Origin of the sequence: Thermomonospora sp. CIF 1, from assembly GCF_001896795.1 — a bacterium.
GTDB classification, from domain to species: Bacteria; Actinomycetota; Actinomycetes; order Streptosporangiales; family Streptosporangiaceae; genus Thermomonospora; species Thermomonospora curvata.
Window position 1 is genome coordinate 115,343 of record NZ_MOYN02000013.1, and the last position, 57,410, is coordinate 172,752.

At 73.0% G+C, this 57,410-nt stretch carries 47 protein-coding genes and 2 pseudogenes (2 of these 49 running past the window's edge); 38 read left to right on the forward strand and 11 right to left on the reverse strand.

The window, feature by feature from the left end:
- The 20 genes and pseudogenes from BUE48_RS06505 to BUE48_RS06600 form a co-directional block, all read left to right on the forward strand.
- Positions 1-1,181, forward strand: partial view of a cobyrinic acid a,c-diamide synthase CobB gene (locus BUE48_RS06505; protein WP_012851678.1) — the 3' portion only. The gene continues 187 nt to the left of window position 1, outside the view; only the last 1,181 of its 1,368 coding nucleotides appear in the window; its start codon lies off the left edge, out of view; it ends in the stop codon at positions 1,179-1,181.
- Positions 1,178-1,747, forward strand: coding sequence for a GNAT family N-acetyltransferase (locus BUE48_RS06510; protein WP_012851679.1), 570 nt, complete (start codon positions 1,178-1,180; stop codon positions 1,745-1,747). The genes BUE48_RS06505 and BUE48_RS06510 overlap by 4 nt, the downstream gene beginning before the upstream one ends.
- Positions 1,748-1,811: 64 nt before the next feature.
- Positions 1,812-2,531 (forward strand): precorrin-2 C(20)-methyltransferase, encoded by a 720-nt coding sequence (gene cobI / locus BUE48_RS06515; protein WP_286989320.1) that lies wholly within the window; start codon positions 1,812-1,814, stop codon positions 2,529-2,531.
- The gene (cobM, locus tag BUE48_RS06520; protein WP_012851681.1) at positions 2,528-3,334 is read left to right on the forward strand and encodes a precorrin-4 C(11)-methyltransferase; all 807 of its coding nucleotides are present in this window, start codon (positions 2,528-2,530) and stop codon (positions 3,332-3,334) included. Before cobI ends, cobM begins: the two co-directional genes overlap by 4 nt.
- Positions 3,331-4,542: a cobalt-precorrin-5B (C(1))-methyltransferase gene (locus tag BUE48_RS06525; protein WP_012851682.1), complete on the forward strand. Its 1,212-nt coding sequence runs from the start codon at positions 3,331-3,333 to the stop codon at positions 4,540-4,542. Before cobM ends, BUE48_RS06525 begins: the two co-directional genes overlap by 4 nt.
- Positions 4,539-5,813, forward strand: a complete 1,275-nt coding sequence (locus BUE48_RS06530) for a bifunctional cobalt-precorrin-7 (C(5))-methyltransferase/cobalt-precorrin-6B (C(15))-methyltransferase (RefSeq protein ID WP_012851683.1) — start codon at positions 4,539-4,541, stop codon at positions 5,811-5,813. Before BUE48_RS06525 ends, BUE48_RS06530 begins: the two co-directional genes overlap by 4 nt.
- Positions 5,810-7,645: a precorrin-3B C(17)-methyltransferase gene (gene cobJ / locus BUE48_RS06535; protein ID WP_286989323.1), complete on the forward strand. Its 1,836-nt coding sequence runs from the start codon at positions 5,810-5,812 to the stop codon at positions 7,643-7,645. The genes BUE48_RS06530 and cobJ overlap by 4 nt, the downstream gene beginning before the upstream one ends.
- Positions 7,636-7,839: a DUF362 domain-containing protein gene (locus BUE48_RS06540; protein WP_012851685.1), complete on the forward strand. Its 204-nt coding sequence runs from the start codon at positions 7,636-7,638 to the stop codon at positions 7,837-7,839. The genes cobJ and BUE48_RS06540 overlap by 10 nt, the downstream gene beginning before the upstream one ends.
- Positions 7,840-7,847: 8 nt before the next feature.
- The gene (locus BUE48_RS06545; RefSeq protein ID WP_286989324.1) at positions 7,848-8,501 is read left to right on the forward strand and encodes a precorrin-8X methylmutase; all 654 of its coding nucleotides are present in this window, start codon (positions 7,848-7,850) and stop codon (positions 8,499-8,501) included.
- A gap of 8 nt (positions 8,502-8,509) precedes the next feature.
- Positions 8,510-9,490, forward strand: a complete 981-nt coding sequence (locus BUE48_RS06550; RefSeq protein WP_012851687.1) for a sirohydrochlorin chelatase — start codon at positions 8,510-8,512, stop codon at positions 9,488-9,490.
- Positions 9,480-10,517 (forward strand): Rv2231c family histidinol phosphate aminotransferase CobC, encoded by a 1,038-nt coding sequence (cobC, locus tag BUE48_RS06555; protein WP_286989325.1) that lies wholly within the window; start codon positions 9,480-9,482, stop codon positions 10,515-10,517. The genes BUE48_RS06550 and cobC overlap by 11 nt, the downstream gene beginning before the upstream one ends.
- Positions 10,518-10,542: 25 nt before the next feature.
- Positions 10,543-11,754: a nicotinate-nucleotide--dimethylbenzimidazole phosphoribosyltransferase gene (locus BUE48_RS06560; RefSeq protein ID WP_286989326.1), complete on the forward strand. Its 1,212-nt coding sequence runs from the start codon at positions 10,543-10,545 to the stop codon at positions 11,752-11,754.
- Positions 11,755-11,810: 56 nt separating this feature from the next.
- Positions 11,811-13,157, forward strand: a complete 1,347-nt coding sequence (gene cobA / locus BUE48_RS06565; protein WP_012851690.1) for a uroporphyrinogen-III C-methyltransferase — start codon at positions 11,811-11,813, stop codon at positions 13,155-13,157.
- Positions 13,154-15,028 (forward strand): AAA family ATPase, encoded by a 1,875-nt coding sequence (locus BUE48_RS06570; protein ID WP_245536999.1) that lies wholly within the window; start codon positions 13,154-13,156, stop codon positions 15,026-15,028. Before cobA ends, BUE48_RS06570 begins: the two co-directional genes overlap by 4 nt.
- A gap of 100 nt (positions 15,029-15,128) precedes the next feature.
- A complete protein-coding gene (locus BUE48_RS06575; RefSeq protein ID WP_041439361.1) occupies positions 15,129-16,826 on the forward strand; it encodes a GTPase family protein in 1,698 nt (565 codons plus the stop codon).
- Positions 16,827-16,947: 121 nt separating this feature from the next.
- On the forward strand, positions 16,948-17,523 hold the full coding sequence (gene ssb / locus BUE48_RS06580; protein ID WP_286989330.1) for a single-stranded DNA-binding protein: 576 nt from the start codon (positions 16,948-16,950) through the stop codon (positions 17,521-17,523).
- 975 nt (positions 17,524-18,498) lie between these two features.
- A complete protein-coding gene (locus BUE48_RS06585; RefSeq protein ID WP_012851695.1) occupies positions 18,499-19,812 on the forward strand; it encodes a sensor domain-containing diguanylate cyclase in 1,314 nt (437 codons plus the stop codon).
- A gap of 132 nt (positions 19,813-19,944) precedes the next feature.
- Positions 19,945-21,572: pseudogene (gene ettA / locus BUE48_RS06590) on the forward strand (energy-dependent translational throttle protein EttA).
- A gap of 246 nt (positions 21,573-21,818) precedes the next feature.
- Positions 21,819-22,250 carry an acyl-CoA thioesterase gene (locus tag BUE48_RS06595; protein ID WP_286989332.1) on the forward strand — a complete coding sequence of 144 codons (432 nt, stop codon included), beginning with the start codon at positions 21,819-21,821 and terminating at the stop codon, positions 22,248-22,250.
- Between the two features lie 70 nt (positions 22,251-22,320).
- Positions 22,321-23,550 carry an MFS transporter gene (locus tag BUE48_RS06600; protein ID WP_217265455.1) on the forward strand — a complete coding sequence of 410 codons (1,230 nt, stop codon included), beginning with the start codon at positions 22,321-22,323 and terminating at the stop codon, positions 23,548-23,550.
- A 734-nt stretch (positions 23,551-24,284) separates the two neighbouring features.
- Here BUE48_RS06600 and BUE48_RS06605 read toward each other — a convergent pair.
- The 3 genes and pseudogenes from BUE48_RS06605 to BUE48_RS06615 all read right to left on the reverse strand — a co-directional run.
- Positions 24,285-24,653, reverse strand: a pseudogene (locus BUE48_RS06605) (globin); the annotation flags it as partial.
- Positions 24,654-24,718: 65 nt separating this feature from the next.
- Complete coding sequence (locus BUE48_RS06610) at positions 24,719-25,726, reverse strand: mechanosensitive ion channel family protein (RefSeq protein WP_012851700.1); 1,008 nt, start codon at positions 25,724-25,726, stop codon at positions 24,719-24,721.
- An 885-nt stretch (positions 25,727-26,611) separates the two neighbouring features.
- On the reverse strand, positions 26,612-26,893 hold the full coding sequence (locus BUE48_RS06615) for a hypothetical protein (RefSeq protein WP_012851701.1): 282 nt from the start codon (positions 26,891-26,893) through the stop codon (positions 26,612-26,614).
- A 508-nt stretch (positions 26,894-27,401) separates the two neighbouring features.
- On the opposite strand from BUE48_RS06615, the gene BUE48_RS06620 reads away from it, so the two are divergent.
- Both BUE48_RS06620 and BUE48_RS06625 read left to right on the forward strand, forming a co-directional pair.
- Positions 27,402-29,072, forward strand: coding sequence for a tetratricopeptide repeat protein (locus tag BUE48_RS06620; protein WP_502694594.1), 1,671 nt, complete (start codon positions 27,402-27,404; stop codon positions 29,070-29,072).
- Between the two features lie 2 nt (positions 29,073-29,074).
- Complete coding sequence (locus BUE48_RS06625; protein ID WP_012851703.1) at positions 29,075-29,671, forward strand: GNAT family N-acetyltransferase; 597 nt, start codon at positions 29,075-29,077, stop codon at positions 29,669-29,671.
- Positions 29,672-29,818: 147 nt separating this feature from the next.
- Here the strand turns inward: BUE48_RS06625 and BUE48_RS06630 are convergent, their stop codons facing one another.
- Together BUE48_RS06630 and BUE48_RS06635 are read right to left on the reverse strand one after the other, a co-directional pair.
- Positions 29,819-30,613, reverse strand: a complete 795-nt coding sequence (locus BUE48_RS06630; RefSeq protein WP_083789790.1) for a class I SAM-dependent methyltransferase — start codon at positions 30,611-30,613, stop codon at positions 29,819-29,821.
- A 72-nt stretch (positions 30,614-30,685) separates the two neighbouring features.
- Complete coding sequence (locus BUE48_RS06635; RefSeq protein WP_012851705.1) at positions 30,686-32,797, reverse strand: prolyl oligopeptidase family serine peptidase; 2,112 nt, start codon at positions 32,795-32,797, stop codon at positions 30,686-30,688.
- 333 nt (positions 32,798-33,130) lie between these two features.
- On the opposite strand from BUE48_RS06635, the gene BUE48_RS06640 reads away from it, so the two are divergent.
- From BUE48_RS06640 to BUE48_RS06655, 4 genes are all read left to right on the forward strand, one after another.
- Entirely contained in the window at positions 33,131-33,640 is a 510-nt protein-coding gene (locus tag BUE48_RS06640; RefSeq protein ID WP_012851706.1) for an HNH endonuclease, read from the forward strand.
- 76 nt (positions 33,641-33,716) lie between these two features.
- On the forward strand, positions 33,717-33,938 hold the full coding sequence (locus BUE48_RS06645; RefSeq protein ID WP_012851707.1) for an FmdB family zinc ribbon protein: 222 nt from the start codon (positions 33,717-33,719) through the stop codon (positions 33,936-33,938).
- 42 nt (positions 33,939-33,980) lie between these two features.
- Positions 33,981-34,343, forward strand: a complete 363-nt coding sequence (locus tag BUE48_RS06650; protein WP_286989341.1) for a cupin domain-containing protein — start codon at positions 33,981-33,983, stop codon at positions 34,341-34,343.
- Positions 34,344-34,423: 80 nt separating this feature from the next.
- Positions 34,424-35,572, forward strand: coding sequence for a phosphatidylinositol-specific phospholipase C1-like protein (locus BUE48_RS06655; RefSeq protein ID WP_217265456.1), 1,149 nt, complete (start codon positions 34,424-34,426; stop codon positions 35,570-35,572).
- 55 nt (positions 35,573-35,627) lie between these two features.
- Here BUE48_RS06655 and ilvD read toward each other — a convergent pair whose 3' ends face one another.
- A complete protein-coding gene (ilvD, locus tag BUE48_RS06660) occupies positions 35,628-37,484 on the reverse strand; it encodes a dihydroxy-acid dehydratase (protein ID WP_286989344.1) in 1,857 nt (618 codons plus the stop codon).
- A 401-nt stretch (positions 37,485-37,885) separates the two neighbouring features.
- A complete protein-coding gene (locus BUE48_RS06665) occupies positions 37,886-38,710 on the reverse strand; it encodes a nuclease-related domain-containing protein (protein ID WP_012851711.1) in 825 nt (274 codons plus the stop codon).
- 257 nt (positions 38,711-38,967) lie between these two features.
- Between BUE48_RS06665 and BUE48_RS06670 the strand changes: the two genes are divergently transcribed.
- The 3 genes from BUE48_RS06670 (at position 38,968) to BUE48_RS06680 (ending at position 43,031) form a co-directional block, all read left to right on the forward strand.
- Complete coding sequence (locus BUE48_RS06670; RefSeq protein ID WP_012851712.1) at positions 38,968-40,398, forward strand: amidase; 1,431 nt, start codon at positions 38,968-38,970, stop codon at positions 40,396-40,398.
- 62 nt (positions 40,399-40,460) lie between these two features.
- The gene (gene malQ, locus BUE48_RS06675) at positions 40,461-42,614 is read left to right on the forward strand and encodes a 4-alpha-glucanotransferase (RefSeq protein WP_286989347.1); all 2,154 of its coding nucleotides are present in this window, start codon (positions 40,461-40,463) and stop codon (positions 42,612-42,614) included.
- A 42-nt stretch (positions 42,615-42,656) separates the two neighbouring features.
- Positions 42,657-43,031: a hypothetical protein gene (locus tag BUE48_RS06680; protein WP_012851714.1), complete on the forward strand. Its 375-nt coding sequence runs from the start codon at positions 42,657-42,659 to the stop codon at positions 43,029-43,031.
- A 34-nt stretch (positions 43,032-43,065) separates the two neighbouring features.
- Here BUE48_RS06680 and pepN read toward each other — a convergent pair whose 3' ends face one another.
- Entirely contained in the window at positions 43,066-45,618 is a 2,553-nt protein-coding gene (gene pepN, locus BUE48_RS06685) for an aminopeptidase N (RefSeq protein ID WP_012851715.1), read from the reverse strand.
- A 147-nt stretch (positions 45,619-45,765) separates the two neighbouring features.
- Between pepN and BUE48_RS06690 the strand changes: the two genes are divergently transcribed.
- The 7 genes from BUE48_RS06690 (at position 45,766) to BUE48_RS06720 (ending at position 50,898) form a co-directional block, all read left to right on the forward strand.
- Positions 45,766-46,377, forward strand: a complete 612-nt coding sequence (locus BUE48_RS06690) for a mycothiol-dependent nitroreductase Rv2466c family protein (protein ID WP_012851716.1) — start codon at positions 45,766-45,768, stop codon at positions 46,375-46,377.
- A gap of 167 nt (positions 46,378-46,544) precedes the next feature.
- Positions 46,545-47,246 (forward strand): energy-coupling factor ABC transporter permease, encoded by a 702-nt coding sequence (locus BUE48_RS06695; RefSeq protein ID WP_012851717.1) that lies wholly within the window; start codon positions 46,545-46,547, stop codon positions 47,244-47,246.
- Positions 47,247-47,251: 5 nt separating this feature from the next.
- Complete coding sequence (locus BUE48_RS06700; protein WP_012851718.1) at positions 47,252-47,596, forward strand: PDGLE domain-containing protein; 345 nt, start codon at positions 47,252-47,254, stop codon at positions 47,594-47,596.
- A 90-nt stretch (positions 47,597-47,686) separates the two neighbouring features.
- A complete protein-coding gene (gene cbiQ, locus BUE48_RS06705) occupies positions 47,687-48,448 on the forward strand; it encodes a cobalt ECF transporter T component CbiQ (protein ID WP_012851719.1) in 762 nt (253 codons plus the stop codon).
- Positions 48,433-49,203 (forward strand): energy-coupling factor ABC transporter ATP-binding protein, encoded by a 771-nt coding sequence (locus BUE48_RS06710; RefSeq protein ID WP_286989353.1) that lies wholly within the window; start codon positions 48,433-48,435, stop codon positions 49,201-49,203. The genes cbiQ and BUE48_RS06710 overlap by 16 nt, the downstream gene beginning before the upstream one ends.
- A gap of 191 nt (positions 49,204-49,394) precedes the next feature.
- Positions 49,395-50,351 carry an ATP-binding protein gene (locus BUE48_RS06715; protein WP_012851721.1) on the forward strand — a complete coding sequence of 319 codons (957 nt, stop codon included), beginning with the start codon at positions 49,395-49,397 and terminating at the stop codon, positions 50,349-50,351.
- 79 nt (positions 50,352-50,430) lie between these two features.
- On the forward strand, positions 50,431-50,898 hold the full coding sequence (locus BUE48_RS06720; RefSeq protein WP_012851722.1) for a ribose-5-phosphate isomerase: 468 nt from the start codon (positions 50,431-50,433) through the stop codon (positions 50,896-50,898).
- Positions 50,899-50,904: 6 nt separating this feature from the next.
- Here BUE48_RS06720 and BUE48_RS06725 read toward each other — a convergent pair whose 3' ends face one another.
- Positions 50,905-51,093 carry a hypothetical protein gene (locus tag BUE48_RS06725; protein WP_012851723.1) on the reverse strand — a complete coding sequence of 63 codons (189 nt, stop codon included), beginning with the start codon at positions 51,091-51,093 and terminating at the stop codon, positions 50,905-50,907.
- A 161-nt stretch (positions 51,094-51,254) separates the two neighbouring features.
- On the opposite strand from BUE48_RS06725, the gene BUE48_RS06730 reads away from it, so the two are divergent.
- Both BUE48_RS06730 and BUE48_RS06735 read left to right on the forward strand, forming a co-directional pair.
- Positions 51,255-52,373 (forward strand): PP2C family protein-serine/threonine phosphatase, encoded by a 1,119-nt coding sequence (locus tag BUE48_RS06730; RefSeq protein WP_012851724.1) that lies wholly within the window; start codon positions 51,255-51,257, stop codon positions 52,371-52,373.
- 575 nt (positions 52,374-52,948) lie between these two features.
- Positions 52,949-54,262, forward strand: coding sequence for a sensor histidine kinase (locus BUE48_RS06735; protein WP_286989355.1), 1,314 nt, complete (start codon positions 52,949-52,951; stop codon positions 54,260-54,262).
- Here BUE48_RS06735 and BUE48_RS06740 read toward each other — a convergent pair.
- Positions 54,219-55,658 (reverse strand): aldehyde dehydrogenase family protein, encoded by a 1,440-nt coding sequence (locus BUE48_RS06740; RefSeq protein ID WP_041439363.1) that lies wholly within the window; start codon positions 55,656-55,658, stop codon positions 54,219-54,221. The genes BUE48_RS06735 and BUE48_RS06740 overlap by 44 nt on opposite strands.
- Before the next feature lie 39 nt (positions 55,659-55,697).
- On the reverse strand, positions 55,698-57,410 hold the 3' portion of the coding sequence (locus BUE48_RS06745) for an ExeM/NucH family extracellular endonuclease (RefSeq protein ID WP_286989358.1). It continues 9 nt past the right edge of the window; 1,713 of the gene's 1,722 nt are visible here — the last part of the coding sequence; its start codon lies beyond the right edge, outside the window; its stop codon occupies positions 55,698-55,700.

Below are 57,410 nucleotides of genomic sequence, written 5' to 3' on the forward strand. Positions count from 1 at the left end.
TCCTGGTCGGCGAGGAACTGATCGTCCCGCTGCTGCGGCACGGGGCGCGCGGCGCCGACGTGGCGGTGATCGAGGGTGTGATGGGCCTGTACGACGGGGCGGGCGACCGCGACGACTTCGCCTCCACCGCCCACATCGCCCGGCTGCTGCGGGCCCCGGTGGTGCTGGTGGTGGACGCCTCGGCCGCGGGCCGCTCGGTGGCCGCCACCGTGCACGGCTTCCGCAGCTACGGGGATGTGCACATCGGCGGGGTGATCCTCAACCGGGTCGGCTCACAGGCCCACGAGCACCTGTGCCGCACCGCGGTGGAGGAACTGTCGATCCCCGTCCTGGGCGCGCTGCGGCGCCGCGACGACATGGCCGCCCCCTCCCGCCACCTGGGCCTGATCCCGGCGGCCGAACGCCGCGCGGAGGCGGTCGCCACGGTGCGGCGGCTGGGCGAGGCCGTCGCCGAAAGCTGCGACCTGGAGGCGCTGCTGGCCCTGGCCCGCAGCGCGCCCCCGCTCACCGTCCCGCCCTGGAGCCCGCAGGAGGCCGTCGGCGAAGAACCCGCCAAGGGAGACCGCCCGGTGGCGGCGGTGGCCGGAGGACCGGCCTTCACCTTCGGGTACGCCGAGAACGAGGAGCTGCTGGCGGCGGCCGGGGCCGAGGTCGTCCGGTTCGACCCGCTGCGCGACCCGGCGCTGCCGGAAGGGACGCGAGGGCTGGTCATCGGCGGGGGCTTCCCCGAGATGTACGCCGCCGAACTGTCGGCCAACGAGCCGCTCCGGGGGCAGATCAAGCACCTCGTCACGCCCGAGGTCCCGGTGTACGCCGAGTGCGCCGGGCTGCTGTACCTGGTGCGCGAGCTGGAGGGCGCCCCGATGTGCGGGCTGCTGGACGCGACGGCCGCCATGACGCCCACCCTGACGCTGGGCTACCGCACCGCCGTGGCCACCGCCGACTCCGTCATCGCCCGCACCGGCGAACGGGTGAACGGCCACGAGTTCCACCGCACCGCCGTGCGGCCCGCCTGCGGCCCGGGGGAGACGGCGGCCTGGCAGTGGGCGCTGCGGCCGCGCGGCTCCCGCAAGGACGGGTTCGCAAGGGGCAAACACCTGGCGTCCTACCTGCACCTGCACTGGGCCGGCGTTCCTAAGGCCGCCCGGCGCTTCGTGGCGGCGATGGAGGAGCAGCGATGATGTTCGACCGCGGCATCACCTTGACCACGAGGCGGCTGCTGCTGCGCCCGTTCGCCGAACGCGACGTGCCCGACCTGGTGGAGGCCGCCCGCGACCCGCAGATGCTGCGCTGGATGCTGTGGGCGCCGCAGGAGAACGTCCGGCGGGCCCGCGAGTTCTGCACCAAGACCGCCCACGACGACCCCGAACACAAGATCACCTTCGCGATCGAGCCGCTGGCGGAGCACCGGTGCGGCGGCTCCATCGGGCTGCAGCGGGCCGACTGGACGTTCGGCCGGGCCGAGATCGGCTACTGGCTGGCGCCCTGGGCGCGCGGGCGGGGCCTGGTCACCGAGGCGGTCCGCGCGGTGACCGCCTACGGCTTCGGCAAGGGCCTGCACCGCATCGAGCTGCTGGTGTCGGTCGGCAACGACGCCTCCTGCCGGGTCGCCGAACGGGCCGGCTTCCAGCGCGAATGCGTGCTGCGGGAGGCCGGCGTGCTGCCCGGCGGCGCACGCACCGACCTGGTCATGTTCGCCCTGCTGAAAAGCGCGCAGCCGGACGCCCCGGGGGCCGCGATTGCCTGACGCGGCCGGCGTCCGCCCCCAGCGGGCGGGCGGCCTTGAGGAAGAAGTCACGAAAGGGCCTGGCATGAAGCTGATCGGTGTCGGGGTCGGGCCCGGCGACCCGGAACTGGTGACGGTCAAGGCCGTGCGGATCCTGCGGGAGGCCGACCTGGTCCTCGTCCCCGTCCTGGCGCCGGACGAGGCGGGACGGGCCGAGTCGGTGGTGCGCGCCTACACCGACCGGGCCGAGCGGGTGGTGTTCGCGCTCAACGACCGGGGCGGGGTGACCCCGCGCCGCGCCGCCGCCTGGGAGGCGGCGGCCGAGCGGGTGGTGCGCGCCTTCGACGAGGGGGCCGCCGCGGTCGCCTTCGCCACCATCGGCGACCCCAACGTCTACTCCACCTTCACCTACCTGTCTCAGACCGTCCGCCACCGGCGCCCGCAGGTCGCCGTCCAGACCGTCCCGGGCATCACCGCCATGCAGGACCTGGCGGCCCGCTCCGGCACCGTGCTCACCGAGGGCACCGAGTCGCTGGCCCTGGTTTCGCTGACCGGCGGCACCGGCCGGCTGCGCACTGCCCTGGCCTGCTGCGACACCGTCGTGGCCTACAAGTTCGGCGCCGTCGCCGACCAGGTGGTGGCGGTGCTCGAAGAGAGCGGACGGCTCGCCGGCGCCGTCTGCGGCGCCCGGCTCGGCCTGCCCGGCCAGGACGTGCGGCCGGCCCGGGAGCTGACCGGGGAGGTCCCCTACCTGTCCACGCTGATCGCCCCGGCCCGCCGCACCGCCAAAGGAGGCAAGCTGTGAGCGGAGGGAAGGTCGTCTTCGTCGGTGCCGGGCCGGGCGCGGCGGACCTGCTGACGCTGCGGGCGGCGCGGGCCATCGGCGCGGCGGACGTGGTGATCTGGGCGGCCAGCCTCGTCCACCCCGACGTGCTGGAGCACGCCCGCCCCGACGCCGAGATCGTGGACTCCTCGGCGTTGCCGATGGAGGGCGTGCTGCCCTACTACGAGCGGGCGCGGCGGGAAGGGCTGACCGTGGCGCGCATCCACTCCGGCGACCCCGCGCTGTGGGGGGCGCTGCAAGAACAGCTCGACCGGTGCCGCGAACTCGGCTTGGACACCGCGGTCATCCCCGGCGTGTCCAGCTTCAGCGCGGTCGCCGCCGCCGTGCAGCGGGAACTGACCATCCCCGAGATCGCCCAATCGGTGATCTTGACCCGGCTGGGCGGCGGCAAGACCCCGATGCCGCCGGGGGAGGAGGTCCGTCTCTTCGCCCGGCACGGCACCACCATGGCGCTGTTCCTGTCGGCGGCCCGCTCCCGCCGGCTGCAGGAGGAGCTGACCGAGGGCGGCTACCCGCCCGACACCCCCTGCGTGATCGCCTACCGCTGCACCTGGCCGGACGAGCTGATCGTCCGCTGCCGCCTGGAGGAGCTGGCCGACACCATGAAGGCCCACAGGCTGTGGAAGCACACCCTGGTGCTGGTCGGCCCCGCCCTGGAGGCCGGCGGCACCCGCTCGCACCTGTACCACCCCGGCCATTTCCACGGCTTCCGGCGCGCCGACCCGGCGGCCCGAAGCCGGTTGCGAAAGGCTCGCCGGACATGACCCCCCACGAGCCCGACCTGCGCGAACCGGACCTGCCGCGCACCATGAAGACCCGGCCGCGGGCGCTGCGCACCGGCTGGACCACCGGCACCTGCGCCTCGGCCGCCGCCAAGGCCGCCACCGCCCTGCTGCGCACCGGACGGGCGGCCGACCACGTGGAGGTCGCGCTGCCCTCCGGCAACCGCGTCACCTTCAAAGTCGACGACAGCGGCCTGGACGCCGCACGCGGCCGGGCCCGCGCCGTGGTGGTCAAGGACGCCGGCGACGACCCCGACGTCACCCACGGCGCCCGCCTGACCGCCGAGGTCTCCTGGCTGGATGGGCCCGGCATCGAACTGGACGGCGGCGAAGGCGTCGGCGTGGTCACCAAACCCGGCCTGGGGCTGGAGCCGGGTGAGCCGGCCATCAACCCGGTGCCGCGCCGCATGATCACCCTCGCGGTGGCCGAGGCGCTGACCGGCTCGGTGCTGGACGACCCGCCGCCGCGGCCCGCCGACCCGGCCACCGGCCGCGGCGTGCGGGTGGTCATCTCGGTACCGGGCGGGGAGCGGATGGCCCGCAAGACCACCAACCGCCGGCTGGGCATCCTCGGCGGCATCTCGATCCTGGGCACCACCGGCATCGTCCGCCCGTTCTCCACCGCCGCCTGGCGGGCCAGCGTCGAGCAGGCCGTCTCGGTGATGGCCGCGCAAGGCGAGCGGACGCTGGTGCTGTGCACCGGCGGGCGCACCGAGAAGGGCGCCATGAAGCTGCTGCCCCACCTGCCGGAGGTGTGCTTTGTGGAGGTCGGCGACTTCACCGGCGCCGCGCTGCGCCGCGCCGTCGCCTGCGGCCTGCCGGAGGTGGTGTTCGTCGGCATGATCGGCAAGCTCACCAAGCTGGCCAGTGGGGTGCTGATGACCCACTACACCCGCTCCCGGGTGTCCACCGAGCTGCTCGGCGCCATCACCGCCGACTCCGGCGGCGCCCCCGGGCTGGCCGCCGAGGTCGCCGCGGCCAACACCGCCCGGCACGCCTACGAGCTGTGGGAGAACGCCGGGCTGCTGGAGCGCTGCGGGCGGGAGCTGTGCCGCCGGGTCGCCGCCGTGCTGGAACGCTTCGCCGGGGAGACCGCCGGGGAAGAGACGCCCCGGCCGGCCGTCGGCGTGGTCATGGTGGACTTCACCGGCGAACGGGTGGTCGCCGAGCACGGGCGGGCGGTGCGATGATCACGGTGATCGGCCACGACGGCTCCCCGCTGCCCGAACCGGCCCGGCAGGCCCTGGCCGAGGCCGCCCTGGTGGTCGGCGGCGCCCGCCACCTGGCGGCGCTGCCGGTCCCCGAAACCGCCCGCACCGTCGTGATGGGCGACGTCACCGCCGCGTTGGAGGAGATCGGCGAGCAGGCCGAAAAGACCGGCGGGGTGGTCGTGGTGGCCAGCGGAGACCCCGGGTTCTTCGGGATCGTCCGCGCGCTGCGCGAACGCGGCCACCGGGTGCGGGTGCTGCCGGCGATCTCCTCGGTGGCGGCGGCGTTCGCCCGCGCCGGGCTGCCCTGGGACGATGCGCTGGTGGTCTCCGCGCACGGCCGCGAGCTGCGCCGGGCCGTCAACGCCTGCCGCGCCCACCCCAAGGTCGCCGTGCTCACCGGCCCCGGCGCCGGGCCCGCCGAGCTGGGCCGGGCGTTGTTCCCCCAGCACCCGCGGGTGTTCGTGGTGTGCGAGGACCTCGGCGGCCCGCATGAGCGCGTCGTCCGCTGCCGTCCCGCCGAGGCCACCACCCGGCCCTGGCGCGACCCCAACGTGGTGCTGGTGCTGGATGAGACCCGCCCGGCCGCGCCCCGTGGCTGGATCGCCGGGGCCCGCCCCGGCCCGGACCGCTGGGCGCTGCCGGAGGAGGCGTTCGAGCACCGTGGCTCGGTGGTGACCAAGGCGGAGGTGCGGGCGTTCGCGCTGGCCCGGCTGGGACCGCGGATCGGCGACCTGATCTGGGACGTGGGCGCCGGCTCCGGCTCGGTCGCCATCGAATGCGCCCGCTTCGGCGCCGCCGCCATCGCCGTGGAACGCGACGCGGACTCCTGTGAGCGCATCCGCCGCAACGTCCGCGCCCACGGCGTGCGGGTCGCGGTCTCCCGCGGCCGGGCCCCCGCCGTCCTGGAACACCTGCCCGACCCGGACGCGGTGTTCGTCGGCGGCGGCGGCCCGCAGGTCGTGCGCGCCTGCGCCGCCCGCGCCCTGCGCACCGTGGTGGTGGCGCTGGCCTCGCTGGAACGGGTGCGCCCCACCCTGGATGCGCTGACCGCCGAAGGGCTGACCGCCCAGGCCGTCCAGCTCCAGGCCGCCCGGCTGGCGCCGCTGCCGGGGGACGTGCACCGCCTGGCCGCCACCAACCCGGTCTTCGTGGTCTGGGGCGACCGGAACCCCGCACCGTTGCCGTCCCCGCCCGCCAGTCCCTCCCGCCGCCCCCAGACCCTCGCCCCGCTCCCGGAGACCGACCAGTGAACCTCGCACGAGACGACCACGACCTTCCAGGCCCGATCGGGGTCGTCGCGGTGACCGCCGCGGGCCGCGCCGCCGCCGCGACGCTGGCCGAACGCTGGCCGGGAAAGGTCCGCCTGTTCACCGACGGCAAGGCCGCCGACGGGCTGCGCCGCGCCTGGAGGGACTGCCGGGCGATCGTGGCCTTCCTGGCGGTGGGCGCCACCGTGCGGATCCTGGCGCCGCTGCTGGAGCACAAGACCACCGACCCGGCCGTGGTGTGCGTGGACGAGTCCGGCCGCCACGCCGTCGCCGTCCTGGGCGGCCACCACGGCGCCAACGCCCTGGCCCGCCGCCTCGGCGAGACCCTGGGCTGCCGGCCCGTCATCACCACCGCCGGCGACGGGGATCATGCGGTGGCCCTGGACGGCTACGGCGCCGACTTGGGCTTCACCGTGGAGAACCCGGCGCTGCTGCCCCGCGTCGGCGGCGCCGTGCTCTCCGGCGAGCCGGTCCGCCTGGCCGCCGACCAGACCTGGCCGCTGCCGCCGTTGCCGCCCAACGTCCACCCGGACGCCGACTCGCCCCTGACCATCCGCATCACCGACCGGGCCGCCCCTGCGGCTCCCGCCGCGCCCGCCGCCGAAAGCGGCGCGCGACGGGACGGCCCGGCGCACCCCCCGGGGGACGGCGGGAGGACCGCGGACACGCCCCGGGCGGCGGGAGAGCTGATCTATCGTCCGCCCTCACTGGTGGTCGGGGTCGGCGCGGTCCGCGGGGTGTCCGCGGCCGAGGTCGGCGCGCTGATCGACCGGGCGCTGGATGAGGCGGGGCTGTCCCCGGCCTCGGTGCGGTGCGTGGCGACCATCGACCTCAAGGCCGACGAAGAGGGCATCATCGCGGCCGCCCGCGAGCGGGGCTGGCCGGTGCGCACCTACCCGGCCGCCACGTTGGCGCAGGTCGCGGTGCCCAACCCCGCCGAGGTCGTGCGGGCCGAGGTCGGCACCCCCAGCGTGGCCGAGGCCGCCGCCCTGCACGCCGCCCGCCGCTGCGGCAGGGACGCCGAACTGGTCGTCCCCAAACGCAAGAGCGCCGCCGCCACCGTGGCCGTCGCCCGCCTGACCCCCAAGGGACGGCTGACGCTCGTCGGGCTGGGACCGGGCGCCCGCGACCTGCTCGCCCCCCGGGCCGCGGCGGCGCTGCGCCGCGCCTGCGTGGTCGTCGGCCTGGACCAGTACCTGGAGCAGATCCGCGACCTGCTGCGGCCGGGCACCCGGGTGCTGGCCAGCGGGCTGGGCCAGGAGGCCGAACGCGCCCGCACCGCCGTGGCGCAGGCCCGGCTCGGCCACGCGGTGGCGCTGGTCGGGTCCGGCGACGCCGGCATCTACGCCATGGCCGCCCCGGCGCTGGAGATGGCCGGCGACGACATCGACGTCGAAGGGGTGCCCGGCATCACCGCCGCCATCGCCGCCGCCGCCCTGCTGGGCGCCCCGCTGGGCCACGACCACGCCTACATCTCCCTGTCGGACCTGCACACCCCCTGGGAGGTGATCGAACGCCGGGTCCGCGCCGCCGCCGAAGGCGACTTCACCGTCTGCTTCTACAACCCCCGCAGCCGCAACCGCGACTGGCAGCTGCCCAAGGCGCTGGACATCCTGGCCGGGCACCGTCCCCCCGCCACCCCGGTGGGGATCGTGCGCAACGCCGGACGCCCCGGCCAGACCGTGACGGTCACCACCCTCGACCGGGTGGACCCGGCCGGAGCCGACATGTTCACCGTCGTGGTGGTCGGCTCGTCCCGCAGCCGGATCGTCGCGGGACGCTTCGTCACTCCCCGGGGGTACCGATGGGCCTGACCCCCGCCGAGCCGGCCCCCGTCACGGTCACCGGGCGCTGCCAGGGCTGCGGCGCCTGCCTGCTGACCTGCCCGCACCACGCCATCCGGCCGCACGGCCTGGCGCTGCGGATACGCGCCGAACTGTGCACCGGCTGCCTGGAATGCGTGGAAGTCTGCCCCGTGGACGCCATCGACGTCGCCACGGGCCGTTGAGGAGAACGATGAGCACGAGCGAGCACATGACCGAACAGACCGGTACCGTGGGGCATCCGGAGGCCGAGCCGCCGTCGCAGGAACGCCGCCCCCACCCGATCGAGGAGCGGTCCTTTGAGATCCTGCGGTCCCGGGTCGACCTGTCGCCGATGCCGCCGCTGTGGCGGGCGGTGGCCGAGCGGGTCATCCACGCCAGCGCCGACCTGGAGTACGCCGTCGACCTGGTCACCGACGAGTCCCACCTGCGGCGGGGCCTTGCGGCGCTGCGGGCCGGGGCGCCGGTGGTGGTGGACGCCGAGATGGTCGCCGCCGGGATCACCGCCCGCCGCACCCTGTGCATGATCGGCGACCCGGCCGCGGCGCGGATGGCCCGGGCCGCCGGCATCACCCGCGCCGCCGCCGCGATCCGCCTGGCTTATGCCGAGGTCGGGCCGGGCGCGGTGTGGGTGGTCGGCTGCGCCCCCACCGCGCTGGAGGAGATCATCAAGCTGAACGTGCGGCCCGCCCTGGTGATCGGGCTGCCGGTGGGGTTCGTGGGCGCCGCCGAGGCCAAGCAGGCGCTGCGCGACAGCGGCCTGCCCCAGCTGTCCAACGTCTCCGAAAAAGGCGGATCGGCCGTGGCCGCCGCCGCTCTCAACGCGCTGCTGTACTACCAGGCGTAAGGCAGAGCATGGAAAACCCCTCGAAACCGCCGCTGCTGCTGGTCGGGCACGGCACGCGCGACGCGCAGGGCGTGGCCGAGTTCACCGCGTTCGTCGAGCGCATGCGCCGCCGGATGCCCGTCGATGTGGCCGGCGGGTTCATCGAGCTGTCCCCGCCGCCGCTGACCGAGGCCGTGGCCGAGCTGCACGAGCGGGGGCACCGCCGGATCGCCGCCGTCCCGCTCGTCCTGGCGGCCGCCGGGCACGGCAAGGGCGACATCCCCGCCGCGATGGCCCGCGAGCAGGTGCGCCGCCCCGGCCTGTCTTATGTGTACGGCCGCCCGCTGGGGCCGCATCCGATCCTGCTGGAGCTGCTGGAGGAGCGGCTGCGCGCGGTCTGCCCGCCCGGCGGCGGCACCGCGGTGCTGCTGGTCGGGCGCGGCTCCACCGACCCGGACGCCAACGCCGAGGTGCACAAGGTCGCCCGCCTGTTCTGGGAGGGCCGCGGCGCCGGCGGCCCCGGCCAGGGCCCGGGGCTGAGCACGGTGGAGACCGCCTTCGTCTCGCTGGCCGCCCCCGGCGTCCCCGAAGGGCTGGAACGCTGCCGCCGGCTGGGCGCCCGCCGCATCGTGGTGCTGCCGTACTTCCTGTTCCCCGGCGTCCTGCCGGACCGGGTGGCCGCGCAGGCCCGCCGGTACGCCGCCGGCCACCCGGAGCTGGACGTGCGCTGCGCCGAGGTGATCGGCGACTGCGACGGGCTGGCCGACCTGGTGGCCGAGCGCTACGCCGAGGCGCTGGCCGGCGACATCCGGATGAACTGCGACACCTGCGTCTACCGCATCGCCCTGCCCGGCTTCGAAGACCGCGTCGGCGCCCCCCAGACCCCGCACCATCACCCCGACGACCCCGCCCACGGCCACGGGCACGGGCACTGGCATCAGGCGCCGGGGCAGACGGGCGGCCGGCCCGCTGTGCGGTGCCCGGAAACGGGGGGCGGCGATGCGCGCTGACCGGCGCCTCGACGACGGCATCGACCTCGGCCACCACGGCGACCGCGAACTCGGCGACGGGCTGGCCGACTTCGCGGTCAACGTGCGCCCCGGCACCCCGCCCGCCTGGCTGGCCGAGCACATCGCCGCCGCGATGGCGAACCTGGCCGCCTACCCCGACCCCGGGCGGGCCCGCCGCGCAGTGGCGCGCCGGCACGGCCGGCGCACCGAAGAGGTGCTGCTGACCGCCGGGGCCGCCGAGGCGTTCGTGCTGCTGGCCCGGGCGGTCAGGCCGCGCCGCGCGGTCGTGGTCCACCCCCAGTTCACCGAACCGGAGGCGGCGCTGCGGGCGGCCGGGCACCGCGTCGAACGCCTGCTGCTGGAGGGGGACTTCACCTTCGACCCCGCCCGCGTCCCCGCCGACGCCGACCTGGTCGTGATCGGCAACCCCACCAATCCCACCTCGGTGCTGCACCCGGCCGCCGCACTGACCGCGCTGGCCCGTCCCGGCCGCACGGTCGTGGTGGACGAGGCGTTCATGGACTGCGTGCCCGGCGAACCCGAGAGCCTGGCCGGCGCCGCCGTCCCCGGGGTGGTGGTGCTGCGCAGCCTCACCAAGACCTGGGGCCTGGCCGGGCTGCGCGCCGGCTACGTGCTGGCCGAGCCGCCGCTGATCGACGCCCTGGCACGGGTCCAGCCGCTGTGGGCGGTCTCCACCCCCGCCCTGGCGGCGATCGAGGCGTGCTGCCGGCCGCACGCCCTGGCCGAGGCGGAGGAGTGGGCGCGGCGGCTGGCCGTCGAACGGGACCGGCTGGCCGGGGAGCTGGCCCGGCGCGGCCTGACCCCCGTGCCCGGGGCGCGGGCGTCCTTCCTGTGCGTCCACACCCCCGGCGCGATGGAGCTGCGCGAGCGGCTGCGCCGGCGCGGTTTCGCCGTGCGGCGCGGCGACACCTTCCCCGGCCTGGGCCCCGACTGGCTGCGCATCGCCGTCCGGGACCGCGCCGCCGACGACGCCCTGCTGAAAGCGCTCGACGACCTGCTGAGCTGACCCCCGACCCCGCGAGGAGGACGCCGTGGACCTGATCGAGCAGACGATCGCCGCCATCGGCCCGCTGGACGAGGCCGCCATGGCCCAGGCCCGCGACCTGCAGTCGCGGCTGACCAAGCCGCCGGGTTCCCTGGGGGTGCTGGAGGAGCTGTCGGTCCGCCTCGCCGGGCTGGCCGGACGCTGCCCGCCCCCGCTTCCCGAGCCCGCCGCCGTGGCGATCTTCGCCGCCGACCACGGCGTGCACGCCCAGGGCGTGTCCCCCTGGCCGCAGGAGGTCACCGCCCAGATGGTGGCCAACTTCCTGGCCGGCGGCGCCGTGGTCAACGCCTTCGCCGCCCAGGTCGGCGCGCAGGTCACCGTCGTGGACGTGGGGGTGGCCGCCCCGCTGGAGGACGCCCCGGGCCTGCTGGTGCGCAAGGTCGCCCCCGGCACCGCCGACATGACCCGGGCCCCCGCCATGACCGCCGACCAGGCCCGGCGGGCCCTGCGGGTCGGCATCGAGGTGGCCGGGGAGCTGGTCGCCGCGGGCCACCGCTGCCTGCTCACCGGCGACATGGGCATCGCCAACACCACCGCTTCGGCCGCCCTGATCGCCGCCTTCACCGGCCTGCCTCCCGAGCGCGTCACCGGCCGCGGCACCGGCATCGACGACGCCACCCACCGGCACAAGATCGACGTGGTCCGCACCGCCCTGACCCGCCACGGCCTGCTCGCCCAGGCCGCGCGGAAACCCGGAGACGGCCGCACCTCGCCGGCCGCGGCCGGGCCTCCGCAGGGCGCAGCGGCATCGGCGGGCTCGCCCGCGTCCACACCGGACGGCGCTCCGGTCAGCGACCCGCTGCGGGTGCTGGCGGCGGTCGGCGGGCTGGAGCACGCGGCGCTGGCCGGGTTCATCCTCGGCGGTGCGGCCGCCCGGGTGCCGGTGGTGCTGGACGGGGTGATCGCGGGGGCGGCGGCGCTGGTGGCCGCGGCGCTGTGCCCGCAGGCGATGGCCGCCTGTGTGGCCGGGCATCGATCGGCCGAGCCGGGGCACACCGCTACGGTGGAACACCTGGGGTTGCGTCCGCTGGTCGATCTCCACCTGCGGCTCGGCGAGGGCACCGGCGCGCTGCTGGCGCTTCCGCTGGTGCAGGGGGCGGTGCGCGTGCTGCACGAGGTCGCCACCTTCGACTCCGCGGGCGTCAGCGACAAGAGCGGCAGCCCTCCCGGGCGAGTGTCACGCTCAGCTATCGACTGAGGCCGACCCCTCTCCAAGACCCCTGCAACCCGAGTACCTTTGGGCGACAAACAGACATGACCGTCCCCTCTTACCCCACCCGTCCAGACCGTCCCGATCGAGAGAGCACCGTGCCGCCCTACCTGCTTGGCCTGAGACTGAGCGGGCGACGTGTCGTCGTCGTCGGCGGCGGCCGGGTCGCCCAGCGCCGCGTCCCGGCGCTGCTGGCGGCCGGGGCCGAGGTGGTGCTGGTGGCCCCGGAGGTCACCCCCTCCCTGGACGGCCTGATCGCCGACGGCCGGCTGACCTGGCTGCGCCGCCCTTACCGGACCGGTGACCTGGAGGGGGCCTGGCTGGTGCAGGCGGTCAGCGACGACCCCAAGGTGAACGCGGCGGTGGCCGCCGAGGCCGAGCGGGCGCGGATCTGGTGCGTGCGGGCCGACGACGCCCAGGCGTCGGCGGCCTGGACCCCGGCCTCCGGGCAGGTGGGGGAGACCACCGTCGGCGTGCTGGCCGGCGGCGACCCGCGCCGGGCCGCCGGCATCCGCGACGCCATCGTCGACGGGCTGCGCGACGCCACGCTGGAGGCGCGGCACTCGCGGCGCAAGCCGGTGGGGGTGGCCCTGGTCGGCGGCGGGCCCGGCGACCCCGGTTTGATCACCGTGCGCGGCCGGCAGCTGCTGGCGCAGGCCGATGTGGTGATCACCGATCGGCTGGCGCCCCGGCTGCTGCTGGATGAGCTGCCCTCTGACGTCGAGGTGATCGACGCGGCCAAGATCCCTTACGGTCGTACCGTCACCCAGGAGAAAATCAACGACTATCTGGTCGAGCACGCCAGGGCGGGCAAGTTCGTGGTGCGGCTGAAGGGCGGCGACCCGTTCGTCTTCGGCCGCGGGGCGGAGGAGGTGCTGCACTGCGCCAGGCACGGCATCCCGGTCACCGTGGTCCCGGGCGTCACCAGCGCGGTCGCGGTGCCGGCGGCGGCGGGCATCCCGGTCACTCACCGCGGCGTCAGTCAGGAGTTCCACGTGGTGTCGGCGCACGTGGACCCGGCGCACCCGGCATCGACCGTGGATTGGGAGGCGCTGGGCCGTTCGCAGGGTACTTTGGTGCTGCTGATGGCGGTGGAAAGAATGGGACGTATCGCCAATGCCCTGATGCGCTATGGTCGGTCGCCTGATACGCCCGTCGCCGTCGTCCAGGACGGTACGCTTCCGGATCAGCGGGCTCTTACGGCCACGCTCGGGACGGTGGTGGAGGAGATGGCGGCCGCCGGTGTGCGGCCACCGGCGATCGTGGTCGTGGGCGACGTGGTGGATGTGGCGCGAGAGATCGACATGATACGAGCGGACTACCTGGCCGGCGAAGCGGGCTCCGTGGCATCCCCGGCAGATCAGCATGGAGATTTGGGACGGGCGCCGTGACACCCCCAGCAGATCAGAGCGCGGTTCACGACGGCCGGAACTCCGAGGAGGCGGTCGTCCCCAAGGCCGCCGACTCCCCTGAGAACACCCCTTCCGCGCCGCAGGAGAAGGAGGAGGGCGCCGCCGGCGGCCCGGCCGGGCTGGACGCCGACGGCCGGCTGGTGGGCGTCACCGCCGACCCCTCGCGGGAGGTCGACCTGGCGCGGGTGCTGACCCAGCTGCGCGACCAGGTCAGCGAGGTCCGGTTCGTGCTGGACATGCCGGGGGTCGAGGAGGCCAGGGCCGCCCAGCTGGAGATCAAAAGCCAGCTGGACGACTATGTGCTGCCGCGGATCAGGGGCAAGAGCGCGCCGATGCTGGTGGTGCTCGGCGGCTCCACCGGGGCCGGCAAGTCCACGTTGGTCAACACCCTGGTGGGGGCCAGGGTCAGCGCCACCGGCGTGCTGCGTCCTACCACCAGCAGCCCGATCCTGGTGTGCCACCCCGACCACGCCGAGTGGTTCCTCAAGGGCCCGCTGCTGCCCGACATGGGCCGGGTGCCGGGCCCGGCCCCGGACGCCATCGCAGGTGACCAGTTGGTCATCATCAGCAGCGACAAGCTCCCCGAAGGGCTGGCGCTGCTGGACAGCCCCGACTTCGACTCGGTCTTCGAAGACCACTTCGAGTTCGCCACCAAACTGATGTCGGTGGCCGACCTGTGGCTGTGCGTCACCACCGCCGCCCGCTACGCCGACGCCCAGGTCTGGCAGATGCTGCAGCGCGCCCGCGAGCAGGGCACCACCATCGGGGTGGTGCTCTCGCGCGTCCCCCAGGGCGCCGGCTCGGAGGTCGTCGAGCACTTCGAGCAGATGCTGCAAGAGCACGGGGTCGGTGACGCCCCCCGCTTCACCATCCCCGAGACCCGCATCGAAGACAGCCGGCTGCCCGAGGAGACGGTGGCGGACATCCGCTCCTGGCTGGTGGAGCTGAGCGAGAACATCGAACGTCGCTCCAAGGTCATCCGCGACACCTTCGGCGGCGTCCTCGACAGCTTCCGGGTGCGCGTGCCCGAGCTGGCCAAGCAGGTCGAGGCCCAGGTCGAGGTGCGCACCATGCTGCGCGAGGAGGTCGAGGCCGCCTTCGCCGCCGCGATGGCCGAGCTGGACGAGGCCACCCGCAACGGCTCGCTGCTGCGCGGGGAGGTGCTGGCCCGCTGGCAGGACTTCGCCGGCACCGGCGACCTGCTGCGCTCGCTGCAGGTTCAGCGCAACCGCCCGCTGATGGTGCGCAAGAGCCACCGGCGGCGCCGCAGCCCGGCCCGCCAGAGCGCGCTGAAAGCCGCGCTGCGCTCGGGGCTGGAGTCGCTGATCATCTCCGCCGCCGAGCAGGCCGGGGAGGAGGTGCTGGCCCGCTGGCGGGCCCATCCGGCCGGCCGGCAGATCCTGGCCGGGCCGGCGGCCGGCCTGTCGGGCGTCTCGCCGGAACTGCCCCGGCGGGTCAGCCGGGCGGTCAGCTCCTGGCAGGACCATGTGCTGGAGCTGGTCCGCACCGAGGGCGTCACCAAGCGCAGCGTGGCCAAGCGGGTCACCTTCGACGAGGAGGCGCTGTCCATCGTCTTGATGATCGGGCTGCTGGGCTACGGCACCACCGACGTGGCGGTGGAGGGCGGAACCAGCGCGGTGCCCCAGCGGCTGCTCAAGGCGCTGTTCGGCGCCGAGTCGCTGCGCGGCATGGGCGCCAAGGCCCGCGCCGACCTGCGCAGCCGCATCGGAATGATCTTCGATGAGGAGGCCATCCGTTACGGCCAGGTGCTGGATGCGGCCGGCATCCCCGACGAGTCCGCCGCCGTCCAGCTCTACCAGGCCACCTATAACCTAGAGGTCGCCCGATGACGGTGCCGGCCGGTCGCGCGGCCGCCCCCGGTCGCCGCCCGGCCCCCCTCCCGCCCGTCGCGGCGGCCCCGGACTACCCAGAGGTCGGCAGTTGAACCAGATGACCACGACCCCCACCCCGGCGGTCACCGTGGAGCAGTCCGCCGGGCAGGCGGACGAACCCTCCGAACTGAGCCTGACGGCCAGGCTGGACGCTCTGCAGCGGCTGGTCGACCTGGGCACCGGCCGGATCGACCCCGTGCTGCTGTCGGACGCCAGCGCACTGCTCACCCGCGCCGGGGAGCGGCTGCGCCTGTCGGGCGAGCACACCGTCGTCACCTTGGCCGGCGGTACCGGCAGCGGCAAGTCGTCCCTGTTCAACGCCGTCTGCGGGCTGAACCTGTCGCCCACCGGCATGCGCCGCCCGATGACCTCCAAGGCGCATGCCTGCGTGTGGGGCCTCAGCGGGGCCGGGCCGCTGCTGGACTGGCTGCAGGTGGACAAGCGGCACCGTTACGCCCGCGCCGGCGCGCTGGGGCCGGACGACCCGCAGGGGGAGGAGTCCGGTTCGCTGCAGGGGCTGGTGCTGATCGACCTGCCCGACCACGACTCCATCGCCGAGGTGCACCGCGCCGAGGTCGACCGGTTCGTCACCGTCGCCGACCTGCTGGTGTGGGTGGTGGACCCGCAAAAGTACGCCGACGCCGCGCTGCACCGCAACTACATCGTCCCCTTCGCCCGGCACGCCGACGTCACCTTGGTGGTGCTCAACCAGATCGACCGGCTGCAGCCGTCGGAGGTCGACGAGTGCGTGTCGGACCTGCGCCGGCTGCTGGAGGCCGAAGGGCTGGCCGACCCGCGCATCGTCACCACCTCCACGGTGACCGAGGGCGGCGTGGACGCCTTCCGCCGGGTGCTGGTGGAGACCGTCGCCGCCCGCCGCGCCCGCGCGCAGCGGCTGGTGGCCGACATCGACCGGCTGGCCGCCCGCTTCGCCGAGCACTACTCGGCCGCCGAGCCGCCCACCATGCTGGACGAGCGCCGCGCCGCCGAGCTGGTGGACGCCCTCGCCGACGCCGCCGGCGCCCCGGCCGTCGCCGAGGCCATGGAGAGCGCCTATGAGCTGCGCGCGGTGGACTATGTGGGCTGGCCGATCGCCCGCATGGTCTCCCGGCTGCGCAGCGACCCGCTGCGCAAGATGCGGCTGACCGAGCTGCGCGAGGAGCTGCGCGGCGCCTTCACCGGGCCGGTCGGCGCCCAGCAGGGCGATGTGGACTACGCCCTGCACGGCCTCACCGACGAGGTCACCAGGGAGCTGCCGCCGGAGTGGGCCCACTCGGTGCGGGCCGCCTCCCGATCCCGGGCCGCCGAGCTGCCCGAGGCCCTCGGGGAGGCCCTCAAGGGCGCGCTGCCGGTCTTCAACCAGGTGCCGCGCTGGTGGTGGCTGGTCAAGACCTGGCAGTACTTCCTGGTCCTGGTCACCGGGGCCACCCTGCTGTGGATCCTGCTGTTGCTGCTGTACGGGGTGCTGGGCGTCAGCGACGATCCGCCCGGCCTGATCGGCGACGCCGGACTGATCCCGTACGTCACCGTCCTGCTGGCCTGTGTGCTGGGCATGGGGGCGCTCACGTCCTCGGCCTGCCGCAACGTGGTGGCGCTGTCGTCGGCCAGACACGGGGAGCGGATGGAGGCGCACATGCGTGAGCGCATCGCCGAGGTCGCGGAGGAGAAGGTCCTCTATCCGATCGCCGACGAGCTGAGGGCCTACGCCGGCTTCCGCGCCGAGGCCGAGCGGCTGCTGAACGCCTCCCGGAAGTGACCGGCCGCGGACGGTTATCCACATTCCTCCCCGAGGGTTCCGGCCGGGGGCGCCTCTCGGTGACCGTGGTCGGTGTGCGGCACCTCACGCCGCACCCGGCACGCGAACGTGGAGGACCCCAGTGAACGAGGCGCACGTCACCGTCATCGGCTGGCTGGCCCAGGACCCCTTCTTCACCATGACCGCCAACGGCACCCCCTTCCTGGCCATGCGGGTCGGCTGCACCCCGCGCCGCTTCGACCGGCAGACCGGCCAATGGCAGGACCAGGAGTCGATGTTCCTGACCGTCAACTGCTGGCGGGCGCTGGCCGAGAACGTCAACGCCAGCGACATGAAACGCGGCGAACCGGTGGTGGTCACCGGCCGGCTGCGCATCCGCGAGTACGTCAAGGACGGCCGGCTGCGCTTTTCCGCCGAGATCGAGGCCACCACCGTCGGCCACGACCTCAGCCGCGGCAGCGCCAGCTTCCGCCGCATCCAACGCGGCCTCATGACCGAGCAGGACCGCCAGGAGGCCCGCGAACTCACCGACCAGTGGTCCATGACCGACGATCCCGCCGACTCCGCCGACCACTCCGCCCCCGTTCCCGCCGCACCGCCTCTCCCCGGCCGAGATGAGGAGACCGGCCACTACGGCGACGTCACCCCCGCCGACCCCGGCGGTGACCCGTTCGACCTGCGCACCGCAGCCGCCTGAGCTCGCGCACCATGCCCCCGACCCGAGAGCCCTCCACCCCGTCCCGGCCCTCCCGCGGGACCGGCCGAAGACCGAGGCACCCGCATCCCAGAGGGCACGCGGCTTTCGGGGAGCCGCCGTCCCGCCCGGCATGCCGGCAGGGCCGGACGCATCGCCCCGTTCACGCAGATCGATCGGGAGCGGCGCGAACGGGACGACGGGGCCTCGGGCGGGGAGGCGCGGATGCCCTTCTGCCCCTGGGCATGCTGCCGGTAGGACGGGGCGCGTGGTCTTTGACCGGCGGGCGGTGTCTGCTGTCGTGCGGGCCCGCTGCCAAGCTCACGGTCGGCCCCGGGCCGATCCGGTGGAGATCTCTTCCCCGCGGCCGGCTGTGAGCCTGTGGTCCCCTGTGCACTCGGTGGCATCCCCTGAGGATGCGGCCGGCGAGCGTGTACGAGGTGTGGTCCCCTGTGCGCTCGGTGGCATCTCGCCTGTGCCCTCACCAGGGACTTTGTTCCGGCCCCGGCCTGTTGCCGCCTTCCGGGACGCCGAATCGCCGGGAAAAGCCAAAGGCCCGCGTGAATGTTGCTGCAGCCAGATGAAACATTCCGCTCGCTGCACCGAGGGCTTCCCGGCGCCGCCGCTCCGGCCTCGGCCGGGGACGCGCCGTCACTGGGCGGCCGCGCCGGTTTCTCCGCCCCGTCGGCCGGGACTGTTCGGCCGCCGGCCCGCAGAGGCGTGCGACCGGGAGGCGGGCGGGCTCCGCGGGAGTGCGGGCCGGGGTGTAGGGCCGCGCACGGGAAAACGCATGTGGTTTCGCTGATTGAAGGGCTTGGCGTGATACAAGAAGTCAACTCTTGGTAGCAGCTTCCTTACCCTTGGGCAGGGTTTTGCGGGGCACTGGCCGCGGTTGTCTTGACGAACGTGGCGGATTCGTTCCCATGGCGCACACGTTGCAACTATCGTGTTACACAACGTGATGCATTAGGGGGAAGGATGACGGCAGTGCAGTCGTCCGCCGAGGACCGGGGAAATCTGGCGGGCGGGTTCGGCAGTCGGCTGGTGCGGCCCTCGCTGCTGGCGGTCTACGTGGTCGCGGTCGTCGCGCTGTATCTGACGCTGACCGTCGACGGCATCGTCCGGACGGATTTCCAGGCGGTGGACCTGTGCACGTTCGGGGCGCTGCTGGCCTGCGGCGCGGTGTGCATCGAGGTCTCCCGGCGGCTGGGCATGCCCGCCGGCGTGGCCCGGGACCTGCTGTCGGCCTGGTGGCTGCCGGTGGCGCTGCTGCTGCCGCCGGTGTACGCGCTGCTGATCCCGATCCCGATGCAGGCGTTGCTGCAGATCAGGGTGCGGCGCACCCTGCTGTACCGGCGGGTGCTGGTGGCCTCGGCGTTCGGGCTGGCCGGGGTGTGCGCCTCCACGCTCTTTCACCGGGTGGTGCCCGACCCGCTGCAGAGCCCTCCGACGTGGGTGGTGGAGGTCTACCCCGGGGTGCCCGTCGCGGTGGGCTGCGCGGTGCTGTTCACCGTGATCAACACCGCGCTGGTGGCGGTCGCGGCGCACGCCGCCGACCCCAAGGGCCGGTGGCGGGATGTGCTGTGGACGCGCGAGACCCTGCTGCTGGACGTGGTGGACCTGTGCGTGGGCGTCATCGTGGCCATCATCAGCGCGCTGTCGCTGACGCTGCTGGCGCTGGCGCTGCCGCCGGTGGTGCTGCTGCAGCGCAGCCTGATGCACCAGCAGCTGCAGGCCGCCGCCCGCACCGACGCCAAGACCGGCCTGCTGAACGCCGCCGCCTGGCAGCGCGAGGCCGGCACCGAGCTGGCGCGGGCCGAGCGCACCAACGAGCCGCTGGCCCTGCTGCTGATCGACATCGACCACTTCAAGCGGGTCAACGACACCCACGGTCACCTGGTCGGCGACCAGGTGCTGGCCGGGGTCGCCACCACGTTGTGCGGCCAGCTGCGCGACTACGACGTGGTCGGCCGGTTCGGGGGAGAGGAGTTCGTGGTCCTGCTGCCGGGCGCCGACATCGTGGAGGCGTGCCGGGTGGCCGAGCGGCTGCGCAGCCGGGTGCGCCGGCTCACCGTCCCGGCCGAGGAGGGCACGGTCGGGGTGACCATCTCGGTGGGCGTCTCCCTGCTGCGCACCCACGGCCATGACCTGATCGAACTGCTGGCCGCCGCCGACCTGGCGCTGTACCGGGCCAAGCAGTCCGGCCGCGACCGGGTCTGCCTGCCCGCCCTGGACGATCCCCCACCCCCGACCCGGCCTCCGGCCGGACCGCCTCTTGATCACCGGTCTTAGGGCGTTGCGCGGGCGTCCCCGGCCGCCCCGGTTCCGATGCTCGGGAAACGCCCGGGACGGACGGTGGGAACGTGACCGTGGGGGCGGCGAGAACTGCAACGAGTGGTGGCCGCAACCCCCTAGGCTTTAGGCATGCCCGAGTACATCTACACCATGCAGCGCGTGCGCAAGGCGCACGGCGACAAGGTCATCCTTGACGACGTCACCTTGCACTTCCTGCCGGGAGCCAAGATCGGTGTGCTTGGCCCCAACGGCACCGGAAAGTCCACGCTGCTGCGGATGATGGCCGGCCTGGAACAGCCGTCCAACGGCGAGGCGCGCCTCATGCCGGGCTACACGGTGGGCCTGCTGCAGCAGGAGCCGCCGCTGAACGAGGAGAAGACCGTGCTCGGCAACGTCGAAGAGGGCGTGGCCGAGACCAAGGCGCTGCTCGATCGGTACAACGAGATCGCCGAGAAGATGGCGACCGACTACTCCGATGAGCTGATGGAGGAGATGGGCAAGCTGCAGGAGCAGCTGGACCATCGCAACGCCTGGGACGCTGCCCCCCTCCGGACACGCCGGTGACCAACCTGTCCGGCGGTGAGCGCCGCCGGGTGGCGCTGTGCAAGCTGCTGCTGGAGGCGCCCGACCTGCTGCTGCTGGACGAGCCCACCAACCACCTGGACGCCGAGAGCGTGCAGTGGCTGGAGCAGTACCTGGAGAAGTACCCGGGCACCGTGCTGGCGGTCACCCACGACCGGTACTTCCTGGACAACGTGGCCGGGTGGATCCTGGAGCTGGACCGCGGCCGCTGCTACCCGTATGAGGGCAACTACTCCACCTACCTGGAGAAGAAGGCCGAGCGGCTCAAGGTCGAGGGCCGCAAGGACGCCAAGCGCAAGAAGCGCCTGCAGGAGGAGCTGGAGTGGGTCCGCTCCAACCCCAAGGCCCGGCAGGCCAAGAGCAAGGCCCGGCTGCAGCGTTATGAGGAGATGGCCGCCGAGGCCGCCAAGACCCGCAAGCTGGACTTCGAGGAGATCCAGATCCCGCCGGGCCCCCGGCTGGGCAGCACGGTGATCGTCGCCGAGAACCTCACCAAGGGCTTCGGGGACCGGGTGCTGATCGAGGACCTGTCGTTCAACCTGCCCCCGAACGGCATCGTCGGCGTGATCGGTCCCAACGGCGTGGGCAAGACCACCCTGTTCCGCATGCTCGTGGGGGAGGAGACCCCGGATTCGGGCTCCCTGAAGATCGGCGAGACCGTTCAGATCTCGTACGTGGACCAGACCCGCAGCGGCATCGACCCGAACAAGTCGGTCTGGGAGGTGGTCTCCGACGGCCTGGACCACATCAAGGTCGGCCAGGTCGAGATGCCCTCCCGCGCCTATGTGGCGGCCTTCGGCTTCAAGGGCCCCGACCAGCAGAAGCCGGCCGGCGTGCTGTCCGGCGGCGAGCGCAACCGGCTGAACCTGGCGCTGACCCTCAAGCAGGGCGGCAACGTGCTGCTGCTGGACGAGCCCACCAACGACCTGGACACCGAGACCCTCAGCTCGCTGGAGAGCGCGCTGCTGGAGTTCCCCGGCTGCGCCGTGATCACCTCGCACGACCGCTGGTTCCTGGACCGCATCGCCACCCACATCCTGGCCTGGGAGGGCGGGGCGAACTGGTTCTGGTTCGAGGGCAACTTCGCCGACTACGAGAAGAACAAGATCGAGCGGCTCGGCCCCGAGGCCGCCCGTCCGCACCGGGTCACCCACCGCAAGCTGACCCGGGACTGACCCAGCGCCCGTGTCGCCGTGGCATGGCCCGCCCCCGTGCCACGGCGACACGTGCTTTTCGTGTGAAGCGGGCGCATCCGGGCGGGGAGGCGCCGCCCGTCCCGGGCGAAGACGTCAAGCCGTGCCCGGGGCAGAGGTTTCGTGATCCCCGGCGCCGGCGAGCCGTCGGCCTGCCGATAGCATCTGCCTGATCAGCGGCCGCCCGTCCGGCGGTTTCCGCAGACCGCCCGACCCCCAGGCGAGGACATGGACAGCGACATTCCCCCCGCCGAGTACCGGCATGTCTATGAGTTCGAGGTCAAGTTCGGCGACATCGACTCCATGGGCCATGTGAACAACGTCAAGTTCCTCAGCTACCTGGAGGACGCCCGGGTGCAGATGTTCTACGGCGACCCGGTCCGCAAGGGCGAGGAGTCGTTGCACGGCCTGGTGGTCGCCCGGCACGAGATCGACTACCGGCGGCCGATGTCGCTGACCTTCCGCCCCGTCCGGGTGGAGACCTGGGTGACCGAGATCCGCAACGCCTCGTTCCGGCTGGCCTACCACATCCGCGACGACGAGCAGATCTTCGCCACCGCCGCCTCCGTGATGGTGGCCTTCGACCCCAAGAAGGGCCGCGCGCGCCGCTTCACCCCCTCGGAGCTGGAGTTCCTCAAGCGTTACCTGCCCCCGTCCTGACCCCGTTCGGCGCTGGACGCCACCCGCCCGGAATGTCCATATTTTGGACGGCTAGTATCAGCATATGGGCATGACGGAGGGTGGACCGGACGGTCGCCGGTGGGTGGTGCTGGGCGTCGGCGTGGGGGCGATGGCCGCCGGATGCCTCTTTCAGTTCGGGCTGCCCTTCCTGCTGCCGGCGCTGCGGGCGGGCGGGCTGTCCCTGGCCCAGGCGGGCACGCTGGTGGCCTGCCCGATGGCCGGGCTCATGGTCGCCCTGGTCGCCTGGGGCGCCGCCGCCGACCGCTGGGGAGAGCGGCTGGTCCTCTCCCTGGGACTGGGCATCGCGGGGCTGGCCCTGCTGGGCGCGGCGGCGACGGCCGGGCGGCTCCTGGCCATGGGGGCCTGCCTGGTGGCGGCGGGCGTGAGCGGGGCGGCGGTGCACGCGGCCAGCGGACGGCTGATCCTCGGCTGGTTCGGGCCGCGCGAGCGCGGGCTGGCGATGGGCATCCGGCAGACCGCCCAGCCGCTGGGCGTCGGGGCGGCCGCGCTGATCCTGCCGCCGCTGGCGGCCGGCGGGCTGCGCGCCCCGCTGCTGGTCCTGGCGGCCTGCTGCCTGGCGATGGCGGCCGCCGTGGCGCTGCTGGTGCAAGACCCGCCGCGGGCCGAGGACGAGCAGGCCGGGCGCAGCCGGTCCCCCTACGCCACCCCCGTGCTGTGGCGGCTGCACGCCGCCAGCGCCCTGCTGGTCGTTCCGCAGTTCACCGTCGCCACGTTCGCCCTGGTCTTCCTGGTCGATGAGCATGGCTGGCAGGCCACTGCGGCCGGGCGCGTCCTGGCCGTCGTCCAGGTGGCCGGGGCGCTGGGCCGGATCGGCGCGGGGGTCTGGTCGGACCGGGCCGGCAGCAGGCTGCGTCCCTACCGGCTGGTCGCCTTGGCCATCACCGCGGTGATGGCGGCGCTGGCGGCCGGGGCCCATGCCGGCTCGGCGGCGGCCGCCGCGGCGCTGCTGGTCGCCGGGGTGATCACCGTGACCCCCAACGGGCTGGCCTACACCGCCGTCGCCGAGTACGCCGGACGGGCGTGGGCCGGGCGTGCGCTGGGCGTGCAGAACACCGCGCAGAACGCGCTGGCGACCCTCACCCCGCCGCTGGCGGCGGCGGTGATCGGCGGCCCCGGCTATGCCATGGCGTTCGCCGTCGCCGGCGTCTTCTCCCTGGCCGCGGTCCCGCTGGTGCCCGTACGCTCCGAGGGCGGCACGAAGACGGGCAGATACATCCACGGGTCGCGCAGTTCGCAGCAGGTCGTCTCCGGCTCGTAGTACTGCAGCTCCTCCTGCCAGCGGGCCTTCAGCCACTCCGGCATGGGGCGGTGCTCACCGGCGCGGGCGTCCTGCACGCTGCGGAAGAACAAGGCGGTGGTGCAGCCGCCGTCGGGGTGCACGGCCGTCACCGAGCCCAGGATGTCCGGCCGCAGCTCGGCGATGAGCCGCCGGTCCTCCCGCCGCCACAGCTCGCGCAGCGCCCGGCGGTCCCGGATGCGCGACTGGAAGATCTTGACGCAGCCGGTCTGCTCCGGCCAGTCGCCCAGGTGGGTCTGCACGTCGGTGCAGTCGTGGACGGTGACCTCTCCGTCCAGGAGCCGGCAGGTCTCCTCCCACCATTGCCGCTGCTCGCGGCGTTCGCCGTTGCGGCGGGCGGCCCGCCGGGAGTCGAAGCGCACCAGCGCGATGAAGGTGCCTTTGTCGGTCACCCCCAGCAGGCTGCCGAGCCATCCGCGGGCGCCGGGGGAGACCTCCTGGTACCAGCGGTCGGCCGCCTGCTTGAGCTTGTCGGGGGCGCGTGTTCTGCCTTGGATGACCTGGATGAACACCGCTTGCCTCCTTGCGTGCCGAGGGGGCCGGCCTGATGGCTGGCAGACGCCGGCCCGCGCCGTCGCGGGCCCACAGGGTCATCCCCGACGCTACAAAGGGCAGAGCAAAGGGCGTTCTATCAGACGGTATGCAACAAGTGTCCGATTTGTTCTCGGGAGGTGGCGCCCCCGCCGCAGGGGTCAGTCAGGGGTGTTGACCAGGCTGTGGGCCGCCATCTGCAGGTAGTTCCACAGCATCTGCTCCAGGTGCTGGGGGAGCTTCAGCTCGTCCACCGCGTCCCGCATGTGCCGCAGCCAGGCGTCCCGCTCGGCCGTGCCGATCCGGAAGGGGGCGTGGCGCATGCGCAGCCGGGGGTGGCCGCGCCGGGCGCTGTAGGTATTGGGGCCGCCCCAGTACTGGATGAGGAAGAGGCGCAGCCGCTCCTCGGCGGGGCCGAGGTCTTCTTCGGGGTAGAGGGGGCGCAGCAGGGGGTCTTCCGCCACGCCCTGGTAGAAGCGGTGGACCAGCCGCCGGAAGGTCTCCTCGCCGCCGACGGCCTCATAGAAGGTCACTTCTTGTGCCATGGTGCCTCCCACCCTATGCGAGCGGGGTGTGCGCGGGGCCGGATCCGGGCCGATCAGGCGGCCGGGGGATTGGCGACGGTGACGCCCGCCGCGTCGAGGGAGTACTTGACGCGCTCGCGCAGCTCGCGGGCCACCTCGCCCTGGCGTCCGGGGGCGGTCTTGACCACCAGGCGGACCACCACGGCCTCGCCGCTGAGGCCCTGCACGCCCCACACCGACGGCTCTTCCAAGATGATGTCCGCCCAGCCCGGGTCGGCGGCCAGCTTGTCGGCGGTGGTCTTGAGGATCTCCTTGACCTTGGTGGTGTCCTCCTCGTAGCCGACCGGGATGTCCAGGACCGCCCGGGCCCAGTTCTGCGACTCGTTGCCCACCCGCAGGATCTCTCCGTTGCGGATGTACCAGACCACCCCGTTGACGTCGCGCAGCCGCGTGACCCGCAGCGTGATCGCCTCCACGGTGCCCTTGGCCTGTCCCACGTCCACCACGTCGCCGACCCCGAACTGGTCCTCCAGCAGGATGAACAGGCCGGCCAGGAAGTCCTTGACCAGGCTTTGGGCGCCGAAGCCCACCGCCACGCCGATCACGCTGGCGCTGGCCAGCACGGGGGTGAGGTTGAGCCCCAGCTCGCCCAGCGCGCTGAACACCGCCGTCCCCATGATCACGATGGAGGCGATGCTGCGCAGCACCGAGCCCAGTGTCTTGGCGCGCTGCTGCCGCCGCTCGCTCAGCAGCACCTGGCTGCCCTCCACGTGGGTGCGGCCGCTGCTGCGCAGCCGCTCGGGCACGGTGCCCTCGGCCATCCGGGTGGTGATCTTTATGATCATCCGGTGCACGATCCGCCGCAGGATCAGCGCGACCGTCAGCGTGACGACGATGGCGAACAGCCGGTTGGTCCACAGGTCCAGGTGGTAGTCGTGGACGAACTTGGTCGCCTCCGGGCTGTGGGTGATGTTCCAGAACAGCCGGCACGGCATGAGGGGTTTGGGACCGCAGTACGTCTCCGGGCGTTCGTCGGCGTCGAACAGGGGAGCGGTCACTCCGAGGGCCGCAAGGTCGGACAACGGGAATCCTCCGGAGTCTGGGGGCATGACCGTGCCGCCGGGGACCCGCGGCGGCACGAGCCGATGCTAGGCGACGCCGGCCGGCTGCCCGAACGGAATGCGCCGTGATGTGACCCACCGGGTGAGAGAACCCTCCCGGGCAACGCCTGTGCGACGCGGTGGAGGCGGGCGTCGCCGGGACCGCGGGCGGGACGCCTGGCCGGGCGGGACGGTTTGAGCCGGACGCGGACGGGGCGAGAAAGCTGAATCGGATTCACTATTGCGTCATGCCGTCGTGTCTTTTCCGGTTCGCGCTTGAGGGCTCGTCGCGCCCTCCGGAGGTACGTCACCGTTCACGGCCGTAATGCCTTCCGTATCGCTCATGGAAACGGCGGTGTGGAAAGCGGGACGCCGCTAAAGCAAATTGTCCGTTTTGGTAGAAACGAGCCTTTCTTGATGGGATGCAACGATCGCGTTCGGCGAACCTTTTCGCTGCGCGGTCTTGGGACTCGGCGGCGGCCGGTGCGGTGACGTTCCGGATCCGCAGCGCGTTCCTGGGCGCGGGCACCCGTCTCGATCTGCGAAGACGGGGCGCATCGCGGAGATTCGGTACCGCGATCGCCGGCCTGTGCCGTCGTGAGGGGGCCGGGCCGGCGGCCGACTGCTCGGGGTGGGCGCCCACCGCGCCCACCCCGAGCGGCAAGGCCGTGCCCCGCGGGCCGCGGCTGCCGCGCCGTTCCCCGCCGCGGCCGCGCGGGACACAACCGGCTTGCGGCTCCGGTGAACCTTCTCCCGCCTGCGCTCTCAGGCGACGGGCTCCGATGCCGCCTCCCCCCAGATCAACGGCATCGCCCCTGGGCCCGGCCGGTGACGACGGCGGGATAAGGACCGAAGGGAGCCGTACGCCTATTGCGGCAGCGGCTGCAGGACGTGCGCCAGCTTCGATGCGGCGCCTTGCGGATCGTCGGCTCGGTGCATGCGCTCTCCCCACGACCACCAGTAGTAGGGGCCGGAGGAGTCCGGGGCCGGGGCACAGGTCACGTCTTCGGCCAGGCTGCCGGCCTCTGGGTTGACCACTCGCAGGAAGGCCGGTCCGGAACGGGTCCGCACCACCCTGGCCACCAGGCCGCATGAGCCGACGGCCTCCCCGAGCTCCTCCAGATAGCCGACGCGGTAGTCGTTGTTCACCTTGCACCCCTCCCTCGTGCGCGGTGAGACGGAACCTTTCCCGGCGCACGCCCTCGGGCGGGGGCCTCGACGGTGCCCGCCGCTGCGACCTGCGCGTCCCGGCCTGCGAGGACGGCCTGCCGAAAAGGGTTCACTGCTACGTGATCGACTGTATGCGGTTCGTGCTCGGGGCTGAGAATTGCAAGTTCTGCGGCGACTGGTCAAGCGGTGTTGTGCCCTAAAAAGTGGGAGATTCTCCCGTTTTGGGGTTAGGTTCATCCCACTCCGGAGGAAAAATCTTCACCCCGGTGGTCGATGGCCCATCCCCTTCGCCGTCATTTTCGGTGAATCGCTTGGCCTGCCCTGGCGCGAGAGTTACGCTGCGTGTGCGAGAGGTAATCACTCGTGGCCAAAAGGTTAGCTTTCGTCCGGTATGTGTGCCTGCTCACAGGGTCGGGCCGGCCTCATACCGGTCGCGCACACCGGAGGCGGCGCCCCCGCCGCCTCCAGGGCAGGAAGGCCGGAAGCAATGCCGGAATCCCCCGGGAACGCCCCCAGGAAAGAGACGGACATCGCCCGCCGGGTCCGCGCCTACGGTCTTGCCCGGGGCCGCACCCCGGCGGAGATAGCCGTGGACATCTACGAGCAGTGCGGCCCGCTGTTCGGCACCACCCGGATCAAAGCCCACCGGCTGGCCCATGGCGTCGCGCTGTCGGACATCGTCGCCCAGATCCGCGCACTGCACGAACTCGACGGCAAGCCGCAGCCCAAGCTGGGCGAGACGCTGCTGTCGGCCTATGAGAGCGGACACAAGCGCCCCGGGCCGGTCTATCTGCACTACCTGTGCACCGTCTACCAGGTGGAGCCCGCCGATCTCGGCTTTGCGGGCCCCTGCATCTGCGACCGCGGTCACGGGCGGCCGACGTCCGCCCTGGAGCGGGGAACCGCCCGGCCGCCCTCGCCGCCGGCCGGGCACCGCGTCGTCGCCTCCCGCGCCCTGGGCGAGCCCGACGCGCTGGTCGGGAACGTGGTCGTGCCGATACCGGCCGACCGTCATTGGATCACCGTCGGCGACGGCCGCATGGGCGCCGCCCAGCCGGCGGATGTGGGAGAGGAGGACGTGGTGCTTCGCAGAACGCTCCTGCAGCTGATGGCCGGGGCCGGCGTCACGCTCGACGGCGAGTTCCTGGGCGCCGTGGATCACCTGCGCCGCAAGATGGACGACACCCTGGTCAGCGCCACGGTGTCGCCCACCATGCTGGACCAGTGGGAGGAGACCACCCTCGGCTACGGCCGGCTCTACCAGGCCACCCCTTCGCTGCGCCTGCTGTGCGATGTGCTGCTGGACTTCAGCGAGGTGCGCCGCATGTGCGAGCGGCGGCAGCCGGTGGAGACCCAGGAACGGTTGTGCCGGCTGGCCGCCCAGCTGGCCGGGCTGTGCGGGCTGATCATGATCAATCTGGGCGATCACCGGCTGGCCCGGTCGTTCTTCCGCACCGCCAGCACCGCCGCCGACGAGACCGGCGACCGGGCGCTGCGCGCCTGGGTGACGGTGCGCGAGGCGCTGGTGCCGATGTACTACGGCGACCCGCGCGAGGCGCTGCACCTGGCCCGCAAGGCCCAGGACCTGGCCGGCCGGAGCCCCAGCGTGGCGGCGGCCATGGCGCCCGCGGTGGAGGCGCGGGCGCTGGGGCTGCTGGCGCTGCGGGGCCGCACCGACGCCGCCCCCAGCGCCCGCCGGGCCCTGGTCCGCGGCCGCTCGGTCTTCGAACAGCTGCCCAAGTCCCAGACCAGCGACCTGGCCTTCGGGTTCACCGAACGGCAGATGGCCTTCTACGAGGGCGACACCTACACCAACCTCGGCGACCACAAGTCCGGGGAGGAGGCCCTCAGCCGCGCGCTGCGGCTGTACGCCCCCACCGACTGGGTCGATCTGACACTGGTGCGCCTGGACCGGGCCGCCTGCCGGATGCACGCCGGGCACCCGGAGGCGGCGCTGGAGGTGGCGCAGGAGGCCATCACCGAGCTGCCCCCCGACCACCGCTCCGACATCTTGGTGCACCGGGCCCGCCAGCTCGGCGCCACGGTCTCGGCGCGCTTCGGCGAGATCAAGGAGCTCAAGAGCTTCTATGAGGCGCTGTCGGGACCGTCGGTCAGCAGCCCGGCCGCCCGGCGGCCGAACCCGGCCCAGCAGATCTGAAGATGCCGGCCGTGGAGGGGAACGCCCACACCCTGGTGCGGCGCCGCCGGGAACCGCCCGCCTGGCAGTACCGGGATCTGCTGATCCGCCGGTACGTCCCGGCCGACCACGCCGCCGTGCTGGAGCTGCACCGCCAAGGGCTGGCCCAGGTCGGGCTGCGCCCCGGCGACGGGGTCTACTACGAGCACGACCTGTTCCGCATCGAGGAGGTCTACTTCGACCGCTGCGGGGAGTTCGTGGTCGGCGAGCGGGACGGCGTGGTCGTGGCGATGGGCGGGCTGCGCCGGGCCGACCTCATCCCCACCGGGCTGACCCGGGCGCACGGCGGGTACGCCGTGGGGCTGCCGCCGCGCACCGAGATCGCCGAGATGGTGCGGCTGCGGGTGCACCAGACGGTGCGGCGCCGCGGCTACGGCTCGGCGATCGTCGCGGCCCTGGAGGAACGCGCCGTTGAACTCGGCTACCGCCTCCTGCACTGCGACACCACCGACCTGCAGGTCGCCGCGATGGAGCTGTACCGGCGAGCGGGCTGGCGGGAGACCAGACGGGAGGTCATCGGCGGGATCACCAACGTCTACTTCGAAAAAGCCCTGTTCTGACGGGGCTTGACCGGCAGGGACGGGTCGTGGTGGGCCTCGCATCGGCGGCGCGGACCGGTGCGAGGCCCACCACGACCCGGCCTGCTTCTCCCGCGGGGAGCGGAGCCGTCCGGTAAGGGGCCGCCGGACGGATCCGCTCCTTCCAGGTCAGCCCAGGGTGCCGCCGGCGAACTGCATCAGCGGCAACCGGTGGTGCCGGAGGCGGCGGTAGCCGCGCTCCTGGAGCGCCCGGCGCAGCTCCTGGTCGCCGAACATGGTCAACCCGGTGAGGCGGCCGATCAGCTCGCCGGCCGGCCCGGCCAGCGGCAGTGCCGGCCGGCGCAGGGTCAGCAGCGCCAGGCGACCGCCGGGTTTGAGAACCCGGGTCATGTCGTCCAGCGCCGCCCACGGGTCGTCGAACAGGTGCAGGCCGCCGAAGCAGCACACCGCATCGAACACCCCGTCCCGGAACGGCAGCCTCGCCGCGTTCCCGCGCACATACCCGATCGTGTCGCCGGCGGGTTCGGCCACGGCGCGCTCCAGCATGGTCGCCGACACATCCAGCCCGACCACCAGGCCGCCCGGCCCGACCCCTTCGGCCAGCGCCCGGGTCACATTCCCCGGCCCGCACGCCACGTCCAGCACGGTCATGTCCGGTTTGCGGGGGTCGGTGGGGCGTCCCAGGGCCAGCCAGGAACGGGCCAGCGCGTACTCCTCGGCGGTGTCGGGCCCGGCGGGCCAGCCCTTGGCCAGGTTGAAGCCGATGGGCCGCCACACCTGCTCGTAGATGCGCGGCAGGAGGGTCGATTGCATGGCCCGCTGGGCGGGCGAAGGCGCCGGTTCATCACCGGGACCGAGCAGGTCCAGATAGCCCGCGGCGTCCTCGGCGCGGGCGGGAGGGGAGGCGAGCAGCTCCACGATGCGCTCGTGTACGGCGTGCTGTCCTGCGGCCGTCGTGCCCATTCCTCTATTTGATCATCGGATTCGACACCGGATACCGGCTTTCTTCAATGAATGTGGCGCAGCTCTCATTTCTCATTGCTCCGGTTCGTCGGTGAGTTGCAGCCCGGTGTGGGCGGCCAGGAACGACAGGGTGTCGGCCGACAGCTCCACCGACCGGCTCACCGCCCGTCCCCCGTGCCCGACCTCGGCCTCGTGGCGCAGCAGCACCGGCCTGTCGGAGGCGGTGGCGTGCTGCAGCGCGGCGCACATCTTGCGGGCGTGCAGCGGATCCACCCGGGTGTCGCCGTCGAACACCGTGAACAGGACCGCCGGGTAGGCCACCCCTTCCCGCACATGGTGGTAGGGCGAGTAGGACAGCAGCCACTCCAGCTCCTCGGGGATCTCGGCGGACCCGTACTCGTCGTTCCAGGTCTGCCCGAGCCCGAACTTCTCATAGCGCACCATGTCCAGCAGCGGCGCCGAGCAGACGGCCGCCGCGTACAGGTCCGGGCGCTGGGTGATCGCCGCGCCGACCAGCAGCCCGCCGTTGGAGCCGCCGGAGATCCCCAGCATCTGCGGGGTGGTCCAGCCGTCGGCGATCAGTTTCTCGGCGGCGGCGTGGAAGTCGTCGAAGACGTTCTGCTTGTGCTCCCGCATGCCGGCGCGGTGCCACTCCTCGCCCTCTTCTGAACCGCCCCGCAGGTTGGCGATGGCGTAGACGCCGCCGGCCTCCGCCCAGGCCAGCACCCCCGCCGAATAGGACGGGGTGAGCGAGACGTTGAAGCCGCCGTAGCCGTACAGGACGGTCGGGCGCGGCCCGTGGCCGCCGGGCCGGGCGATCACCAGCATCCGCACCTTGGTGCCGTCGTAGGACTCGTAGGTGATCTGCCGGGTCTCCACCTCGGGCACCTCGACCTTCCCGGGCGCACCGGCCCACAGCGCGGTCCGGCCGGTCAGCGCGTCATAGCGGTACACCGAGGTCGGGGTGGTGTTGTCGGTGTAGACGAACCACGCCTCATGCCCGCCTTCGGGACGCTCCACCAGCGCGCCGATCGAGCCCAGGCCCGGGAGCGGCACCTGCTCGATCAGCTTCCCGGTGGCCAGGTCGTGGACGGTGATCTCGCTGACGGCGTGCCGGGTCCAGCCCGCCAGCAGCAGCGGGCGCGCCAGCGCCGGCCCGTCCAAGATCGCATAGTCGGTCAGCACCGCCTCCGGGTCCTCGGGGATCAGCTCCCGCCAGGACTCGTGCGAGGGGTCGGCGGGGTCGGCCACGCACAGCCGTCCGCGGGGGGCGTCCCGGTCGGTGAACAGGTAGGCCCGCCCGTCCCGGCCCACGTGCAGGCTGGTCTGGGCGTCCACGCCCACCTGGACGGGGGTCAGCCGCGGGGCCTGCGGGGAGGAGGCGGCCAGGTCGGCCAGCCACACGTCGGTGCGGGGCGCGGTGCCCTGGGAGGCCGACACCGTCAGCCAGCGGCCGTCCCGGCTCACGCTCACCCCGTAGTAGTTGGTCTTGTCCATGCCCTCACCGAAGATCAGCACGTCCTCGGTGTCGGGGTCGGTGCCGACCCGGTGCAGGTAGACCCGCCGGTGGTACTGCTCCTCGCCCTCGGGGACCTGGCCGGGCGGCAGCCGCCGCACGTAGTAGAAGGCGGCCGGTTCGCCGAGCCGGGAGGGCAGCCAGGCGATCGGGGTGTAACGGGTCCGTTCGATCGGGCCTTCGAGCACCTCGCCGGTGACGACGTCCATCACATACAGCCGGGACTCCTCGTCGCCGCCGTGGGAGAGCAGGTACGCCAGCAGCCGCCCCTCCCGGTCGGGGGACCAGCCGTCGAGGGTGGTGACCCCGGACGGGTCGATCTGCATGGGGTCGATCAGCACCTGCTCCCGCCCGTCCGGGTCCGCCGTGTACAGCACGGCGTGCTCCTGGTCGGCGGTGCGGCGGGTGAAGAAGCGGCGCTCGCCGCGCCAGACCGGCGGGCCCACGCTGCCGGCCCGCAGCAGCTCGGCGATCCGGTCGCGCAGCCGTCGCCGGCCCGGCAGCGCGCCCGCCGCCGAGCGGAACAGCTCGTCTTGTTCGGCCAGCCATTGTTTGGTGGCCGGGGAATCGGGATCTTCCAGCCACCGGTAGGGGTCGGGGATCCGGTGGCCGTGCAGTTCGTCGACGATGTCCTGACGTGGTGCGCTCGGGTATCTCGGGCGGCTCATGAACCGAACCCTATGCGCCCTTCGCATGCGCCGCTGGCAGGAGCCGCACCAGCTCGGCGGGGAGTTTCCGGGGGCTTGCCGCCTGATTCAGGCGGCGGCGGGCGGGGCGATGCGGCAATGACATTACGCGTTCGAACCGTCGCCGATACGGGGAATTTATGGGGTAGCGAGAACGGCGGCCCAACAGTCACACTGATCTCAGCTCGATCGCCCTGGGGAGGCCCATATGACGGGTGCACAGGTGCTCGAATCCATACTCGAGCCTCGGCGTAGCAGACGCGGGAGCGGATACGCCGAGGCAGCCGGAATGCACGAGCGGGCGGGGGGCGTCTGATGCGCCAGGTCCTGCTGCTGAATGCGTCCTATGAGCCGCTCACCACGCTCCCGCTACGGCGAGCCGTGTGCCTGGTCCTGCGGGACAAGGCCGAGGTCGTCCACCATGACTCCACCGGTGCGGTGCTGCGCTCGGCCTCCACGGTGATGGAGGTGCCCTCGGTGATCCGGCTGCGCCGATACGTGCGCATTCCCTTCCGCACCCGCGTGCCGCTGACCCGGGCCGCCTTGATGCGGCGCGACAACTTCCGGTGCGCCTACTGCGGCCATCGCGCCGAGACCATCGACCATGTGATCCCGCGCAGCCGCGGCGGCAAGCACGTGTGGGAGAACTGCGTCGCCTCCTGCGGCCCCTGCAACCACCGCAAGGCCGACCGGCTGCTGGAGGAGCTCGGCTGGGTGCTGCGGGTGACCCCGCAGGTGCCGCGCGGCGCGCACTGGCGGCTGATCGGCATCACCGACGACAGCGACCCGCAGTGGGCGCCGTACGTCACCCAGTACGCCGCCTGATCTTTGCGGACCGGCCGCCTGTCACCCGGGCCTTGCGTCCGGGTGACAGGCGGGGCGGCCGGTTTATCCTGGTGCCGTGCCACGCTATGACTTTCGCTGCCGTACCTGCGGGTCCACCTTCGAGGTGGACCGCCCGATGAGCCGGGCCTCCGAGCCGGCCTCCTGCCCCGCAGGTCACGACGACACGGTCAAGCTGCTGTCCACGGTCGCCTTCATCGGCCGGAGCACCGGCTCCGCCCGCTCCGCCCCGCCGCCCGCCCCGTCCGGCGGCTGCTGCGGCGGCGGTTGCTGCGGCTGACGCCTTATCTCTTCCCGACGCGGTTCGGGCATGCTTGTCGGCATGCCCGAACTGATCGACAAGCCGTCGCGGATCGCCGCGGCGGGCGAGCCGCCCAAGCTGATCGATGAATATGTGGGGGCGGTCAACACCGGGAACACCGGTATCAGCATCGCCCATATGCGCAGCCCGTCCGGGTGGGCCGAGCCGGGGCAGCGCCCGGAGTTCGACGAGTACACCGTGGTGCTGCGCGGCAGCCTCACCGTCGAGTACGAGGGCGGCGCCATGGAGGTGTCCGCGGGGCAGGCGGTGCACGCCAAAGCGGGGGAGTGGGTGCGCTATAGCACTCCCGGTCCCGAGGGCGCCGAGTACATCGCCGTCTGTGTTCCCGCGTTCTCACCGGCCATCGTGCACCGGGACGAATGAGCCCGCGGGCGACCGCCGATTGAGAACGTGGTTCGGCGTTGACGGGTCAGTAAAGGTGAGTTTTTCTCACCTTTATGATCGTGCACCCCCCAGCACGCGGTCGGCGGAGCATCCCCGGTCGTGCCGTCGCCCTGGCCTCCGCCATGCTGGCGGCCGTCGCCGTACTGCCGGCCGGTTCCGCCGCCGCCCACGCCGTCGAACCCAGGCTGAATCAGATCCAGGTCATCGGCACCCACAACAGCTACCACCTCGAACCCAGCTCCACGGAGCTGGGGTTGATGACCGCCGTGGCCGGATCTCAGGCGTCCGGGCTGCAATACAGCCACCCCCCGCTGCAGCAGCAGTTCGCCGGGCAGCACGTCCGGCAGATCGAACTGGACGTGTACGCCGACCCGGACGGAGGCCGCTACGCCCGCCCGGTGATCCGCCGCCTCACCGGGCAGCCGGCCGAGTACGACCCGCGGCTGAAGAAGCCCGGCACCAAGGTGCTGCACATCGCCGGGCTCGACTACCGCAGCAACTGCCTGACGCTGGTCGACTGCCTGACCGCCGTGCGCCAATGGTCGCAAAGCAACCCGGGACACCTTCCCCTGGCGATCCTGCTGGAGTTCCAGGACACCCTGGGCATCCCCACCCCGAGCGGGGTGTCGATCCCGCTGGTCACCTGGACCCGGGAGCGCATGCTGGCCGTGGAGCAGGAGATCCGCTCGGTCTTCGGCCCCGATGACCTGATCACCCCGGACACCGTGCGCAAACCGGGCCGCACCCTGGAACAGTCGGTGCTCGACGGCGGCTGGCCCACCCTCTCCGCCGCGCGGGGCAAGGTCATGTTCTTGATGGACAACGCCGGGGTCTACCGGGACCGCTACATCCAGGGCAACCCCAACCTGGAGGGACGGATCCTGTTCACCAACTCCGAACCCGGCCGGCCCGACGCCGCCTTCGTCAAACGCAACAACCCCACCGACAGCGGCATCCGCGACCTGGTGGCCAAGGGCTACCTGGTGCGCACCCGCGCCGACGTCGGCACCGCCCAGGCCCGCACCGGCGACACCGCGATGCGGGACGCCGCCCTGGCCAGCGGCGCCCAGTGGGTCAGCACCGACTACCCGGTCCCCGGCCTGGCCGCCCGCTTCGGCACCGGCTATTACGCCGCGCTGCCCGGCTTCGTCCCCGTCCGCTGCAACCCCGTCAACGCCCCGCCCGGCTGCGCCGTCACCGGTCCGTGACACCCGATGCGGGGCGCGCCCGGACCGGACGCGCCCCGCACGGTGCCGTGAAAGATCAGCGGCCGGTCAGCTGGCCGATGTCGCGGGCGGCGCCGGTGGACGCCGAAGTGGCCATGGCGGCGTAGGCCTGCAGGGCGGCGCTGATCGGGCGGTGCCGGTCGCGCGGCCGGTAGCCGCCCAGGTCGGCCAGGAGCTTTTCANNNCGGGCGGCCAGCTCCTCCTCCGGCACGTCCAGCTCCAGCGAGCGGCGGGGGATGTCGATGACGATCCGGTCGCCGTTCTCCACCAACGCGATCGCCCCGCCGGCGGCGGCCTCGGGGGAGACGTGCCCGATGGACAGGCCGGAGGTGCCGCCGGAGAACCGGCCGTCGGTGATCAGCGCGCACGCCTTGCCCAGGCCGCGGCCCTTGAGGAACGAGGTCGGGTACAGCATCTCCTGCATGCCCGGCCCGCCCTTGGGACCCTCGTAGCGGATGACGACGACGTCGCCCTCCTTGACCTTGCCGCCGAGGATGCCCTCGACCGCCTCCTCCTGGCTTTCGAACACCACCGCCGGGCCGGAGAAGGTCCACAGCTCCTCCTCCACACCGGCGGTCTTGACGATCGCGCCGTCGGGGGCGATGTTGCCGTACAGCACGGCCAGGCCGCCGTCGGCGGTGTAGGCGTGCTCGATGTCGCGGATGCAGCCGTTTTCCCGGTCCAGGTCCAGCTCGTCCCACCGGCTGGACTGGCTGTAGGCCTGGGTGGTGCGCACCCCGCCGGGCGCGGCGTGCCACAGCTCCCGCGCCTGCGGCAGCACCTCGGGGGAGCGGACGTCCCACTTGGCGATGAACTCGCCCACCGTGGCGGCGTGGACGGTGCGGGCGTCCCGGTTGATCAGTCCCGCCCGGTCCAGCTCGCCCAGCAGGGCCGGGATGCCGCCGGCACGGTGCACGTCCTCGATGTGGTACTTGCCGGTGGCCGGGGCGACCTTGCAGATGCACGGCACCCGGCGCGACAGCTCGTCGATGTCCTTCAGGCCGAAGTCCACACCGGCCTCGGTGGCGGCTGCCAGCAGGTGCAGGATGGTGTTGGTGGAGCCGCCCATCGCCACATCCAGCGCCATGGCGTTTTCGAACGCATCGCGCGTGGCGATGCTCAGCGGCAGCACCGACTCGTCGTCGTCCTCGTAGTAGCGCTTGGCGATCTCCACCACGCGCCGCCCGGCGTCGGCGAACAGCTTCTTGCGGGCGGCGTGGGTGGCCAGGATGGTGCCGTTGCCCGGCAGCGCCAGCCCGATCGCCTCGGTCAGGCAGTTCATCGAGTTGGCGGTGAACATGCCCGAGCAGGACCCGCAGGTCGGGCAGGCGTTCTCCTCCACCTGGGCCAGCGCCTCATCGGAGACGCCGGTGTCGGCCGAGGCGATCATCGAGTCGATCAGGTCCAGCTTGTGCCCGCCGGAGACCCCGCTGACCGGCTTGCCGGCCTCCATCGGCCCGCCGGAGACGAACACGGTGGGGATGTTCAGCCGCAGCGCCGCCAGCAGCATCCCCGGGGTGATCTTGTCGCAGTTCGACAGGCAGATCAGCGCGTCGGCGCGGTGCGCCTGCACCATGTACTCCACCGCGTCGGCGATCAGCTCCCGGGACGGCAGCGAGTACAGCATCCCGTCATGGCCCATGGCGATGCCGTCGTCGACGGCGATGGTGTTGAACTCGCGCGGCACCCCGCCGGCCTCGCGCACCGCCTCGGCCACCACCTCGCCGACCTCGCGCAGGTGGACGTGGCCGGGCACGAACTGGGTGAAGCTGTTGGCCACCGCGACGATCGGCTTGCCGAAGTCCTCGCGCGCCACCCCGGTGGCGCGCAGCAGGGCGCGGGCGCCCGCCATGTTCCGGCCGTGCGTGACGGTACGTGACCTGAGCGGTGGCATGGGGACCTCTCCAACCTTCAATCCGGCGGTGCCAACGGATCGTATGGCCCGCATCTGTCTGATCTTTTGTCGACCCCCGTACGGCCCGGTCCACGGCGACGCGCGGCCGGCCGGCCGGGCCCGGGCGCCGGCCGGACGTCCCAGGCCACGGCGTGAGGGTCGTCATGGGGACGGCCGGATCCGGCGGGCCTGGAGGTCACGAGCAGCGGCGGATCCGGATCGCGGTGCCGGCGGTCGGCCCACGGAAGGTCGCGTGCGGCCGGTGCGTACGTCCTCCCGATGCTACCCGCCGGGACCGCGCACGCGGCCTCAGACGGGGCGATACGGGCACCTGACCACGGGCCGGAAACGACAAAACCCCGTCCAGTTGCCGGCTGCCGGACGGGGTGAGGGGAAAACGGTCACTCGTCGGTGGGGTACTTGGGCGGCAGGACGGCCAGCGCGGCCTCGTAGATGCGCTCCACGTCCGTCTCGGTCAGGATCTTGGGGCGGCGGCGCAGGTAGGCGCGGGCGCGGTTGCCGGCGTAGACGTCCACATCGCGCACCCGCATCACCTTCCAGGGAATGGACGGGCCGTAGATGGCCACCGACGCCTGCACCGGCACCTCGAAGCCCACCTTGGCGGAGAGCATCTTGCTGGCCTGCTGGGCCTCCCAGCGGGCCTCGTCCAGCCGGTCCTTCTTGTTGAACGGGCCGTGGAAGAGCTTCAGGTGCGACAGGGTGCGCACCGGCAGGCGGCGGTCCCACTTTTCGGAGTCGATGGCGTACACCCCGCTGGGCCCCACCACCAGGTGGTCGATCTTGCCGTCGCTGACCCCTTCGTCGTCGCGCGGCACGGCGCGGGCGTGCAGGATGCGGTAGCCGCTCTTGGTCAGCGAGCGCAGCTGCCGCTCGGTGCGCCGCTCGGCGGCCGAGGACTTCTGCCAGGCCGCCACACTGGAGGTGTTGCGGGAGCGGCGGTAGGCGTAGGCGACCGGCACCAGCACGGCCACCAGCAGCCCAAGCCGCCAGCCGACCAGCCAGGCCGCCAGCACCCCGGCGAGGAGACCGGCGCCGATCGGCGGCCCCCACCGCTTCACCCGCGGATCCTTCAGCAGGTCACGGGGGTTGTCGGGGAGACGCAGCCGCGGCCCGGAGGGCGGCTTGGGCTGCGGCTGCGGCGGCGGGTCGCCGAAGGAGGCGTCGGTGGGATGGCCCTGGGGAGTGCCCCGATCCGTGGTCGCCATTGTGACGCTCCGTGTTCCTTTAAGGGGGAGGCGTGGTCCTCTTGGCGCAGAGTAGTCATCCCGCCGGGAGGCGCCTAGTGATGCGTCGTTCATAGTTTCGTCGCCTCGGCTAGGATGTCGCACTTTGCATCGCTGGTCAGATTATTGTTCACCCCTGCACATGCTTGTATATCCTTAACGGCCGAGTTTGATCCTTCACGCTCGGTGACGGCCGGGGCCGAGGCCGTCTTGAGCGAGGTCGGCTACCGTTCGTCCTCGTGACCCGGCTGCACGATCTGACCGCGCTGGAGCAGGCCGCCGCGATCCGGTCCGGCGAGCTGTCCCCGCTGGAGCTCACCGACCACTACCTCGACCGCATCGAGCGGCTGAACGAGCGGGTCGGCGCGTTCGTCACGGTCACCGCCGACCGGGCCCGCCGACAGGCCGGCGAGGCCGCCCGGCGGGTGCAAGAGTGCGCCGAGAGGCGGCTGCTGCCGCCGCTGCACGGGGTCGCGGTGCCGGTCAAGGACCTCAGCTCGGTGCGCGGGGTGCGGCTGACGCGCGGTTCGGCCGCTTGCGCGGACCTGGTGGGCTCCGTCGACGACGCCGTGGTCACCCGGCTGCGGCGGGCCGGCACCGTGCTGCTCGGCAAGACCGCCACCCCGGAGTTCGGCCTGCCCTGCTACACCGAGTCGGCGGTCGCGCCGCCCGCCCGCACCCCCTGGGACCCGGCCCGCTCGGCCGGCGGCTCCAGCGGCGGGGCGGCCGCCGCGGTCGCCGCCGGGCTGGCGCCCGTCGCCCACGGCAGCGACGGCGGCGGGTCCATCCGCATCCCCGCCAGCGCCTGCGGGCTGGTCGGCCTCAAGCCCACCCGGGGCCGCATCAGCCGCGGCCCCCTCGCCCCCGACCTGTTCGGGCTGGTCACCGACGGCCCCATCGCCCGCACGGTGCGCGACGCCGCCGCGCTGCTGGACGTGATGCACGGCCCTGAGCCGGGAGACCTGTATACGGCGCCGCCGCTGCCGCCGGGCCGCAGGTTCCTCGACTACGCCGACATCGACCCCGGGCGGCTGCGCATCGCCCGCACCCTCGTCCCGCCGATGCTGGAGACGACGGTCCACCCCGACTGCGTGACCGCCTACGAGAAGACCTCGGCGCTGCTGGAGGAGCTGGGACACCACGTGGAGGAGCTGCCGCCGGTGTTCGGCCCGCAACTGGCGCCGGACTTCGCGCTGCTGTGGAGCGTCACGGCCGCCCTCACCCCCGTGGACCCGGCCCGCGAGCACCTGCTGCAGCCGCTCACCCGCTGGCTGCGCGACCGCGGCAACGCCGTCGGCGGCCCTGAGCTGCTGGCCGCGCACGCCCGTCTGCAAAACGCCGTGCGCGCCGCCCTGCCGGTGCTGGACCGCTTCGATGCGATCTTGACGCCCACCCTGGCCGCCCCGCCCGCCCCGGTCGGCTACTTCCACGACGCCGAACCCGCCGTCAACTTCGAGCGGCAGAATCGCTTCACCCCGTTCTGCGCCGTCTACAACCTCTCCGGCCAGCCCGCGGTGACCCTCCCGCTGCACTGGAACGCCGCCGGCCTGCCGATCGGGGTGATGCTCGCCGGCCGGCTCGGCGGGGAGGGCACGCTGATCTCCCTGGCGGCCCAGCTGGAGGCCGCCCGCCCCTGGCGTCGCCGCCGCCCGCCGATCTGGGACGCCTGAGCCGCCCGCCGCCGGAGAAGGACTCGCGTTGCCCGGCGGCATTTGCGGGAACGGTCCCCGGCGTGGCGGACGAGCAACTGGTCAGACTGGCCCGGGGGTACCGCGTCGGCACCGGCTACACCGACTGGCGCGGGCGCACCGTGGAGGTGCCCCGCGACACCATCGTCGCGGTCCTGGCCGCGCTCGGCGTGGACGCCGCCACCCCTGCGGCGGTGCGGGCGGAACTGGCCCGGCTGGAGGAGCGCGGCCGCACCCGTCCGCTGCCTCCCGTGGTGGTCTGCTGGGCGGACGAACGCTCCGGCGCGGGGCGGATCGCCGTCCCGGCCCGCCCCGCACCCGGCGCCGAGGCCCTGCTGATCCGGGCCGACGGCGGGACGAGCCGCCTGCCGCCCGCCGGGCGCCGCCGCACGTCCGGGCCCGACCCCGTGGACCATGACCTGTACCTTCTCCCCGAAGGGACGCCGCCGGGCCTGCACCGGCTGCGCCTGCGGCGGAACGGCCGGGAAGAGGAGACCGCCCTGCTGGTGGCCCCGGCCAGGCTGAAAGAGGCGCCGCGCGCCTGGGGGCTGATGGCCCAGCTGTATTCGGTGCGTTCCCGCGCTTCCTGGGGGATGGGCGACCTGCGGGACCTGGCGGATTTGGCGGCCTGGGGAGCCGAGGCGCTGGGCGCGGACTTCGTGCTGGTCAACCCGCTGCACGCGGCCGAACCCGTCCCTCCGGTCAACCCCTCGCCCTACTCGCCGATGAGCCGCCGCTTCGCCGCCCCCCTCTACCTGCGCATCGAGGACCTGCCCGAGTACGCGGCCCTGGGGCCGGCCGACCGCGAACGCGTCGAAGCCCTGGCCGCCCCGCTGCGCCGCAAGGCGCGCACCCTGCGGGAGATCGACCGGGACCGCATCTGGCGGGCCAAGCTGGCCGCCTTGGAGATCTGCCACCGGCAGCGGCGCGGCACCCGGCAGCAGGACGACTACGAGCGTTTCAAAAAACGGGAGGGCGAGGCGCTCACCGCGTTCGCCACCTGGTGCGCCCTGGCCGAAGAACACGGCCCGGACTGGCGGCGCTGGCCCGCCGCGCTGCAGGACCCGGCCGCCCCCGCCGTGGCGGCCGAGCGCAGGCGCCTGGCCGGGCGCATCGACTTCCACACCTGGCTGCAGTGGCGGCTGGACGAGCAGCTGGCCGAGGCCCAGTCGGCCGCCCGCCGCGCCGGGATGCGGATCGGCATCGTCCACGACCTGGCCGTGGGAGTGGCCCACGGCGGCGCCGACACCTGGATCCACCGCGCGGTGTTCGCCGCCGGCATGAGCGTGGGCGCCCCGCCCGATGAGTTCAACCAGCGCGGCCAGGACTGGGGCCAGCCGCCCTGGCACCCCCGCCGCCTGGCCGAGGCCGAGTACCGGCCCTACCGCGGCATGCTCGCCGCCGCGCTGCGCCACGGCGGCGGCCTGCGGCTGGACCACGCCATGCAGATCTCCCGCCTGTGGTGGGTGCCCGAGGGCCGCTCCCCGGCCGAGGGCACCTATGTGGGCTATGACCGCGAGGCGATGCTGGCGTGCCTGGTGCTGGAGGCCGCCCGCACCGGCGCGGTGGTGATCGGCGAGGACCTGGGCACCGTCGAGCCGGAGGTGCGCGCGGACCTGGCCGCCCGCGGCGTGCTCGGCACCGACCTGCTGTGGTTCGAACGCGACGAGCACGGCCGTCCCCGCCCGCCCGGCGCCTGGCGGGAGCCGGCCCTGGCCACGGTCGGCACCCACGACATGCCCCCGGTCACCGGCTTCCTGCACGGCGACCACGTGGTGCTGCGCGCCCGGCTGGGCCTGCTCACCCGCCCCGCCCCCGAGGAGGCCGCCGACCACCGCGCCGCGCTGGCCGCCTGGCTGGCCCTGCTGGCCGACCAGGGCCTGCTGACCACCCGCCCCGAGGAGATCCTGCGCGCCCTGGCCGAGGGCTCGACCGCCCACGACGAGGAGGTGGTCACCGCCCTGCACGCCTTCCTGGCCCGCACCCCCGCCCGCCTGCTCGGCATCGCCCTGACCGACGCCGTGGGCGAACGCCGCATTCAAAACCAGCCCGGCACCGGCGACGAGCACCCCAACTGGCGCATCCCCCTGGCCGACGCCCAGGGCCGCCCCGTCCTCCTGGACGACCTGCCCACCGCCCGCATCCGCGCCCTGCTCGCCCCCGTTCTGCAACGTTCCCCGGACTCGGCGTCTCGTTAGACTCCGGCCTTCGGAAGACGGCGATGCGGTGAGGACGATGGCATGTCCACTCCAGCGTGCTTCGAGGAATTCCCCGAGGTGATGACCGAGGAGGAGTATCTTGCGCTCCCCGAGGACGTCGCCCGGATGATCGAGATCGTCCACGGCCACATCATCAGGTGCGAATCGCCCGTCCCGATGCACAACCGCATCGCCCGCAGGCCGGCCGGCGGGCTGGAGGCCGCTCGCTCTCCCGAAGGGCCGTGCCTGTCGGTCGAGACCGACAACGACGTGATGCTCTGGCGGGTGCCCAAGTTCACCTTCCGCCTGGACGCCGCGACGCGGGAGTACCGGCTGCACGCGGTGCACCGCTCGGTGCTGGAGCTGGAGCATCCCGTGCGGGTCACGCTGCCGTTCGGGGCCTTGACCTCCGGCTGAGCGGGGGAGGCCAAGGCCCCACGGCGAGGCGGGGTCAGCCGGCGGCGGCGTCCTTGGCGCGGGCGCGCAGGGCGCGCAGCACGCCGTCGCGGCCCTCCAGCAGCAGGCGGCGCAGCGCCGGCTGCGGGTTCGCCGAGGCGATGTAGGCGTCGGTGCGGTCCACCGTGGACTGGTCGATCACCAGGAACGGGTAGGCGACCTCGGCGAACGTCTGGGCCATGTCGCTGCTCCACTCCGCCCAGATGCGTCCCACCTCGGCGAAGTAGCGCTCTGCGTACGGCTCCAGCAGCTCCACCCGCTCGGCCGCGTCGATGAACCCGCCCAGCGTGGCGCGGAACAGCGCGTTGGGCAGCTCGCCGCCGATGATCTGCTCCCAGGCGGCGGCCTTGGCCTCGGGCGTGGGGATGGCCGCCCGGCAGCCGGCGGCGTGCCGCTCCCCGGCGGCGGTGGAGTCGCGGCCGTACTCGGCGTCGATCTCCGCCTGCCCGGCCCTGCCGGTGACCACCAGGCGCCGCAGCAGCGTCCAGCGCAGCTCGGTGTCGACGGTCAGGCCCTCCAGCGTGTGCGTGCCCTCCAGCAGGCCGTGCAGGAACGCCAGGTGCTCGTCGGAGACGGCGCAGGCGGCGAGGGCCTGCACGTAGCACAGCTGGAAGTCCGAGCCGGGCTCGGCCCGGTGGGCCAGGTCGTACAGGGCGTCGGCCATCATCTGCAGGCCGGTGGTGCGCCAGGCCGGGTCGGCGTACTGGTGCACGGCGGTGCGGGCCTGGCGCAGCAGCGTCTGCGCCACCGAGATGTCGGTGACGCCGCGGATGCCGCTCAGCAGCAGCCGCACGTAGTCGCGGGTGGCCATCTCCGCGTCGCGGGTCATGTCCCAGGCCGCCGACCAGCACAGCGCCCGCGGCAGGCTGTCGGCGATGTCGCCGATGCCCTCGATGAGGGTGCGCAGCGAGTGCTCGTCCAGCCGGATCTTGGCGTAGGTCAGGTCGTCGTCGTTGACCAGCACCAGGTCCGGGCGGCGCTCGCCGACCAGCTCGGGCACCTCGGTGCGGGCGCCCACCACGTCCAGCTCCACCCGCTTGCGGCGCACGATGCCCCGCTCGGTGCGGTCGTACAGGCCGATGGCGATGCGGTGGGAGCGCAGCGTCGGGTGGTCGGGCTTGGCCTCCTGCAGCACCGCGAAGGAGGTGAAGACGCCGTCGGCGTCCACCTGGTACTCGGGGCGCAGCGTGTTGACCTCGGCGGTCTCCAGCCACTCCTTGGACCAGGAGGTCAGGTCGCGCCCGGAGGTCTCCTCCAGGGCCTCCAGCAGGTCGCCCAGCACGGTGTTGCCCCAGGCGTGCCGGTCGAAGTAGCGGCGCACGCCCTCCAGGAAGTTCTCCCGCCCCACGTAGGCGACCAGCTGCTTGAGGACGCTGGCGCCCTTGGCGTAGGTGATGCCGTCGAAGTTGACCTCGACGGCGCGGATGTCGGGGATGTCGGCGGAGATGGGGTGGGTGGACGGCAGCTGGTCCTGGCGGTAGGCCCAGGCCTTCATCAAATTGGCGAAGGTCGTCCACGAGCCGGTCCAGCGGGTGGCCTCGGCCTGGCACAGCACGCTCATGTAGGTGGCGAACGACTCGTTCAGCCACAGGTCGTCCCACCAGCGCATGGTCACCAGGTCGCCGAACCACATGTGCGCCATCTCGTGCAGGATGGTCTCGGCGCGCCGCTCGTAGGCGGCGTCGGTGACGCGGGAACGGAAGACGTAGTCCTCCAGGAACGTCACGCACCCGGCGTTCTCCATCGCCCCGGCGTTGAACTCCGGCACGAACAGCTGGTCGTACTTGCCGAAGGGGTAGCGGCGGGCGAAGACCCGCTCGAAGAACTCAAAGCCCTGCCGGGTGACCTCGAAGATGGCGTCGGCGTCCAGGTGCTCGGCCAGCGAGGCGCGGCAGAACACCCCCAGCGGGATCACCGAGCCGTCGGCGCGGCGGTACTCGTCGCGGACCGCGTGGTAGGGGCCGGCCACCAGCGCGGTGATGTAGGTGGAGATCCGCGGGGTGGGCGGGAAGACCCAGCGGGCCTTGCCGTCGCCGGTCCGCTCGGTGGAGGAGGCGGCCTCGTTGGTGACCACCTGCCAGTCCTCGGGCGCGGTGACCGACAGCTGGAAGGCCGCCTTCAGGTCCGGCTGGTCGAAGCAGGCGAACATGCGGTGCGCGTCGGCGGTCTCGAACTGGGTGTACAGGTACACCTTCTGGTCGACCGGGTCGACGAACCGGTGCAGGCCCTCACCGGAGCGCGAGTACCGGCAGTCGGCCACCACGCGCAGCTCGTTGTCGGCGGCCAGGTCCGGCAGCGGGATCCGGCCCGCGTCCGCGTCGTAGGAGGCCGGGTCCAGCGACCGGCCGTTGAGCACCACCTCGCGGACCGTCGCGCCGTGCAGATCCACGAACGTGGACGCCCCCGGCTCGCCGCAGCCGAACCGGACCACGGTGGTGGATCCGAACCGCTCATCGCCGGTCGTCAGATCCAGGTCCACCGCGTACGACTCGACGGTGAGCAGCCGGGCACGTTCCCGCGCCTCCTCGCGCGTGAGGTTGCCTGCCACATCCACTCCTTGAAGTCGGTTGCCGCTCGTCCATGTCTATCAACCGGGCGTCGGCGGTGTCCTCCGGAGACGGCCCGAGCCGGAATTGAACGATAAATATTTTGGTTGTCCGGAACGGACGTATCCCTGACATCGCAGGAGGCTGCAGTGACGCAGGCCCGTACCCCCGTCGACTTCTGGTTCGACCCGCTGTGCCCGTGGGCGTGGATCACCTCGCGCTGGATCCACGAGGTGGCCGCGCTGCGGCCGATCGAGCCCCGCTGGCATGTGATGAGCCTGTCGGTCCTCAACGAGGGCAAGGACGTCCCCGAACAGTACCGGCGGCTGATCGCCGAAGGGTGGGGGCCGGTACGGGTATGCATCGCCGCCGAGCAGAAGTACGGGCCGCAGGTGCTGGGCGACCTGTACACCGAGCTGGGGGTGCGGCGGCACCTGCGCAAGCTCCCGTTCGACCGGCCGACCATCGAGGACGCGCTGCGCGCCGCCGGGCTGGACCCCGAGCTGGCGCAGGCCGCCGAGTCCACCGACTACGACGAGGCGGTGCGGGCCTCGCACGCCGAGGGCATCGGCCTGGTGGGCGAGGAGGTCGGCACCCCGGTGATCGCGGTGGAGGGCGTGGCGTTCTTCGGCCCGGTGGTCACCCCGGCGCCGAAGGGCGAGGACGCGGTCCGGCTCTGGGACGGGGTGCTGGCCGTGGCGCGCACACCGGGGTTCTACGAGCTGAAGCGGACGCGCACCGAGGAGCCGAGCTTCGAATGAGCCGGCGTCCCTGATCGCCCCGCCGTCGGGTACGTGTACTGCACGGAAATCGTTATTGCGAGCCACTTGCAACTGCAAGAGAGGTGTCGTCAAACTGGACCCATCGGACGAACGGTTCGTTTTCGCATGTGCGGAATCGGCCCTCCGGATGGGAAGGGTGAGACGGAGTGCACGTACCCGACGGGTTCTTCAACGCGCCGGTGTCGATCGGCGCCGGGGTCGTCGCGGCGGCGGGCATCGGGCTGTGCCTGCGCGGCGCCCGCCGCGAGCTGGACGAGCGGACCGCTCCGCTGGCGGGGCTGAGCGCGGCGTTCGTGTTCGCCGCCCAGATGATCAACTTCCCGGTGGCGGCCGGCACCAGCGGGCACCTGATGGGCGGCGCGCTGGCGGCGATCCTGGTGGGCCCCTACACGGGGGTGCTGTGCATCTCGGTCGTGCTGCTAGTGCAGATGCTGTTCGCCGACGGCGGGGTCACCGCCTATGGGATCAACGTCACGCTCATGGCCCTGACCGGGGTGCTGGTCGGCTACGGGGTCTTCAAAGCGGTGACCGCGCTGCTGCCGGGCGGCCTGGCCCACAGCAGGGCGGGACTGACCGCGGCCTCCTTCCTGGGGGCGCTGGCGTCCGTGCCCGCCTCGGCCCTGGTGTTCGTGGCCCTGTTCGCCCTCGGCGGCACCGCCGATCTGCCGCTGGGCGCGGTGCTGGGCGCCATGCTCGGCGTGCACCTGCTGATCGGCATCGGCGAGGGCGTGATCACGGCGATCACCGTCGGCACCGTGGCCGCCGTCCGCCCGGACCTGGTGTACGGGCTGCGCGGCCGGCCCGCCTCGCCGCTGGAGATCCGCACGCCCCGCTCGGTGGAGGTCTGAGGCAGATGAAAACCGGCAACCGGCGCTTTGCCGTGGTCTTCCTGCTGGTCGCCCTGGTGGTGGCCGGGGTGGTCAGCTTTTACGCCAGCGGCGACCCCGACGGGCTGACCAAGGTCGCCGAGGACAAGGGGTTCGCCGCCCAGGAGAAGGAGCATCCGCTGTCGGGCTCCCCGCTGAGCGACTACGGCGTCAAGGGCGTGGAGAACGAGCGGCTGTCGGTCGGGCTGGCCGGGGTCATCGGCGTCGCCCTGACCGCCGCGGCCGGCGGCGGGCTGTTTTGGGTGCTGCGGCGCCGCGACGGCTCGGCCGCCGCGGACGCGCCGGCCGCATCCGGCGCCGGAAAGCCCTGATGAACCCCGTCGCGAAGAAACGGAGCACACCGCTGGAGCCGTCCGGAGGCCGCCGCGGAGTCCGGACGGCCCCGGCCGTCTGATACGGCGATGACAGGACTCGGCCGGCGGCTGTACCTGCCTGAAGACACCCCGCTGCACCGGCTGCCGCCCCAGTGCAAGCTGGCGGCGGCCGGGGCGTTCGTGCTGGCGGTGGTGTGCACCCCGCGCGAGGCGGTCTGGGCGTTCGGCGTGTACGCGCTCATGCTGGCCGCCGTCGCCGCGCTGGCCCGGGTGCGGCCGGGCTTCCTGCTGCGGCGCATGGTCATCGAGGTGCCGTTCGTGGCGTTCGCGCTGCTGCTGCCGCTTGTGGCGCGCGGCCCCCAGGTGCAGGTGCTGGGGCTGACGCTGAGCGAAAGCGGCCTGTGGTCGGCCTGGAACATCCTGGCCAAGGCGACGCTGGGCACCGTCTCGTCCCTGCTGCTGGCCGCCACCACCGAGCCGCGCCGGCTGCTGATCGGCCTGCAGCACCTGCGCGTGCCGCCGCTGCTGGTGCAGATCGCCACGTTCATGTTCCGCTACGCCGATGTGATCGTGGCCGAGATGCAGCGGATGAAGGTGGCGCGGGCCGCCCGCGGCTTCCAGGCGCGCGACGTGCGCGCCTTCGGGGTGCTGGCCCGCTCGGCGGGCGCGCTGTTCCTGCGCTCCTATGAGCGGGGCGAACGGGTCTACCTGGCGATGCTCAGCCGCGGCTACGACGGCCGGATGCCGGTGCTGCACGACAGCCGGGCCGGCGCCGCCCAGTGGGCGGGCGCCGCGCTCCTGCCCGCCGCCGCGGCCCTGGTCGCCTTGAGTGCTTGGATGGTGACGTGACGACCCCCTCTCTTGAGATACGCGGCCTGGCCTACGCCTACCCCGACGGCACCCAGGCCCTGTACGGCGTCGACGTCACCATCGGGCGCGGCGAGCGGGTCGCCCTGCTGGGACCCAACGGCGCCGGCAAGACCACTTTGGTGCTGCACCTGAACGGCATCCTGCACGGCGGCGCGGGCACCGTCCGGGTCGGCGGGCTGACGGTGGACCCCGCCGACCGCCGCACGCTGCAGGAGATCCGCCGCCGCGTCGGCATCGTCTTCCAGGACCCCGACGACCAGCTGTTCATGCCCACCGTCGCCGAGGACGTCGCCTTCGGCCCGGCCAACCTGGGGGTGCGCGGCGCCGAGCTGCAGGAACGGGTGGAGCGGGCGCTGGCCCAGGTGGGCATGCTGGAGGCCGCCGACCGGCCGCCCCAGCACCTGAGTTTCGGGCAGCGGCGGCGGGTGGCGGTGGCCACCGTGCTGGCGATGGAGCCGGAGATCCTGGTCATGGACGAGCCGTCGTCCAACCTGGACCCGGCCGGCCGCCGCGAGCTGGCCGAGATCCTGCGCGGCCTGGAGGTGACCTTGCTGATGGTCACCCACGACCTGCCGTACGCGGCCGAGCTGTGCCCGCGCTCGCTGATCCTGTCCGGCGGCGTGATCGTCGCCGACGGCCCCACCGCCGAGCTGCTGAGCGACGAGGCCCTGCTGCGCGCCCACCGGCTGGAGCTGCCCTACGGCTTCGACCCGGCCTTCTTCGCCCGCCGCTGACCCCGCCGGGACGTCGCTCTCCGTCAGATCCGTCCTGCGGAAAGTAGCCGAATTCCCCCGTGAGCCGGTGGCGACCGGATAGGCTCGGGCCGCTGTCGAAATCGACAACGGTTTTCATGTCCAAAATGGCCCCTTCCGCCCTGCCGCCGGAGCGGGGCGGGGGCGCGGAAGGCTCGATGGGAGGACGGATCGTGAAGGTCGCGTTCGTCGGCAAGGGCGGCAGCGGCAAGACCACCCTGTCGTCGCTGTTCGTCCGCTACCTGGCCGGACGGGGACTGCCGGTGGTGGCCATCGACGCCGACATCAACCAGCAGCTGGGCGTGGCGCTGGGACTGGAGGAGGAGCAGGCCGCCAAGATCCCGGCGCTGGGCGACCACCTCACCGAGATCAAGGAGTACCTGCGCGGCGACAACCCCCGCATCGGCTCGGCGTCCGCCATGATCAAGACCACCCCGCCCGGCCGGGGCTCGCGGCTGCTGCGGATCGGCGGGCAGGACCCGGTGCACGCCCTCGGCGAGGAGGTGGCGGGGGCGACGCTGCTGGTGACCGGGGCCTTCAACGACGAGGACCTGGGGGTGGCCTGCTACCACTCCAAGACCGGGGCGGTGGAGCTGTACCTCAACCACCTGGTCGACGGGCCGGGCGAGTACGTGGTGGTCGACATGACCGCCGGCGCCGACGCCTTCGCCTCCGGCCTGTTCACCCGCTTCGACGTGCTGTTCCTGGTCGCCGAGCCCACCCGGCGGGGCGTGGGCGTCTACCGCCAGTACGTCCGCTACGCCGCCGACCACGATGTGACGATCAGGGTCGTGGGCAACAAGGTCCACGGCGAGCAGGACGTGGCCTACCTGCGCGAACACGTCGGCGACGCGCTGCTGACCTGGGTGGGGCAGTCGGAGGCGGTGCGCGCCATGGAACAGGGCCGCGCGCAGGTCGCGCTGGAGAGGTCCAACGAGGCGGCCCTGGAACGCATGCTGCAGGAGGTGGACGCCCAGGAGAAGGACTGGGCGAAGTTCCACCGCCAGGCCGTGGAGTTCCACATCAAGAACGCCCGGAGCTGGGGCAACCGCGCCGTGGGCCAGGACCTGGAGGCCCAGATCGACCCCGGCTTCCAGATGCCCCCGCCGCAGTGGCGGCGGTCGGCCTGACCCGCCCGCGGCGCAGGGGCCGGCGGCAGGGGGGACCCCCTGCCAGGCCCGCGCCGCGGGCCTGGCAGACTTTCCAGCCATGCGCGTCTACCTTGGATCCGACCACGCCGGCTTCGAACTCAAGCAGCACCTCATCGGCTGGCTGGCGGACAACGGCCATGAACCGGTCGACTGCGGGCCCCAGGTCTACGACGCCGCCGACGACTACCCGCCGTTCGTGCTGCGGGCGGCCGAGCGCACCGCCGCCGACCCCGGCTCGTTCGGGATCGTGCTGGGCGGCTCGGGCAACGGCGAGGCGATCGCCGCCAACAAGGTCAAGGGCATCCGCGCGGCCCTGGTGTGGAACGAGGAGATCGCGGCGCTGGCCCGCGAGCACAACGACGCCAATGTGATCAGCATCGGCGCCCGCCAGCACGACCTGGCCACCGCCACCCGGTTCGTGGAGGTGTTCCTCAACACGCCCTACTCCAAGGAGGAGCGGCACACCCGCCGGATCGGCATGATCGGCTCTTATGAGACCACCGGCGAGCTGCCCCCGCTGCCCTAGCGGGCGCTAGCGCCGGTGGGCGCCGCGCTTGCCGAGCCGCCGCCGCTCGTTCTTGGAAAGCTCCCCCCGGGATCCGGCGGGCCGTGACGCTTCGGGCGCCTGCGGTGCGGGCCGTGCGTCCTCGGGGCGGGGACGGGAGACGTCCCTGGCCCGCATCGCCGCATCCAAAGTGATCCGCATTCCCGGCTGGGACATCGCCTCACCTCCGCCGTCCATCCTGCCCGCCGCCGCGGCCGTGCGACAGTGCCGGGCGGCCCCCACGGGGATGTTTACTCGGGGTTGCCAAAGCGCTACAAAAGGTCAACCCTGGCGCGGATTGGAGGCGTGAGCGGCGGTCGCTCGGTACAGTGCCTGAGATGTTGCAACGTCTGGTCCACCTGCTGCCGCCGAGGGTGCGCGCGTTCCTGCGCCGCATCCCCGTGCTGGTGCGGCTGTACCAGTGGCTCAGGCGTGGCGGGCTGACCCGCGATCGTTACATATTCGCCGCACTGGCCCTGGTGGCGGTCTGCCTGGGCCTGAGCGCCACCTGGTCGGAGGCGTGGGCACCGGCCGGCGGGCTGGTGCTGACCGTGCTGGCCGGCGGGCTGCTGCTGAAGGTGCGCAGCCTGGGAGTGCTGCTGGGCGTGGTCGCCGTGATGCTCGGCTACGACATGTGGCGGCTGGGCATGGCCACGGTCGGGCCGGGCATGGTCGCCACCTTGGTCATCACGGCGGTGCTGGCCCTCAGCCTGGCCCGCACCCGCCAGCAGCTGGGCGTCCAGGGGCTGCGCGGCGAGTACATGCTGCTGGAGCTGCGCGACCGGCTGCGCAAGCAGGGGGAGATGCCGCCGCTGCCGGCCGGCTGGGGCGCGCAGGTGGTGCTGCTGCAGGCCGGCGGGTCCTCCTTCGGCGGCGACTTCGTGGTCTCCGCCTGCGACGGCAAGACGTTGGAGGTCGCGCTGGTGGACGTCTCCGGCAAGGGCGTGGACGCCGGGACGCGGGCGCTGATGCTGTCGGGGGCCTTCGGCGGGCTCCTTGGATCGGTCCAGCCGGACCGTTTCCTGTCCTCCTGCAACGACTACCTGCACCGCCAGCACTGGGACGAGGGCTTCGTGACCGCGGTGCACCTGGTGCTGGACCTGACGACCGGCGAGTACGCGGTGGAGTCCGCCGGGCATCCGCCGACCGCCCAGTTCGACTCCACCGTGGGCACCTGGCAGGTCAGCTCGGCCCGCGGCATGGTGCTGGGAGTGGTCCCCGAGCTGCGCTGTGAGGCCGAGCGGGGGACGCTGCGCTCGGGGGACGCGCTGCTGCTGTACACCGACGGCCTGGTCGAGGCGCCCGGCCAGGACCTGGACACCGGGATCGGCCGGCTGCTGACCGAGGCCGAGCGGCTGGTGCCGCAGGGCTTCGGCGAGGGCGCCAAGGAGCTGGTGGAGACCATGGCCGCCACCCGCGACGACGACTGCGCCCTGGTGCTCATCTGGCGCCGCTGAGTTCGCCCCGAACCCTCCGGCGATAAGAAACGTGAACGTCACCTCGATGTAGCACCGAATGAACCCGGGCACGGCACAGTAAAGACAGGTCGCCGGGCCGGACCTCCTCTCCGGAGGGGAACGGTACGGGGCCGTGCCGCAGGGACCGGCCGGGTTCGCCGTCGTACGGGATCCTCCTCGACGGGCGAGGGCGAACGGCCGACAGCGGCACGGTGGATCACCGCCTGTGCGGACGGAGCCCCAGGGGTGGGAGGTTCCGTCCGCACAGACGTGTGTCGAGGGACCGGCCCGGCAGCCGCACACCCAGGGATTTGGGGCGTTTTGTCCTAAAGAGCGGAGATCTTCGGTCCCTGATTCATGATCGCAGGTTTCACCGGGCAATGCCTCGGTTACAACCAGTCCCGCTGATCCTTTGTAATCTCCAACCTTCTGAACCCCCCGCTAGGCGACATGGTCATCGGCGAGGGGACGGACGACAGGTGGCGAAAGGCGAGCGGCGGCGACGGGCCTCTCGACGGTCGGTCCAGTGGCGGCTTACCTTCATCGCCACGGCGATCGTAGGTCTGATCATCACCGTGGGGGTACTGGCCCTCTTCCAGGTGATGCACTCCATGGCACTGCGGGACCTGGAAGAACGCGGCGCCATGGCGGTCCAGCGGATGGCCCAGGACATCGAGCGCTCCGGTATGGCCGGCGCGGTGCGCACCCAGGTGCCCCCCTTCTACCTGCTCCAGGTGGTCGACGCCCAGGGCCGGGTGATCGCCGCCGGCCGGGACCTGGAGGGCCGTCCGCCGATGGACGACCTGCGCCCTGAACGCAGCGGGCAGGTGGCATACCGGATCACCGAGGTGCCGGGGCAGGAGAGCCCGGTCTTCCTGGCCGCGCAGCGCCTCGACGCCCCCGACGGCGTCCGCTACCTGCTGGCCGCCGGCCCAATACAGGACATGGAGAAGGCCGCGCAGACGTTCGGGATCTTCGTGTCGGTGATGATCCCGGTGGTGCTGGTGCTGGTGTGGTGGATCGTCTGGGCCTCGGTCGGCCACGCGCTGGCCCCGTTCGCGCTGATGCGCCGCGAGCTGTCACAGATCACCGGCGGGGCGATGAACCGGCGGGTGACCGTCCCCGACACCGATGATGAGGTCGCCGAACTGGCCAAGGCCATCAACGTCACCCTGGACCGGCTGCAGAAGTTCGTCGAGGCCCAGCGCCGCTTCGTCGCCGACGTCTCCCACGAGCTGCGCAGCCCGCTGACCGCGCTGCGCACCCAGCTGGAGGTGGCGCTGGTGCACCCCGAGGACGAGGACTGGCCGGCGGTGGCGCGGGCGGCGCTGGACGACGCCGACCGGCTGCAGAAGGTGGTCGCCGACGTGCTGACCATCGCCAAGCTGGAGGCCGGGATCCGCGCCGAGCGGGAACCGGTGGACCTGGGCGCGCTGGCCCGCGCCGAGGCCACCGACCGGCCCCGCCGGGTGCCGGTGCACGTCCAGGTCCGCGACGTGGCCCGCCCGCTGATCATCAACGGCAGCCGCACCCAGCTGGTGCGGGTGCTGACCAACCTGCTCGACAACGCCGAACGTCACGCCGAATCCGAGATCCGCCTCAACGTCTACCGGGACGGCGACGAGGCCGTGCTGGAGGTCGCCGACGACGGCGAGGGCATCCCCCCGGAGGACCGCGAGCGGGTCTTCCAGCGCTTCCAGCGCCTGCCCGAGGGCCGCCGCCGCGACACCCAGGGCAGCGGGCTGGGGCTGGCGATCTCCCGGGACATCGCGGTCGCCCACGGCGGCAGCCTGGTCGCCGACGAGAGCGAGCAGGGCGGGGCGCTGCTGATCCTGCGGCTGCCGCTCAGAGATCCAGCCCCGTCAACACCAGAACCTTCTCGTAGGTGAGGTCCTCCATCGCCGAGCGCAGCCCTTCGCGGCCCACCCCCGACTCCTTGACCCCGCCATAGGGCATCTGGTCGGCCCGGTAGGACGGCACGTCCCCGATGATCACACCGCCCACCTCCAGCTCCCGGTTCGCCCGGAAGGCCACCTGCAGCGAGCGGGTGAACACCCCGGCCTGCAGCCCGTACCGGGAGGCGTTGACCAGCGCGAACGCCTCCTCCAGGGTGTCGAAGGGCCGCAGCGCCAGCACCGGGCCGAAGACCTCCTCGCACCACACCTCGGCCGCATCGGGCACCTCGGCCAGCACGGTCGGCGCGAACGTGGCGCCGTCGCGGACGCCGCCGGCCAGCACCTTGGCCCCGCCGCGGACGGCCCGCTCCACCCAGTCCTGCACCCGCTGCGCGGCCTCCTCGCTGATCAGCGGCCCGACCTGGGTGGTCTCCTGCCACGGGTCGCCGGTGACCAGGCCCTCGACCGTCTCGATCAGGCGGGGGACGAACTCCTCGTACACCGCGCGCTCCACCAGCACCCGCTGCACCGCGATGCAGCTCTGCCCGGCCTGGTAGTTGGCGAACAGCCCGACGCGGGCGGCGGCGTGGTCCAGGTCGGCGTCGGCGCACACCACGGCCGCGGCGTTGCCGCCCAGCTCCAGCGTCACGTGCTTGCGCGGCGCCTGCTCGCGGATCGCCCAGCCCACCGGCCCGGACCCGGTGAAGGACACCACCGGCAGCCGCGGGTCGTCCACCAGCGCCGCGGCCCGCTCATTCGGCACCGGCAGCACCGAGAACATGCCCTCCGGCAGCTCGGTCTCGGCCAGGATCTCCCCCAGCGCCAGCGCCGACAGCGGGGTCTTGGGCGCCGGTTTGACCACCACCGGGGCGCCCACCGCCACCGCCGGGGCGACCTTGTGCGCCACCAGGTTGAGCGGGAAGTTGAACGGGGTGATCGCCAGCACCGGCCCGCGCGGCACCCGGGAGATGTAGGCCATCCGCCCCACCGCGCCGGGGTCGGTGTCCAGCCGCTGCACGTGCCCGCTCCAGCGGCGGGCCTCCTCGGCGGCGAACCGGAACGTCGAGGTCGCCCGCGCCACCTCGGCCCGCGCCCACATCAGCGGCTTGCCGTTCTCGGCGGTGATCAGGCGGGCCAGCTCCTCGGCCCGCTCGCCCAGCCGCCGCGCCACGTGCGCCAGCGCCTCGGCCCGCACGTGCAGCGGCAGCGCCGCGGCCTGCGCCCGCACCGCGTGCGCGGCCGCCACCGCCTCCTCCACCTGCGCCTGGGTCGGCACCGCCGCGGCGCCGACCACCCGGCCGTCATAGGGGTGGGTCACGACGATCCGGCCGTCCCCGGTCGCCGGCCGTCCCGCCAGCCAGAAAGAGCTCACCTGGGTCGCATCGGGCATACCGTCCACGCTACTCCTGCTTGCGGGCGGACGGGCGGCTCAGCGGCGTTGCGGCGTGCTGGGCGGCCGCAGCCCGACGATCACCGGGTCGTGGTCGGAGGAGCGATAGGCGTCCGGACGGTACAGGCGCGGCGGGTTGTCCTCGGTGTTGTAGTCCACGATGGGCGGCTCGTCGGCGTTGATGTGCCAGATGGTGACACCGGTGATCCACCGCGCCAGGGCCGGCGGGGCCAGCACATGGTCCAGTTCGCCGGCCTGGCCGTCGAAGACGTGGCTGTAGCGGCGCCCGGCCGGGACGAACCGCTCGGTCTGGCCGGCCAGCCCGGATGCCGCCAGCGTCTTGATCGGGTCTTCCCGCCCGTAGGAGTTCAGGTCGCCGATCACCAGCGGGTGCGGCACCGCGGCGGCCAGCTCCGCCAGCGCCCGGGCTTGCCGGACGCGCCGGGCGTTGTAGCAGCCCTGCCCGTCGCCCTGGTCGGCGTCCGGCCCGCTGGCGCCGTCGCAGCGCTTGGACTTGAGGTGGCCGACGATCACGGTGAACGGCGTGCCGCCGCCCGCGTGCCGGAAGGTCTGCGCCAGCGGGGGCCGCTCGAAGACCGCATCGGCCGCGGTGCGGGCCGGTCCCACCGGCCGCACCCGGCCCGGCCGGTAGATCAGTGCGACGTGGATGGCGTCCCCGCCCGGACCGGGATGGCGGATCCAGGAGTAGGCGCCCGCGCCCACGGCCGCGTTCAGCCGGTCGACCAGCGCCTTGACGGCGGCATCGCCGTTGTTCTCCACCTCCATCAGGCCGACCACGTCGGCGTCCATGCCCTTGAGCGCGGCGACCAGCTTGGCGAGCTGGCGCTCCCGCTCCAGCGGGGTGGTGGCGCCGCGGCCGCCCACCGTGGTGAACCAGTTGAGGGTGTTGAACGAGGCGACCTTGACGGTGGCGGGTCCCACCGGCCCGGGTGCGGCCGGGCGCGGATTGGCGCGCCGGAAGACCGCCGGTTCGGTGGGGTGCAGCCGGTAGGCGCCGAAGCCATAACCGAGCACGCCGGTCAGGCCGCGCACCGTGTCGCCGAGCCGGACCACGTGCGGCTCGGTGAACGGGATGGTGGCGGGGTTCTGCACGGTGGAGCCGTCGTCGATGAGCAGCCGCCGCCGGTCGTTGCGTTCTGGGGAGACGCCGGGGCGGTCGGTGGGCTGGAACAGCCGTCCCCCGGCCGAGACCGTCAGCTCCCCGTACCGGCCGAGCCGGTAGTGCTCGGTGGCGGTGAGCTCCTGGGGGAAGGTCACCAGCATGTTCTCCACCGGCTCGAACGTGACGCCCTCCGGCCGGGGCAGGCGGTAGCGGACCGGTTCCACCGTCCCGGTGCCGCACACGTCCACGGCGGTGACCGGGGACAGCTCGGTCAGGCCGTTGAACTCCACGGCCCGTCCGGTGACCAGGACCCGGTCGCCGACCCGCACGTCCCGCACGCCGGGCCCGGCGTAGGCGAACAATCCTTCGGAGGTGGCCGGGTCATCGTCGGGGGAGGGGTCCTGCAGGAAGAACCCGCCGAGCTGGTCGTCGCGCTGGAAGTCCCCGGTGACGACGCCTTCGACCCGCACGATGCGCCCTGACAGCGGGGTGGCGTCTCCGGGGCCCTGCACCTGGGCGATCCGGTGGGTGGGCGGAGCGCTGCACCCGGGGTCGTCGGCGGGGGCGGCGCCGGAGCCCGAGCCGATCGTCAAGGCGATCGCCAGGGCCGCCGCGCTGGGGGCTGAAGC

What these genes read in the sequence shown, in the direction of transcription:
- BUE48_RS06595 (WP_286989332.1), top strand. Translation starts at nt 21,819, where the DNA reads ATGGACAGCGACATTCCCCCCGCCGAGTACCGGCATGTCTATGAGTTC.
- cbiQ (WP_012851719.1), top strand. Translation starts at nt 47,687, where the DNA reads ATGACAGGACTCGGCCGGCGGCTGTACCTGCCTGAAGACACCCCGCTG.
- cobA (WP_012851690.1), top strand. Translation starts at nt 11,811, where the DNA reads ATGACCGTCCCCTCTTACCCCACCCGTCCAGACCGTCCCGATCGAGAG.
- BUE48_RS06720 (WP_012851722.1), top strand. Translation starts at nt 50,431, where the DNA reads ATGCGCGTCTACCTTGGATCCGACCACGCCGGCTTCGAACTCAAGCAG.
- BUE48_RS06545 (WP_286989324.1), top strand. Translation starts at nt 7,848, where the DNA reads ATGAGCACGAGCGAGCACATGACCGAACAGACCGGTACCGTGGGGCAT.
- BUE48_RS06700 (WP_012851718.1), top strand. Translation starts at nt 47,252, where the DNA reads ATGAAAACCGGCAACCGGCGCTTTGCCGTGGTCTTCCTGCTGGTCGCC.
- cobI (WP_286989320.1), top strand. Translation starts at nt 1,812, where the DNA reads ATGAAGCTGATCGGTGTCGGGGTCGGGCCCGGCGACCCGGAACTGGTG.
- BUE48_RS06575 (WP_041439361.1), top strand. Translation starts at nt 15,129, where the DNA reads ATGACCACGACCCCCACCCCGGCGGTCACCGTGGAGCAGTCCGCCGGG.
- BUE48_RS06530 (WP_012851683.1), top strand. Translation starts at nt 4,539, where the DNA reads ATGATCACGGTGATCGGCCACGACGGCTCCCCGCTGCCCGAACCGGCC.
- BUE48_RS06725 (WP_012851723.1), bottom strand. Translation starts at nt 51,093, where the DNA reads ATGTCCCAGCCGGGAATGCGGATCACTTTGGATGCGGCGATGCGGGCC.
- BUE48_RS06650 (WP_286989341.1), top strand. Translation starts at nt 33,981, where the DNA reads ATGCCCGAACTGATCGACAAGCCGTCGCGGATCGCCGCGGCGGGCGAG.
- BUE48_RS06635 (WP_012851705.1), bottom strand. Translation starts at nt 32,797, where the DNA reads ATGAGCCGCCCGAGATACCCGAGCGCACCACGTCAGGACATCGTCGAC.
- BUE48_RS06640 (WP_012851706.1), top strand. Translation starts at nt 33,131, where the DNA reads ATGCGCCAGGTCCTGCTGCTGAATGCGTCCTATGAGCCGCTCACCACG.
- BUE48_RS06630 (WP_083789790.1), bottom strand. Translation starts at nt 30,613, where the DNA reads ATGGGCACGACGGCCGCAGGACAGCACGCCGTACACGAGCGCATCGTG.
- BUE48_RS06510 (WP_012851679.1), top strand. Translation starts at nt 1,178, where the DNA reads ATGATGTTCGACCGCGGCATCACCTTGACCACGAGGCGGCTGCTGCTG.
- BUE48_RS06620 (WP_502694594.1), top strand. Translation starts at nt 27,402, where the DNA reads ATGCCGGAATCCCCCGGGAACGCCCCCAGGAAAGAGACGGACATCGCC.
- BUE48_RS06625 (WP_012851703.1), top strand. Translation starts at nt 29,075, where the DNA reads ATGCCGGCCGTGGAGGGGAACGCCCACACCCTGGTGCGGCGCCGCCGG.
- BUE48_RS06680 (WP_012851714.1), top strand. Translation starts at nt 42,657, where the DNA reads ATGTCCACTCCAGCGTGCTTCGAGGAATTCCCCGAGGTGATGACCGAG.
- BUE48_RS06600 (WP_217265455.1), top strand. Translation starts at nt 22,321, where the DNA reads ATGACGGAGGGTGGACCGGACGGTCGCCGGTGGGTGGTGCTGGGCGTC.
- BUE48_RS06730 (WP_012851724.1), top strand. Translation starts at nt 51,255, where the DNA reads ATGTTGCAACGTCTGGTCCACCTGCTGCCGCCGAGGGTGCGCGCGTTC.
- cobC (WP_286989325.1), top strand. Translation starts at nt 9,480, where the DNA reads ATGCGCGCTGACCGGCGCCTCGACGACGGCATCGACCTCGGCCACCAC.
- BUE48_RS06665 (WP_012851711.1), bottom strand. Translation starts at nt 38,710, where the DNA reads ATGGCGACCACGGATCGGGGCACTCCCCAGGGCCATCCCACCGACGCC.
- BUE48_RS06740 (WP_041439363.1), bottom strand. Translation starts at nt 55,658, where the DNA reads ATGCCCGATGCGACCCAGGTGAGCTCTTTCTGGCTGGCGGGACGGCCG.
- BUE48_RS06550 (WP_012851687.1), top strand. Translation starts at nt 8,510, where the DNA reads ATGGAAAACCCCTCGAAACCGCCGCTGCTGCTGGTCGGGCACGGCACG.
- BUE48_RS06525 (WP_012851682.1), top strand. Translation starts at nt 3,331, where the DNA reads ATGACCCCCCACGAGCCCGACCTGCGCGAACCGGACCTGCCGCGCACC.
- BUE48_RS06585 (WP_012851695.1), top strand. Translation starts at nt 18,499, where the DNA reads ATGACGGCAGTGCAGTCGTCCGCCGAGGACCGGGGAAATCTGGCGGGC.
- BUE48_RS06540 (WP_012851685.1), top strand. Translation starts at nt 7,636, where the DNA reads ATGGGCCTGACCCCCGCCGAGCCGGCCCCCGTCACGGTCACCGGGCGC.